The organism is Planctomycetia bacterium (assembly GCA_021413845.1).
Classification (GTDB): Bacteria; Planctomycetota; Planctomycetia; order Pirellulales; family PNKZ01; genus PNKZ01.
The window spans coordinates 1-57,671 of record JAIOPP010000070.1; the positions used below are offsets into that span (position 1 = coordinate 1).

Here is a 57,671-nt window from a genome sequence, read left to right on the forward strand (position 1 = left end):
CCGGCACGGCCTCGCGCTCTTCGCGACCTAGAGCATAGCGAACATCGCAGCGCAGGTTCGTCCCTTTCACTTGCGAGCGGTAGTCGGTCGTCGCTTCGATCTGCGGCGCACTCATCGCGGCGTGTCGGTACGGGAGGTGAAAGAACTTCCGCGCGCCCCAGACCGCGACCGGTTGATCGCAATCGAGCGAGTAGAACCAAACGCCCGGCCGGCCCAACGCGTCGTGCACGTAAGTTCGGACGTTGAGTTCCAGGAAATTCGACAACCACGGCAAGTAGGGCGACCACCACGGGCGAATATTCCGCATCAGAAACGGCACGATGCCGACATAGGCCGAGCCATCGTAGGTGTCGACGTGTAGCCCCGGCGGCAGCGTGCGCTGAATTCGTTCCGGCTCGACGCGCCAATGCGCGAACAACAGCGAGCGCCACGACTGCCGCATCGCCGCTCCGCGCCGCGGTCGTTCGCGGAAGCGGAGTCGGTCGTCACGGGTCGGTCGGCGAAACTCGATGGGTGGCGAGTTACTCATGGCGGCAAAGAGTTAGGGGTCGCGGTGAACGGTTCCCGGCGAGAACGCGGGCAAGCAGACGGCGACGTACTCCGCGCCTTCGGCTCCCGGCGTGCTGTACTGAATCCACTCGCCGCCGTGAGTGATGATCGCTTGACCGGCCGCGACGTTGATCTCTCCCTCGCGCGTTTTCACGTGCAAAGTTCCTTTGAGTACGAGCGTGTACTCGTCGAACTCCGGGGTCTGGCCCGGCTCGACCCAACCCGCAGGGCTCACCATCCGAGCAACGCTCACACTGGCGGTTCCGGAGTTGATGCGGCCGACGTATTCTTCGATCCGTTTCGGCTTGTTGCCGGCCGCCTCGACGATCTTCGGCCCTGGGATAAATGTCGGCATGACGAATGTCTCCTCGATTCGAGCAAGGGCGGTCCACGACCTCGCGCCCAATCGTATCAGACGCCGCAAGCCGATGCGCTTCGCCGTTTCGAGCCTGCTCCGGAGCAAATTCTTCCGGGGTGAGCGGGGAGCCGTCAGGCCCGGGTTCTGCCGTTGTAGCGTTGATTCTCGCACGTGCCTCAGTCCTTGACGTCGCCCGCATGGTGGCGGAGAATCGTGAGTTCCGAAATCGGTCGCGGCGAGAAAGCGTCGCCCGGCGGCTGATTTCCCGCAGGCCCCACCCCACCGCAATCGCACCCCAGAAGACGCACTCGCATGGCTCGCAATCGTATCGGCATTTGGTTCATCGGCGCTAAGGGTGGGGTCGCTTCGACGGCCATCGTCGGCTTGCTGGCCCTCAAGAAGGGACTGACTCAAACCACGGCTCTCGTCAGCGCGCTGCCGCAGTTTCAAACGCTCGACCTGATCGATTGGAAAGATCTCGTCATCGGCGGTCATGAGATTCGCGATCTCAAGAGTTACGAAGAAGCGATGCGGATGTGTACCGAGAGCCGCGCGATCGACGGCGAACTCATCGGCAAGCTCAAGGGGGAACTCGAGAAGCTCGACAAGGTGATCCGGCCGGGTACCGTGGCGAATTGCGGTTCGACGATCGAAGGGCTCGCCTCACCGACGGTGAAAGCAACGAGCAAAGAAACGCCGCGAGAAACGATTGCGAGAATCCAGGCCGATCTGAAAAAATTCGCCGAAGAGAACAAACTGGCGCATGTGATCGTGATTAACGTCGCCTCGACCGAACCGCCGGTCGACCCAGCGCAGTTCCCGACGAAGTGGAGCGAACTCGACAAGCTGATCGACAAGCCGAAGAAGTGCGTGCTGCCGGCCAGCTCGCTCTACGCGATCGCCACGCTCGACCTCGGCTACTCGCACCTGAACTTCACGCCGTCGCTCGGCACCAATCTGCCGGCGATCGACGAACTGGCTCGGGAACGTGGCAGCCGCCACATGGGATACGACGGCAAGACCGGCGAGACGCTGCTGAAGAGCACCCTCGCCCCGATGTTCGCCCGCCGCAATTTGAACGTCATGAGTTGGGTCGGTCACAACATCTTCGGCAACATGGACGGCAAAGTTCTCGACGACCCTTCGAACAAGAAAGCCAAGGTCACGAGCAAAGATCGGTTGCTCGGCAAGATTCTCGGATACCCACCGCAGACGCTCGTCTCGATCGAGTACATCGCGAGCATGGGAGATTGGAAAACCGCGTGGGATCACGTCCACTTCAAAGGTTTTCTCGGCACGCCGATGACGTTTCAATTCATCTGGCAAGGCTGCGACTCGCTACTCGCCGCGCCGCTCGTGATCGACTTGGTCCGCTTCACCGAACGTGCTTGGCGCAACGGCGACACCGGCATCCTCACGTTTCTCTCGAGCTTCTTCAAGAGCCCGATGGGGAGCGACGAACACGACTTTACGGTGGCGTTTCAATTACTCGAAACTTGGGCGCGCGAGACGGTTGCGAAGAAGTAGGGCTCAGTCCGGCCGACCGGCATCCAGCTGGATGACTCACACCGATCGCTTACTTAAAGCGAAGGCGTAGACGATGCCCGACCGGTTTATTCCGCCTCTTTATTAAACGTCTTCAACAGCTTTCGCCCTTTGAAGATCGCGTAAGCTTCGCGAGGCCCGAAGCCGCGGGTCGTCGGGAGAGAGAACCATTCGCTATGGTCGTCGGCGACGACGATCACGCCGCGCCGTCCGCCGTGCGAAGCCGTCGCCACGGCATGCTGCTCCTCGAAGAAGTGCCCCCAGATCGAAAGTTCGAGATCGGCGTATCCTTGCGCTTCGAGCGCACGGCCGACTTGCCCCCAGGCCTGTTCTTGGTCGGGAGATAGCTCTCCGATCGGAGTTTCGTAAATCTCGGCGTGCTCCGAATCGAGGCCGGCGTACAGGGCATAAATGTCGGGTGCCGGCAAATCCTGTAAGTCGATTTGCAAGGCATTGGTCGTCGGACCTACCAAGCCGACGCCGGCCACGGTGTTCTGGCCTCGCTGATATTCATACACGAACAAAAAGCATTCGACTCGGTCGACGTAGCCCGGCCAGTATTGCGTCAGGCGATCGATCAGTTCCAACGTGTCGGGAGCGACTCCGAACCGCGTCGGCTGCGCCATCCAGGCCGCCAAGTCTCCCTCGGCACGGGCCTCGGGCGACCGGAGTGCGGCGTCGACCTTTTCCGTTGCGCGAAGTTCTTCCAAGTAATAGAGCACGCGCGTCCGGACGACAGGCTCTTTCGCGAGCGTCTTGAGTCGTTCGAGCCCCTCTTCGTCGCCCAATCGAGCGAGTGCGGCAGCCGCCTCCGTCTGCATGTGGCGATGCTTTAAGTCGAGAACTTGTCGTAGTTTAGCGGTTGCCGAGGCATCGCCGCAAAGGGCCAGGGCATCGCACAGCGAGACCATCAGCGTCACGGCGTCGTTGACGATCTTACTGAGCTCTTGCGGCGTCGCGGCATACTCACGCGGCTGCTCTTCGATCCGCCCGAGTCGCTTCGCCAGTTCGCCGAGCAAGTGCGCCAACTCGCCGACGCGCCCCTTGGCCGGATGCTCGGGCAACACACGCCGCCGAGTTAGGAAGTTCCCGAGGTCAAGAACGATCGGCGCGAGCGTCGGCCGGCCGACGGCGTCCAATAATTTCGGGAAGAGTGCGGCGGCTCCCGGAAGTTTTTCCGTACGAGGTTGGAAGAGGGGAACGAGCGCCATCGTGGCTTGTCGTTCATCGGTCGGCGGAGCTTCCACGACGAGGTCGGCGAGCGAGGCCAGCGCGGGTGCATAGCCGTCGATCGCCAGGGTTCGCAAGATCGGAAATCTAACGATCGTTTCACAGCCCGCAGCGCGATACCAATCGACGAGCTTACGCACCGAGGTGGGCAATAGCGCATGGGCTTCATCACGCAGCAGCCAAGGTTGCACGGAATGCTGTAAAAATAGGGCTAAAAGCTGTTCGCTGCCGTCGGCCGCAGGCCTCGTGGCGGCTAGAAATTCATCGACTGCGAGGGCGTCGTCGAGTTCCGTTTCGCGCAGCGTTTCGCCGATCGCTGCGCGGCGCTCGGCATCGAGCTCGCCGTAGCGCGCAACGTCGATTAAAAGTTCGTCCCACATCCGATTGAGTTCGTCGTTATTCATTCGATTATTTATAACGATGCGCGCTCGCGTGCGACATCGCTCGCCGCGCGCTCGTGCGTGAAAAATCTTGGCGCGATCTGCGAAGAATTGCCAAGTTCTCTTGACGCGCTCCCGATAAACTTGCTTAGATGACGAAGTTGCGTCGCTCAACGCGTCGTAGCGCATCCGCAAGGGTGTTCGCAGCGCTCGGAATTTTCGGTGCATCGTGCGACACTTGCGGTGGATCGGGGAGACGACAAGGACGTCGTGCCGCATTCGCCGCGCGTCGTCGTGCCGTCCGCCGATCCTCCGAACTCTGCATGTCTTGAAAGCGGTTCCTTACCGTCGGGTACCCCGAGGGGCCGCTTATTACCGAACGCTTGGGGACCCGTACTGTTACTGAAGGAGCCACGGAAATGGCCGCTGCCAAGAAGCCTGCTGCTAAGACTGCCCCTGCCGCCAAGAAGCCAGCCCCCTCGGCCAAGACCAAGGGTCCGGCTAAGAAGGGCAAGAAGTAGTCCGCACGCGCGGCTCTTCTGAGCGCCTCTTCTGGAGGAGCGTTTCGGCGTCGAACGGTCGCTTCTGCGAATTCGCTCGACTCCGAACGTGACGGGACACAACGAGAGATAGGCCGTCGGGTGGTGCGTCGAGCACCGTCCGACGGCCTGTATTTTTGCGCCTGAGGGATCGAACTGTTTATTGTGATTGCCGATGCCGAGTGCTGTTGGTTTGACGAAAACCGTTCCACCTGATAGGGTTGTGTTGCGGATTCTTGAGAGCCGGCACGGCAAATGAAGGTCGGGGCGAGCACTTCTTCTATAGACGCTGCTCGCGGCGTTCTTCGGGCGGCTCTCAGCCGGCCCCCATTGACCCACTCGCGATCTTCACGACTTTGACACCCAACGGCCCTGACCGAAACTCTGGTCGGCGACGTCCGCCGAATCGCAACGCCGCGTCACAAAGCGATTACTCGCGCTACGATTTAAGCTCCGCCGAATCCGAGCGGTTCGAAAGCGATGCCGATGATGCCGCTGCCGATGCGCGCGACGAAGCGCGCCGCGCCTCGGCCGAACCGAAGCACGAAGACCTGCAGCGCACTCCGATCGACGAAAACGCCACGGGCTTTCGCAAGTTCGGCTTGTCGCAAATCATGGTTGCCGCGCTCGACGCCGCCGGATACGAAGAGCCGACACCGATTCAAGCCGGACTGATCCCGCGGGCGCTCAAGGGAGTCGACGTGCTCGGCCAAGCGCGGACGGGTACAGGCAAGACGGCGTCGTTCGTGATCCCGATTCTCGAGAAGCTCGACGCGCATCACGCCCACGCTCATCCGCAAGCCTTGGCCCTCGTGCCGACGCGCGAGCTCGCAGTGCAAGTGAAAGACGAATTCGAAAAGCTCGCCAAGGGACGCAAAGCGCAGATCCTCGCGATCTACGGCGGCAAACCGATTCGTCAACAGGTGGAGAAGTTGAAGCGGGGGGCCGAGGTCGTCGTCGGAACTCCAGGCCGGATCCTCGATCACATGGCTCGCGGAACGCTTAGCTTCGAGAATATCCGCTTGGTAGTGCTCGACGAAGCCGACCGGATGCTCGACATCGGTTTCCGACCTGACATCGAGAAGATTCTTCGCAAGTGTCCGCAATCGCGGCAGACGTTGTTGCTCAGCGCGACCGTGCCGCCGCCGGTCGAAAAACTAGCTCGCCGCTACATGCACGAGCCGGAGTCGATGAACTTTTCGCCGACGGATGTTTCGGCCGATACTATCGACCAGTATTACTTCACGGTCGACGCCGAAAAGAAGGGAGAGCTTCTCATGCGCTTGGTCAAGCGCGAGAACCCTCGCCAGTCGATCATCTTCTGCCGCACGAAACGGGGCACCGAGAAAGTGCAGCACAGTCTGCAAAGAAAAGTTCCCGGCTCGGCCTGCATTCACGGCGATCTCACGCAAAGCGCTCGCGATCGGGTCATGGCGGATTTCCGCGCCGGCAAAGTGCAGCATCTCGTAGCGACCGACGTCGTCGGACGCGGCATCGACGTCAGTAATATCTCGCATATCATCAACTACGACGTGCCGGCCTTCTGCGACGACTACGTGCATCGCGTCGGCCGAACCGGACGCATGGGCCGAGAAGGGGTGGCCTATACGTTCGTCACGCCGGAAGAGGGTGGCGAGCTGACTCGCATCGAAATCCGCATCGACAAGTTGCTCAAGCGCGACGAGATCGAAGGCTTCGAGGCGACCAGCAAACGGCAAGGGATGGCTCCGGAAGCCGCTGCGGCGGCCGCAGCTGCCGGCTCGACGAAATACATCACGAACGACACCGGCATGGCCGCTCCGCCGCCGGCTGCCGCCGAAGGAGAAGGCCCTGCGAAGCCGCCCGCGAAAAAGAAGTATCGTCGGGCATTGTAAGGCAATCGGCTAGAGATCGATGTCTCGGCGATAAGAACGGTTGAGACGAAATAAAGCCCGCGGTCATGAAGCCAATCTTTGCGATCGTTGCGTGCGGCTTCTCTCTGGCGTCGATCAGTAGCCTGGTTGCGCAATCGACCACGAAGACCGCCGAGCAAGCGACCTTCACCAAGCCGATGCCGCTCGATGCCGAGCGGATCCGCGCTGCCGGCCTTCGTGAAATCGTCGGGAAGCATCTCACACTTTACACCGACCTTCCTGCGACACCCGCCGTCGAGGAATTGCCGCGAGTGTTCGATGCCGCCGTGCCGCAATGGGCGAAGTATTTCCAAGTCGATCCGGGTCGTATCGCCCAGTGGCGGATGCACGGGTTTCTGATCAAAGACATAGCCCGGTTTCGCGCCGCCGGCGTCGTTCCTAATACGCTGCCGGACTTCAAGAACGGTTTCGCGATCGGCGCCGACCTCTGGTTCTACGAGCAACCTAGCGATTACTATCGGCGACACCTGCTCTTGCATGAAGGGACGCACGGGTTCATGAACACGCTGCTCGGCGATTGCGGCCCTTCATGGTTTATGGAAGGGGTCGCCGAACTCGAAGCAACGCATCGCTGGAATCCGGCCGCTCCGAGCGGCGAGCAACTTCTGCTCGGTTACGTCCCCCGCAATCGGGAAGAGGTTCCGGCGCTCGGACGAATCGCGACGATCAAAGTCGATCTCCAAGCGGGCCGCTTTCGCAGGATCGGTGATCTCGTTAATGATTCGGTGCGCGGCTTTACCGATGTCGAATCGTATGCGTGGTGTTGGGCCTTGGCGATGTTTTTAGATCGGCATCCTCGCTACCAAGGTCGCTTCCGCACTCTCCAAGCCGAGTTGCTTGGCTCGCACGACCGGTTTAACGCCGAATTTCGTAAGCGGTTCGCCGGCGAGGCCGCGGATCTGAATCGTGAATGGTCCGTATTCGCTCACGAATTGGAATACGGTGTCGATGTGCCGCGCTCGGCGATCGATTTTCGTTCCGGAAGTCCGCTTGCAGCCACCGGAGCGAAAGTGAGCGTCGCGGCCGACCGCGGCTGGCAGTCTGCGGACGTGAAGCTCGAAGCCGGCAAAAAATACCAAGTACGAGCCTCGGGCCGATACCAGATCGCCGCGGCCGACGGCAAGCCGTGGCCGTGCGAACCGGCGGGGATCACGATTCGGTACTTTCGCGGCCGGCCGCTTGGAATGCTCCTCGGTGCGGTCGAGCCCGACGCGTTCGATGCGGCGCGAGAGCCGGCGATGCTTCGGCCGATCGAGATCGGCTTGGAGACGACGCTCGTTCCTTCGGCTTCAGGAACGCTCTATCTTCGGGTCAACGACTCTAACGGCGAACTCCAAGACAACTCCGGGTCGCTGAGCGTTGAAATCTCGCCGATCCCGTAAGTCGCGAACTTCGAGTCGGAAACTTCTCAGTCGTTCGCCGATTCGACCGGCTTGCGGTTTCGCGAGGCCGGCCGTAGCCGTAGACAAGGGGTATAATTCCGCTCGACTCAAAAAGAGCTTTCGCATTGGAGCGGTTCGGCAATGGCAATCAAACGAAGCGAAGAGTCCGGTTCGTTGTTCGCCGCCGCCGAGGCAGTCAATAAGCAGAAGGCTCAGCCGCTCGCCGCCCGGATGCGTCCGAGAACGCTGGCCGAGTTTTCCGGACAGCGGCACTTTCTCGGAGAAGGAAAGTTGCTCCGCCGCTTAATGAAGGCCGATCGACTCGGCTCGGTGATCTTCTACGGTCCGCCGGGGACCGGTAAGACCACGCTCGCACGACTGCTTGCCAACGAGACGAAGTGCCGCTTTCAGCAAGTCAACGCGGTGACGGCCGGCGTGAAAGAGTTGCGCGAGATATTAGACACGGCACGCGACCGCCTGGCCGCCGATGGACATCGGACGTTGCTGTTCGTCGATGAAATCCATCGCTTCAATAAGGCTCAACAAGACGTACTGCTGCCGGACGTCGAGGATGGGGGGATCGTGCTCGTCGGAGCGACGACGCAAAATCCGTTCTTTGCGCTGACGAGCGCGCTGGTCAGCCGCAGTCGGGTTTTTGAGTTCAAAGCGCTTTCCATCGAAGACATTCGCGACTTGCTCCAGCGTGCCGCGGCCGACAACGAGCGAGGGCTCGGCCGTTACGACGTGCATCTACATGCCGACGCGGTCGACTTTCTCGCCGAGGTGAGCGACGGCGATGCGCGGCGAGCGCTATCGGCGCTTGAGGTCGGCGTGCTCTCTTGCACGGAGCGGCCCGTCGAGTTTACGCGGGGGCTTGCCGAGGAGTCGATTCAAAAGAAGGCTATCGAATACGACCGCGACGGTGATGGACATTACGACGCCGCGAGCGCACTGATCAAAAGCATTCGCGGTAGCGATCCGGATGCCGCGCTCTACTGGCTCGCGCGCATGCTGGAAGCCGGGGAAGAGGTTCGGTTCCTCGCGCGGCGGATCGTGATCGCAGCGAGCGAAGACATCGGGAATGCCGATCCTCACGCCTTGCCGCTAGCGGTGGCTGCGATGCAGGCATGCGAGTTCGTCGGCCTGCCCGAGTGCCAATTGCCGCTCGCGCAAGCGGTGACATATCTGGCTTGCGCGCCGAAGTCGAACGCCGCGACGTTGGCGATCGGCGAAGCACGGCGCGATGTGGTCGAAGGGCGATTGATTCCGGTGCCGGTGCATTTGCGAGATCGGCATTACGGTGGTGCGAAACGGATGGGGCATGGCGAAGGGTATCAGTACGCTCACGACGCCGAAGGAGGCGTTGCCGCTCAAGACTATCTCGGAGTCGAGAAGACTTATTATCGCCCGGTGCCGCGCGGCTTCGAAGCGGAGCTAGCGAAGCGGTTGGAGGCGATTCGTGCCCGGCTGCGCGAAGCACGCTCGACCGCCGAAGAAGGTGCGAAGTGACCGGCGAGCTGCCGTAGCGGCGTCGGAGGGCTTTCGCTATGATCCGCGCTTCTCTCAGGATAGCGTTTGAACTAAAGGATTCGGTCGGCGGCCGATTTTCGACCGACGCGCCATCCGACGACGTGCAGGGAATGCAAAACGTCGTCGAGTTTCGTCAAGGAGGACGAACATGCAGTTCATCAAAACGATTTGTGTCGTCGTCGTATTAGGGGCCTTAGCCTACGGCGCTTATACCACGCTCACCGGTAAGCCGAAGGTCGAGCCGCCGGTCGAGACGGTCAATTGGGATAGCCCACCGCGCATCGAACTTCCCGGCGGCGGCGAGCTGAAGCTGGATAGCAACGTCGCCTTGCCTACGGGGCCCGCAGGAGGCGCGGCACCGAAATACGGTACGTCGACCGAAGCTTCGGGCACCGCACGCATCGCTCCGGGCGGCCCTCTCACCGGCCCCGCTCTAACACCAACGGCAGCGAATCCACCTGCCGCCGCTCCCGCCGGAACTGCGGCGGCTGTTGTGCCGGCTTCTTATCCATCGACCAATGCCGTGCCTGGGCCGTTCGACGGTGGTGGAGCGGTGCATTTGGTTTCCGCTCCCTCTATCTCTGGCGCTGCAACGCCGGCCGCTTCGCACGGCATGCCGAACGCCCTGCAGCCGTCGAGCGCAACGCCGACCCTAACTACTACGAATCCCGCGGAGTCGATCGCGAAGGGGCAAGCGTTCCTCGCCCAAAACAATTATCTGCAAGCGCTCGATGAGTTCAGCAAGTGCTTCGATCATGCCGCTTTGTCGCCCGAAGATGCGCGCCGCGTGCAAGAGTTGCTCGATCAATTGGCGGGCACAGTTATCTATTCCCGCGAGCATCTGATCGAGCCGGCTTACGTCGTCGCTCAAGGAGAATCGCTGCAAGCGATCGCCGAAAAACATCAAGTGCCGATGGGATTGTTGGCGAAGATCAACGGCATCACCGATCCGTTGTATTTACCGGCCGGCACCCAATTGAAAATGGTCAAAGGACCGTTCGACGCCGTGGTCGATAAAGGTCATCAACGTCTTTCGTTGTTCGTCGACGGTATGTATGCGGGGAGCTTTCCGGCCGGCGTTGCTCAGGACCTGCCCGAAGGAAATTGCGTCGTCGATAAGGTCGCCAAGAACGCCGTCGCCCCGTCCGGAGCGAGTAGCCCTGCGATTAGTTTGAGCGGCGGCATCGTGATGGCCGGCACGAACGAAGTAGGAGCACCCGGGAGCGGTCTCGTCGCGCTTTCCGCGCGCGATGCCGACGATCTATGCGATATTCTTTCCGTCGGCTCGAAGGTCGTAGTCCGAAAGTAGTTGGCGGCGAACGTGTGAGATCGCGTCGGCGCGATCGTTCGCACTCCGCCCGCTAGTCGAAATTCGACCGCGCTGTTATACCGGTGCATCGTCGTTTTTCGGCCCCTCGACCTCAGCCCCCGGCCACAGCCATGTACGACCGCTCCGCGCTCCACGCTCTCATCGAAACCAAAGCTCTCAAGCGAGGCGATTTCACGCTCGCGTCCGGCAAGAAGTCGAGCTACTTCCTGAATTGCAAGCAGGTCACGCTCGATGCGCAAGGGGCGAAGCTGATCGGCGAAGGGATCTTGGAGATGCTCGTCGGCGATGGGCCGCTTCCGGTGGCGGTCGGTGGGATGGCGATCGGCGCCGATCCGATCACCGCGTCGGTCGTCGTGGTCGCCGGTTATCAAAACCTGCCGATGCTCGGCTTCCTAGTTCGCAAAGAGACGAAGGATCACGGCGCGACGGCGAATAAGTTCATCGAAGGCCCGGTCGCAGCCGGCGACGAAGTCGTGATCGTCGAAGACGTCGTCACGACCGGCGGCTCGTCGATCTTGGCGATCGATCGTTGTCTCGCGTATGGCCTTAAGGTGCGCGGCGTGATCGCGATCGTCGATCGCATGGAAGGGGGCACCGAAGCCTTCGCAGCGCGAGGGTATTGGTGCAAGAGCTTGTTTACCATTCGCGACTTCGGGATCGAGCCGCCGAAATAGCCGCTCGCTCGAAGTTCCTTTTCCGATAGTCGCCGTTCTATGGAAACATCGCTCCATCGCGATCTCAAACGCTTCTACGCCGGCGACCATTCGCCGATCGAAGTCCGATTGGGCCGCTATCGGATCGACGTGGTGCGAGGCTCAGAGCTGATCGAGATTCAGCACGGCTCGCTCGCGGCGCTGCGCGATAAGATCCGCACGCTCACGGCCGAGCACGACGTACGCGTCGTGAAGCCGATCGTCGTACGCAAGACGCTCATCAAGCAAACGCGCCGGGCAGGGAAAGTCGTCGAGCGACGGAGCAGCCCTAAGCGGGGAAAGTTGCTCGACGTGTTCGACGAATTGATTTACTTCCGCACCTTGTTCCCCCACCCACGGCTGACGCTCGAAGTCGTGCTGGTCGAAGTCGAGGAATGGCGCTATCCGGGCCAAGGCCGTCGTCGCCGCCGGCATGCCAATGCTTTCCAAGTCGAAGATCAGAAGCTCGTAGCCGTCCATGAGACGCATGTCTTTCGTGGCGGCGCGGACCTCGTCGCGTTGCTGCCGCAGTCGATGCCCGCCCCGTTTCATACGGGCCACGTAGCCGAAGGGTTGGGGCTTCGGCGCGGCGTCGCGCAGAAGATCGTCTACTGTCTGCGTGAAATGAGCCTGTTGCGGCAGGTCGGCAAGGAGCGAAACGCGCACCTTTACGAGTTGTCGCCGCCGCCGGCTGCAATCGCGCCTCCTGCGATTCGCACTGTCCGAAAACGCCGCCGCAAGGCCGCATAAACGCGTTCTGCGAAGGGCAAACTCGTCGTCGTGCGAAAGGCCGAGGGCCTTGTGAATGCCGCACGAAACGAATAACCTGACGAAAAATGCAAAACCCGGAATGCGCAAGGTAAAGCGTTCGAGCATGCCTTTCGTCGTTCGTTTCGGTTTTGCGGAGCGTCGTCGGTTACTCCTTGTTCCTTTTGCGTTTTAACTTATGTCTCCCGTTCGAATCGGCATCATCGGCTCCGGCGCAGTCAGCGACTATCATCACGTACCCGGGATTCGCCTCGACTCGCGCGCAAAGCTCGTAGCGGCATGCGATGCGGATCCTGCGTTGCTCGAGCGCCGTAAAAGCGAGTGGGGCATTACGAAAGTCACGACCGACGCTCTGGCGTTGTGCGCCGACCCGGAAGTGGATGCCGTCGTCATCGCTACGCCGAACTTCACGCACAAGGAAATCGCCGTCGCCGCGGCTAAACACGGCAAGCACATCATGTGCGAGAAGCCGCTTGGTTTGAACGGCGGCGAAGTACGCGAGATGTATGAGGCCGCGCGGGATAACAAGGTGGTCCACATGACCGCCTTCACCTATCGCTTCGCTCCCTCGATGCGATACATGAAGCACCTCGTGTCGACCGGTGCGCTCGGCGAGCCTCGTCACTTTCGCTCGCAGCGCTTTCTCGATTGGCCGGAAACGAGTTGGGGTTGGCGGCAATACAAAGATAAAGCGGGCGCGGGGGATCTCTTCGATATGACGATCCACCGGATCGACTTCGCCGCCGATCTGCTCGGCCCGATCGCGCGCATCTGCGGCAGCATCGCTCGATTTACGCCGCGCGATCGGACGGTCGACGGTAAGCCTTGTGCGCCGTCCGAGGTCGACGATTGGTCGGCCCTGATCGGCGACTTCAAGAGCGGAGCCGTCGGCGTGTGGGAAGGAACGACTCTCGCCAAGGGGTACCATCTCGACGGCTTCGGCCACGAATGGGCCGAGATCAACGGCTCGGAAGGATCGGCCGTATATCGAATGCACGAGCCGAACGTGATTCTGCTCGGCAAGACCGGCAGCGACTTGAAGCCGGTCGAAGTGCCGGCGGAATTTTTGAAGCCGGCCGGCAGCCCACGCGACCCCGGCCAAGGCAAGCCGGCGACGGTGTTCCGCTACGATTTGATGTGGGAATTCGTTTCGGCGATCGTCGAAGGGCGCCAAGCGGTGCCGAGTTTTTACGATGGCTTAAATGCTCAACTCGTCGCCGATGCCTGCCTCGAATCGCATCGCGATCGCCGCTGGATCGATACGCCGGAAGCCGCGAAGTAAGAAAAAGCGCCGCAACGCGCAGAAACGGGGGCATTACTGCCCCCGCTCGCCTCAGGCAACTGACCTACGACTACTGACCACCGACCACAGCTCCCTATGTCCGAAGCCGTTTCGTCGCAACAGTATCCGATTCGCCGCCTGATGGGTGTTGCGATTGCGGCTACCGGCGCATCGGTGCCCGATCAGGTCGTCACGAACGAAGACCTGCGGCGGACGCACGGCTTCGATCCCGATTGGATCGTGCAACGGACGGGGATCCGCGAGCGTCGGTATGTCGCTGCCGACGAAGCAACGAGTGATCTGGCCGTGCGCGCCGCGGCGCAATGCTTAGAGCGGGCAGGCGTGGCCGCGAGCGAGGTCGACATGCTGTTGGTCGGCACGTTCACGCCCGACTATCTTTGCCCCTCGACTGCCGCGCTCGTGCAACACAAGCTCGGGCTGCGGTGCGGAGCCGTCGACCTGCAAGCGGCGTGTGCGGGCTTCATGTATACGCTGATCACCGGCATGCAATTCATCGCCGCGGGAACGAGCAAGCGTTGTCTGGTCATCGGTGCCGATTGTAATTCGCGAATCCTGAACCCTCGCGATACGAAAGTGTATCCGCTCTTCGGCGATGGTGCGGGAGCCGTGCTGCTTACTCCCGGCACGGCGGAGCAGGGGATGCTCGCCTATTCGCTCGGGGCCGACGGCGGCGGTTGTGACTTTCTCATCCGACGGATGGGAGGTTCCCGAATTCCCTACGATGCCGCTGCGGATGCAGAGAGCCATTTCCTGCACATGGACGGCAAGCCGGTCTTCAAATGGGCCGTGCGATTGGTCGAAGAAAACATGCGCGACGTCGTTCGCGCGGCCGACCTATCGCTCGAGCAACTCGATCTCGTGCTGCTGCATCAGGCCAACGTGCGCATCATCGACGGCATCGCCGACGCGCTTGGCTTGGCGAAATCGAAAGTCGCGATCCAACTCGACCGCTACGGCAATACCTCGGCCGCGAGTATTCCGCTGGTCCTCGATGAATGCGTGCGGCAAGGGCGCGTAGCACGGGGCAACCATTTGCTGATGAGCGGCTTCGGTGCGGGATTGGCCTGGGGAACCGGTGTTTGGAAGTGGTAATCGTCGATGTCGCGCCGGCGATCGGTTCGGTGCATCCTTGGAAGTAAACTTGTGTTTCGACGCTTGAGGCGTCGCTTTCTTTTTTCGGATCTCGTTGCTCGCTATGGCAAAACAAAAAGCTCTTCCGAAACGTAGCCAAGTCAAAACCTCCGACACGTGGGATCTTGCGACGTTATTCGCAAGCGACGATGCTTGGGAGACGGCGTTTAAGAAGTACGAGAAACAGACCACCGGTTACGAAAAGTTTCGCGGCAAGCTCGGCGACGATGCCAAGACGCTGGCCGCTTGTTTGAAGTTCGACGACGAACTCGATCGGCTCGGCGATAATCTCGGCAGCTACGCCTATCTTAAGACGGCGGAAGACACGTCGAACAGCGTTTACCAGCGGATGCTCGGTCGGTTCCGCAACGTCGCCTCGAAGGCCGGCCAAGCGGCGAGTTATATTCGGCCCGAGATCATGAGCATCTCGGCGGCGACGATGAAGAAGTACCTCGCGGCCAAGGAAATCGCGCCGTACAAGCTCGTGCTCGAGCGCGTCTTGCGCTATAAGCCGCACACGCTTTCGCAATCGGAAGAGAACTTGCTGGCGATGCAGGCCGAAATGGCCGATGCTTCGAATCAAGTGTTTCGTCAATTGAACAACGCCGATCTCAAATTCGGCTTCGTCAAGAACGAGCATGGCGAAGAAGTCGAGCTAAGCCACGCCTCGTTCTCTTCGTTCCTGCACTCACCGGTGCGCAAGGTGCGACAAGCGGCGTTCGGTCAATACTACGCGCAATTCAAGTCGCACGAGAACACGCTGGCGGCCATGCTCGCCGGTTCGATCCAGCGCGACTGTTATTACGCCAAGGCGCGGAACTATCCGAGCGCGCTCGAAGCTTCGCTGTTTCCCGACAACGTGCCGAAGTCGGTATACGACAATCTCTGTGCGGCGGTGCGCAAGAATTTGCCGGCCGTGCATCGCTACTACGAACTCCGTCGCCGCAAGATGAAGCTTAAGGACATTCACCACTACGATACTTACGTGCCGATTCTCAGCGAACGGGAGATGAAGCACACTTGGAATCAAGCGGTGAAGACGGTGGTTGAGTCGCTCGCGCCGCTCGGAAGCGAATACTGCGGCGTGCTTGAAGAAGGCTTGATGGGGCGCTGGTGCGATCGCTACGAAAACCAAGGCAAACAAAGCGGCGCGTTCTCCAGCGGCACGTACGACAGCATCCCGTACATCTTGATGAACTATCAGCCGACCGTGCTCGATCATGTCTTCACGCTGACGCACGAAGCCGGGCATTCGATGCACTCGTACAATTCGGCCCGCAACCAACCGCACATCTACTACGGCTACACGATATTCGTGGCCGAAGTGGCGAGCACGTTTAACGAGCAGTTGTTGAGCAAGCACCTGATGTCGCAAGCGCGTGACGATAACGAACGCGCCTACCTGATCAATCGCGAAATCGATGCGATCCGCGGCACCGTGATCCGGCAGACGATGTTCGCCGAGTTCGAGAAGCGGACGCACGAGTTGGTCGAACAAGGAGAACCCCTCACGACCGATCGCTTCAAGCAAGTCTATCGCGAGTTGCTCGCCGCTTATTTCGGGCCCGACTTCACGCTCGACGACGAGCTTGCGCTCGAATGTTTCCGCATTCCGCACTTCTACCGTGCGTTCTACGTCTACAAATACGCCACCGGTCTCTCGGCGGCGATCGCTCTTTCGGAACGCGTCGTCAACGGCGGCAAAAAGGAACTGGGGGACTATCTGAACTTCCTCAAGGGAGGTTGTTCTAAGGATCCGCTCGATCTGCTCCGCGACGCCGGAGTCGACATGGAAAAGCCCGCGGCCGTGGATACGGCGTTGTCTCATTTCGGAAAATTAGTCGACGAGCTCGATTCGCTGCTCTAAGTTATCGGTTCGTTCGCAGTGCGCCATCGCAGCGCCGGCGAATGCCTCGCCTGGGTTCCAGCACCCAAGCTTCCCGCCCACGTTCTCGCCGCACTAAGGACCAAGCCCATGCCCATGCACCTCGGACTCGTCACCTACAACTGGGGCAAAGATTGGGATCTGCCGACCGTCTTGAAGAACCTCAAGCTGGCCGGTTGGGAGGGGGTCGAGTTGCGAAGCACGCATAAACACGGCGTCGAGCCGAGCTTAAACGCGACCGAGCGCAAGGACGTCGCCAAGCAATTCGAAGATGCCGGGCTCGTGCTCGTCGGGCTCGGCAGCGCTTGCGAGTATCACTCTACTGACCCGGCCGTCGTGAAGAAGAATATCGATGAGACGAAAGCCTTCATCGAGCTCTCGCACGATTGCGGCGGCAAAGGAGTGAAGGTTCGTCCCAATGGATTGCCCAAAGAAGTGCCGGTGCAAAAGACGCTGGAACAAATCGGCCGCTCGTTGAACGAAGTCGCGGCGTTCGGGTCGGGATACGGACAGCAGATCCGAGTCGAGATCCACGGCGTAGGGACGCAAGAGCTGCCGCACATGAAGACGATCATGGATGTTGCCGACAACCCGAACGCGACCGTCTGTTGGAACTGCAACCCGACGGATCTCAACGGCGCGGGGCTCGAAGCGAACTTCGCGATGGTCTCGAAGCGAATCGGCACCGTGCATATTCACGACTTGATTTCGACCTACCCTTGGCAACAGCTCTTCGACTTGCTGAAAGCCGCGAACTTCACCGGCTATACGCTCGTCGAAGAAGGAGCCGCGACGGCCGATCCGATCCGCGTGATGAAATATTATCGGCTGCTTTGGGAACGGATGACGAAGTAAGCGGCGAGGCTTTGCTTAAAGCCCGTCGATAAAGGCCGACACGAGCCGATTAAACTCCGCCGGATTCTCCATCGGCGACATGTGCCCAGCGTTTTCGATCACTTGAAACTGCGCGCCGGGAATCGCCGCGGCGATCGCTTGCATTTCTTCCACCGGCGAGATCACGTCTTCGCGGCCGACGACGACGAGCGTCGGCACCGTGATCTTCGGCAGGTAATCGCGCATGTCTTCACGCTCGGCCATGCCGAGCTGCGCCGCGGCCAGCCCTAGAGCGTTCGTCGATTCGATGGTGTTCCGTATTCCGGCGACGATTTCGGGATGCGAGCGATGCGTTTCGGCCGCGAATAACTTCGCAGGCATCGCTTCGGCCACGGCTCCGGTGCCGTACTTCAGCACATGGTCCGCCATCTTGCGGCGCGTCTCCGCGGCTTCGGTGGTATCGGCTGCCGCTTTCGTATCGCACAGTACGAGCGCGCGAAGTTTGTCGGCATGCTGCTTGGCGAATTGCCAAGCGACATAGCCCCCCATCGAAAGGCCGCAAAAGACGACCGGTTCACGGACGGCGAGCTCGTCGAGAACCGCGGCGCAGTCGTCGGCAAGACGCCGCATCGTCGTTTTGCCGGGCACGACCTCGCTCGCACCGAAACCCCGCAAGTCGGGAGCGATCACCCGATAGCGCTCGGCAAACGGCTTGAGCTGAGCGTTCCACATCGCGTGCGACAGTGGAAAACCATGCGCGAAGAATACCGGCGTGCCTCGGCCTTCGTCGAATACTGCGAGGCGCACGCCGTCGACCGTGATAGGTTTCATGCATCGTTCCCGGATTCTCAGAAGCAGCTCATCGAGCTCAGCCGTGCAGATGCTTGGCGAACGTCGCCTTGGTACGGCGCCACATTTCAGGGCTCAGCACATGGCCGGTGCCCGCTTCGATGTAGGAAGTGAACTTATCCTCGGCATGCACGGCTTCATATGCGCGGCGAATCGTTTCGATCCCTTGTTTCGCTTCGGCGATCGGCGTGCCGAAATCGAGTTCTCCCAGGTTCAGATGCAACGCTCGGGGCGCGATCAGCGCTGCGATGTCGGGAGTGTCGCCGAATTCGAACAAGCCCGGAATGAAATTCGGGAAGCAGTGCAGCATCTCGACGCGATGGATTGCAGCATACGTCGGCAAGCAGCAATTTCCGACGAGGACTTTCAGCCGTGGTTCCCAAGGACCGACGAGCCAGGTGTGCGTGGAGCCCATCGAGTGGCCGTAGCAACCGAGGCGATCGGCTTGCACCTCCGGCCGGCAGGCGAGATAGTCGACTGCTCGACGCATGTCGAGAATGTTTTTCCACGCCAAGCATTTGCCGCCGACGACATAGCGCAAGAACAGAAATCGCTCCAGCTGCGCCCCTTTGAGCTTGCCCGTTTGCCGTTCGCCGAAGCCGAGCGTATCCGGGCAGACGACGACATAGCCCTCGCGTGCCAGAGCGACGCCCGTGTGGTGCATCTCCGAGCCTTTGAGGCCGGCCGGTTCGGTCATGCCGATGTCGTAGGCGCCGTTGTGCTGATGCCAAAGGCAAATACCCGGCGCAGGCTTCGACGACGTCGCACCCTCGGGCACTAAGACATACGCCGCAACGCTCTCTCCCGGCTCGACCTCGTAACGGACCTTTTCCAGGCGATAGCCGTCGTGTTGCGTCGTTTCGATGGTCGAGGCGTTCAAAGGCCCGGCGTCGGGCCAAGGGCCGCCGAGGCAATCTAAGAGCTTTTCGCGAAAGTCGGATCGCATGAGAAAGAGCCGGGGTCGGAGATTGGGATCGGATTTATTAGTGCGAGGCGAGGCTTAGGAGCTCGGGGCCGCTTTCTTTTTCGCCTGGGCGTCTTGAAACAGTTTCAGTTGGCGGCGCATTTGCTGCGAGTGCGGTTCGAGCTCGATCGCGCGCGATTGCGTCTTCACCGCATTGTCTAAGTCGCCAACGGCGTAATAGCAACGGCCGAGCGTATCAAGGTGCCCCGCGTTCTCCGGGCGAATCTCTAGCGATTTCTGCGAGGCCTTCAGCGCTTCCTGAAAATCCCCTTCGGTATTGCTGAGCAACCACGCGAGTTGGTTGTAAGGCGTATCGGAGTTCGGAGTTTCCTGAATCTGCCGCCGATAAATCTCGGCCGATTCGCGAATCAACTTCCGAATTCGATCGCGCAGCGAAGCATCGAGGTCGGGGATTTGAAACAGGGCAATGAGTATCTCGGCGTCGTATTGATCTTCGCCGAGTCCTTCGAGCAGATGTTTCAACGCGGTTTTCGAGTCCTTGGCGTCGAGGTGGTGCAATGCGTAGAAGTAGTGCGCTCGTGCCCGATTGGCTTCGAGCGTTCGATCTGCCTCGGAGAAATCGAGCCCTTGGGCCATCGCCGCTTCCATGCCGGTCGTGGCGGCGTCGAGAACTTTTCCGGCTTCTTGATCCGCTTTCCGATCATGGAGCGATTCGCTCAGCAGAAACTGAGCCGTTAGCGTTAAGACTTGGCCCGGCGTACCCATGCCGACGGCATCGCGGTATTCTCCTTCCGACCATTCGATGAGGCCTCGCTTGTGGAGCTCGAGTCCGATAATCAAGTGTCGTCGCTGATCTTCGGGATTGAGTTTCCGAGCTTGCGCCACGATCTCGTTCGCCTCGGGAATCTTCCCTTGCGCCTTACGAGCGTGAGCCAAGGAGTACAGCAAGAGCGGGTCTTGATCGAAACGTCCCGAGAAGCGCGTCGCGAGTTCGTCGATCTCGGCCCAGGCTTGGTTTTCCACGAGCCATTGCAAGACTTCGTTCAAGACGGAAGTGCCCGACTGCTCGAGCGCGACCATTTGCATCATCGCCGCGACTGCCTCCTTGCGGCGATCCAATTGCTTGAGCAGTTCGGCTTGCCGTCGCCATAAGCTCATCACGATTTCCGGGCTGCTTCGCTGCGGATACTGCCGGAGGATTTGCATTTCGGCATTCGTTAACGTCCGGAGCGTTTCGACGGCTTTCGCCGGATCGTGCTTCGTCAATAAATAGGTGCGGACCCATTCCGCGGCCGGGCGCGGACTGGAGCCGAGGCCGGCTTGCAATGCTTTTTCTCTCTCGCTCCAATTTTCATCGGCTGCCGATTTTCGATCGATCAAGCGTACGGCGGCTCGTTTCGAGAGAGCTTGCGAACGCTCGAAGCGGATGATGCGGCAGAGGGCAGCGAGTGGTTTTACATCGGGCAATTGCGCCAGTTGGTCGATCACCGTCTTGCGCGCATCCTCGTCCATCCCTTCGTAGTTTTGCGTGAGTTTTCTGACTTCGATCGCATCGTTCTTGTCGTTCCATTCGACTTTGATGAGATGCAAAAGGTAAGCGGCTCGTCCGAGAATCTCGACGTCCCGTTCGGTGTCGAGCGCCTCACTGAGAGAGTCGAAGGCTTGCGCGCCGGCTGTCGTGAGCTCCGCCTGAGCTTTTTCACGATCGAAATAGTTTTCGGCTCCGAGTTGCGCGATCAACGCGACGATCCGCTTCTGATCGATCGGCTCTTGCTTGGCGACCACCGCGTCGGCGGCGACCGCAAGCGTCGACGACATTTCGATCGCTGCTTGGCAAACGACGCAAATCTGGAATGCCGCCAGCCGGACGATGCGTTGGGATAAAAACATTGCAAACGCCTTTAAGCGGCGTCTCCTGACGGAAGCGAAAGCCGACGAACTTTTAAGGAAACTACATAGGCCTGAATCGGCGATAAGAACAGCATAGCCGCGCGGAAACGGATGCAGCAAGCATAGTAGCAGCGAGAATGCTATCGACGCCGGTTTTCAGGTCGAGCTATATTCTCCACTTCGCGGTTTTGAGCGGAGAGTGAGAGTCTCTCCTCAGGCGATCGAAGAACCGCTCGGCCAAGTCTTTTGCGGCCGATCCTCAGGGTTGAGAACGATTCGCAGGCTAGGATGCCGCCCATGGATTTCGGAAAACAAGACGCCGGCGACTGCGGCGATCGTCCCGAGGCGACTCTTGCCGACAAGTCGCAAAATAACTTCCGACTATCGCTACGCGATTTCGTTTTGATCGCGTCGTTCGGGCTCTCCATGCTGCTGATCAATCTGGGCAGCGTGCGCGTCCTGACGTTTCACGAGACGGTCTTCGCACAACCGGCGAAAGAGATGCTCCGCACCGGCCGCTGGATCGTGCCGACGATCGCCGGAGAACCGTTTTTCGATCGAACTCCGCTAACCGCCTGGTCGATCGCGCTGTCGATGAAAATCTTCGGCAGCGACGCCGAATGGGTCGTACGGCTTCCGTCGGTCTTGTTCGGAGTCGGGACCGCGATCTTGATCGGGATGATGGCCGCACGTTGGTTCGGCCGGCGCATCGGCTTGCTCGCCGCCTTGATCGAGTTGACGACGGTGCAGACGCTGACGTTCGCGCGACTTGCCGAGGCCGACACGTTGCTCTGTTTCACCGTCACCGCGGCGATGTATTTCTTCGCGCTCGGCAACGTCGCTAGTCCGCGAAGACGAATCGAATCACGCTGGTTGCCGGTCGCGTTCTCGGTCGCGCTGGCCGCATCGTTCATGGTGAAATGGTTGTTCGGGCCGGCTTTCATCGGGCTCGGCTGCCTCGCATTTTGCGTTCTCTCGCGCGACCGCAAGGCCTGGAAGTTCCTCTTCGATCCCTTCGGCATCGTCGTCGCGGCGCTGCTGACGATTCCCTGGCTCGTCGCCGCGTATCGGGAACAGCCGACCATCGTCGATGCGTTCGTCAGCAATCATTTCCATCGCTTCGGTGGCGACATGGGGAGTCGCGAACCTTGGTTCGCTTATTTCTACTTGATTCCGTTCTTGCTGATGCCGTGGATTCCGTTTGCTGGGCCGGTCCTCGCGTCGCGACTTCGCAATTCGAAAACGCGAGAGTCGTTTTGGCTATTCGGCGTCTGCTGGTTCGTGTCGGGCATGGTGTTGTTGAGTTGGAGCACCTTTAAGGCGAAGCATTACGCGATCCCTCTCTTGCCGCCGCTCGTCGTCGCGGCGGCAGTCGGGCTCCACGAGTATCTGCAACGACGAAGAATCGAAACCAGTCGGCTATTGCCTGGGTTCATCGGAGCCGCTTTGGCGACAGGCTCGGCCATCGTCGCATTCTTAGAATGGAAACGACCGACCGATGCTCACGCGCTGGCGGTTATCGTAACCATGATCACGCTCGGCGGCACGGCGGCGCTTTGCTTCGAGCGACGGCGCCGAGTCAACCTGCAACTGGTCGCGACTTTCGCGACGCTTTGGATCGCGTCTGTCGCCGTGCAAACGTGGATCATGCCGACGCACGACTCATTTCGTCCGCTGGCCGAACTGGGGCGGCGTACTTCGAACTTCGTGCCCCCGGGGACCGTTGTACACTTGGTGAAACTTCCCGAAGTACAGATTCCGTTCTACATCGATCGGCCGCAACGACGTTGGGATGTAATAGAGAAGTTCACGCCGGAAGAAGCCGCACTTGCTTCCGAAAAAGTTTCCGACACAGCTTCCGATACGGCCGTCTCGCCGAGCGCCGTGTATGTCGTTACCTCGCGCGACTACGTCGAGCATCTGAGTAAATTATCGCACCAGGTCGAAGTGCTCGATTCCGGCACTCGCAGCGCGCACTTCACCAGCGATCGGGATCGGCTGGTGCTGCTGCGCATGGGCCTCGCTGCGGATTCGCGCCCGGCCGCAGCTCGACCGAACGGCGCTACGGTGAGATGAACCGGGGCTCCCGAGCTACTTGAGCTCGTCCATGAAGCGCAGGTATTGCGACTCGATCAGCTTCAGGTCGCTGCCGAAAATCGAAGTGAAGTCTTTCATCCGTTCGCTGGCCGGATAGTGTTGAAAGATCGGTCGCTTTGCGGTCAGGGCGAGATATTCGGCGTATTTCCTCGACATCTTTTCGCCGAGATAGAACGAAAACGCCCACGCTTCGCAGTACGCCGTCGATGTGTCGCTCTCGAACATGCGATCGGTCGAAATCAATTCCGCGATGAGGCCCGCCGGTCGGGCCGAGCGACGGCTTTTGAATTCGCCGAGCCTGCCGCGGTTGATGCGGTCGTCGAGTTTCGGGAACTTCCTCGCGTTCCATACTCCTTGCGGCTCGAACATCGTGCCGAGCCCTTCGACGAGCCAGCGCGGGGTTTCGGCGAAGCGGCGATGCACGCCCGTGTTGTAAGCCGTCTGATGCGTGACTTCGTGAATGACCGTGTCGATGTTGGCGGCGGAATCGCCACCGCCGCTCTGCTGGTCGTAGAGCGTCACCCGATTCGACCGCGCGGAATAGTAGCCGAGGTATCCCGGGCCCATTGAGGAACCTTCCGAGGCAGCGTAACGCTGAAAGTCTTGCTGCGTCGGCCAGATAATGGCGACCAACGGAAACTCCGGCTCTTGAAGCGCGAAACCGCGAACCGTGAAGTAATGCACGAACTGGCGATACATTTCTTCGAAGCGCGGAGCCCAGTCTTTCTTTTGGCCGCGCGGATGGGCGACGAGGTAGTGGCCCGTGTGCGTGACTTCGAATCCCCGGCCGAGTTCCTTGGAGAGCCGTTCGCGCATTTCAGCGGCCGAGTAGCCTTGAAACGTCGCCGACGACTTACGCGATTCTTTCGCGGCGGCCGGCTTGAAGTCGTGTAGGCGCCCTTCGCGCGACAGCAGAAAGACATTGCTCTCGTCCCAGGAGAGAGGCGTTCCTTCGAGAAATCGTCCGTCGACCTTCATCGACAACGTCCAGCGGGCAGGCTCGACCGCGTCGGCATTTTCTCCGAGAGAATGGAAGCCGCAAGCGACGGCGATGAGCATCGTAGCGAGCGCAAAATGTCGCGACATAAGAACCGTCGGGCACGGAAAGAGAATCGTCATCAAGGCGTCCGACGAAACTCTACGTCACCCCACACGACCGGGAGTGCGCTGGATCCGGATGTAACGGATGTGCGGATTCGCACAAGGAATTCTCGTGGAAACTCCCTCGCTTCGATTTCACCGGCGACTTATCCGATCAACTCGTGAATCGGCTGCTGGTGTTCGAGCAGATATTGCGGCCGGCCTGCCGGGTCGACGATCGTGGTCTTGCTCACATCGATGCCGACGTTGTGATAGAGTGTCGCCATCACTTCCTGAAAGTGGACGGGACGATCTTCCACGGCTTCGCCGAGGCGATTCGTGCTGCCGATCGCTTGCCCAGTTCGCATGCCGCCGCCGGCCAAGATCGCACAACTAACCGCCGGCCAATGGTCGCGGCCTCCCTTGTCGTTGATTCGCGGGCTTCTTCCGAACTCTCCCCAGGCGACGATCGTGACGTCGTCGAGAATGCCGCGCTCATCAAGATCCTGCACCAAAGCGGTGAGGCATTGATCGAGCTTGCCGCCGTGGTCGCGAACGACCGCTCCGTTGTCGCTGTGAGCATCCCAACGACCGTAGCTCAGCGTAACGCAGCGAACACCGGCCTCGACGAGCCGACGGGCCATGAGCAGATGGTCGTTGCAGGTCGGTGCCCCGTCGTATCGGTGTTGATATGGCAGTCCGGAACCGTAGCGCTCTAAGATCCGCGGCTCTTCTTTCGTCAGGTCCAACGCCTCGACGAGTTTGCTCGACGTCAAGACATCGAACGCGCGCCGGCTATATTCGTCGACCGCGTCCATCGTTCCGTTCGTGTCGACGATTGATCGCATCTTGTCGAACTTGCTCAACAATTCACGCCGATTCGACAGCCGGTCGAGCGATATCGAACCGAGCTTCATATCCTGCATGCCGGGGCCATCGGGCTTGAAGGCCTTATACGATGGGCCGAGGAAGCCGGGGCGACCGCTGTCGGACCACGCCTGATGGCCGGCGGTTTCCGCTAGCCCGACGAATGCCGGCACGGACGGATCCACAGGGCCTCGCAGCTTTGCCAGCGCCGAGCCGAGGCTCGGGCGGCCTCCCAGGAACGAGAGCGAATCCTTGGGCCAGCCGGTTAGACATTGTTCGGCATCGTGAGGCCCTTTGGCACCCACGATCGACCGGATCACGGCGAACTTGTCCATCATGCCGGCGATGTTCGGGAAGCATTCCCCGATCTGCAAGCCGGGAACTCGGGTATCGATCGGGCGGAACTCGCCGCGAATCTCAGAGGGGGCTTGGGTCTTGATATCCCAAAGGTCTTGGTGCGGCGGCCCACCGCAGAGGAAGATGTTGATCACGGCCTTGTGCCCGAGACCACGCTTCATAGGAAGCTTCGGGCCTTCGATGGTCACGGCTCGAGCCTCGGCCCGAAACAGGTCCGATAGGGTTAGGGCACCGGCACCTAGACCGAGAGCGCCGATCGCGAGAAAGTTGCGTCGCGAAAGACCATCGCAGAGCTTATGGTTTCGATCCTTGCGGGAGTCGAATAGTGTGAGCATGGCACATCTCCATCACGGGAACATCGATCGCAAGCAGGTGGGAGCAGTTCATGAGGCGGGTCGTTGAGGGAGCGGGAAGGTAAAGAAAGTCTCGGAATGAGAAAACCTCAGTCCCGGTCGAGTTATCTTGCTGAATGGTGGATAGGGATGGGTGCGATAGACAGAGAACTAAGGAAAAGTGAGTGCTGATGGCGAGCTGTGCGAAAAGTGTCAAACTAGAGCACTGTTAGGCAGAAAATTACGATTGTGATAATCAATTCGGGTTATCTTTGAAAAGCATCGACTGCTATTAGACTTAGATCGGTTTTTGAGGTCCTTGCTTCACAGTTTTATTGTAGCTAGCAAAACTATGGCGGACCAACAAATAAAGTATTCCCTATGAAACGGCGGGCGAAGAATATTTCTTGGATTTCCGATCGGAATTGGATAGGGCGGGACATTCCGCCGGAAACATCTTGTAAGCAGCTGGTATTTATCGAGCAGCCTTGCCCATAAGACCTCCGCTAAGAAGCGAAGTATTTCCGAACTTGTTACGGCTTAAAGGATTCGGAATCGATGCCGAGCATGCCGGAACTCCGAAGCCCTGCCGCTTCAGCCGAGGTCGAGATATACGGAGAGGTCGGCAAAAGGCCATCCCCGCAGCGGTGAGAAAAATCGCTCGCTCAAGCGGCGAGCGGCGACACTTAGGAGCCGCCGGCACTTTTAGAAGTGCGCATGAATATCGACGAGGGGCGTGGAAGCCTTGTCGCCGGCTCGCCCGCAATGAAAGGAGCGTAAGCCCAGAGGGAGGTAGGAGGTATTCGAGCTAGCTAGGCCTCGGTCAAACTTCGAATCGGGGGTCGAACGGCAGGCCGAACGTTTCGGCGACGGCCCGATAGGTGATCATGCCGGCATGGACGTTGATCGCCCGAGCGACCGGCTTGAAGGCCTGGGCCGCGCCGACGATCCCCCGCTCGGCGATCCGCAACACCCAAGGAAGCGTGACGTTGCAGAGGGCATAGGTGCTCGTCCGGCCGACTGCGCCGGGCATGTTCGTCACGCAGTAGTGCAGCACTTGGTCGACGACGTAAACCGGTTCGCTATGCGTCGTCGGGCGGCTTGTCGCCACGCAGCCTCCTTGATCGATCGCGACGTCGATGATCACGCTTCCCGGCTTCATCAATTTCAAGTCTTCGACTTCGATGAGCCGCGGCGCTTTCGCCCCGGGAATGAGTACCGCACCGATCACAAGGTCGGCGTTGCGCAATTGCTCGCGGATCGTATGGCGATCGCTGAATAGGCAATTGACGTTTGCCGGCATAACGTCGTCGAGATAGCGGAGGCGGTCCATATTCACGTCGAGCAGCCCGACGTTGGCTCCGAACCCCGCCGCCACCTTCGCGGCATTCGCACCGACGATCCCGCCGCCGAGCACCGCGATGTTCGCCGGTGCCACGCCCGGCACTCCGCCGAGCAAGATGCCGCGCCCCATTTGCGGTCGCTCGAGGTATTTCGCACCTTCTTGGATGCTCATGCGCCCGGCGACTTCGCTCATCGGCGTCAACAGCGGCAGCCGGCCTTGGTCGTCGCGCAAAGTTTCATACGCCACGGCCGTGCAACCGGAAGCAAGCACCGCTTCGGTCAGCTTGCGGTCAGCGGCGAAATGCAGATAAGTAAAAAGAACCTGTCCCGGCCGAAGTCGGGGCCATTCATCGGCCAACGGCTCCTTAACCTTCACGATCATCTCGGCTTCGGCAAACAGTTCGTCGGGCCCTGCGACGAGCTGCGCGCCATGTGCCTCGTATTGCTCGTCGGGGATTCCCGAACCGACTCCGGCTCCCTTCTCGAACAACACTCGATGTCCGGCGCGGGTCAATTCTTCCACGCCGACGGGAAGCATCGCCACGCGATACTCATCGCGTTTGATCTCTTTCGGGACGCCGATAATCACAGGGAACTCCTTTTCGTCGTGAAAGTCGTGGGCGCGAAGTCGGGTGCCTAGTCGGTTTATTCTTCGTCTGCGTCGAGTCCCGTCCATTCGGCGTCGAACGTGCCTGCTTCGCCGCGACTGGCGGCATCGGCTTCCATCAAGTCTTTTTCGTCGAAGCCGTCTTCTTCGTCGTCGAAAGGAGTGCCCGCTTCCTTTTCCTGCACGCCGATGTCGGGCCGTTCCGCCGCGCGTCCACCCCGCGCCGCGTCCCGTTTGGGGTCGCCATGCGATGCGCGGAGATAGAGCTTGATCGGCACTTCGGAGAAGGGGAGATGGTCGCGAAACGCGGTGAGCAGATAACGCTTATAGTCGGCCGTAATCGCCGCCGGCTCGCTGCAGAACAACACGATCGTCGGCGGCTGAATGCCGACTTGCGTGGCATAGAAGATCTTCGGCCGGCGATTCTGATACACGGCCGGCGCATTCTTCGCGAGCGCCCAACGGAGAAGCCGATTCAACTCGCCGGTTCCGATGCGCCCCGTCGACTGTTTGAAGAGCATCTGCGAATGGTTCAGCAGCGCCTTCATGTTCTTGCCGGTTTGGCCGGTGATGAACGCGATCGGCACGTATTTCATCGAGCGGAACGTATCGTGCAAGTACGTGACCCATTCGTCGGTCGTCACCTTACCGGCATAGAGATCCCACTTGTTGACGACGAAGACGCACGGCTTGTAGTTCTCGCTGACGTAATCGGCAAGTTGTTTATCGACCTTGCTGATCGGGTCGGCGCAATCGTAGAAGATCAGCACGACGTCGGCTCGGCGGATGCTGCGCTGGGCGCGATGGAAGCTGTAGTACTCCATGTCGTTCGCAATCGCTTTGCCCCGTTTCAGGCCGGGCGTGTCGATGGCGATGAACGGCTTGCCGTCGAGCTCGAACCGCACATCGACGCTGTCGCGCGTCGTGCCCGGCACTTCGCTGACGATCATCCGCTCGGCCTGCGCCAGCGTATTGACGAACGTGCTCTTGCCGACGTTGCGGCGACCGACGATCGCGATCTTCATCGTTGCGTCGGCCGGCGGTGCTTCGCCCGTGTCGGCCGGCAGTAAAGCGACGATCGCTTCCAGCAGCTCTTCACGACCCCGATTTTGATGCACGCTCGTCGGCACGACCGGCTGATAGTGGAGTTCATGAAACTCGCCGGTCAGGTTTTCCAGCGTCATCGCGTCGGTCTTGTTGGCGACGAGAATCACCGGAGCCGTGGCGGTGCGCAAGCGGCGAGCGACTTCTTGGTCGAGCGGCGTCAGGCCGTCGCGCGTGTCGACGACGAACAAGATCACGGCGGCCGAATCGATCGCCGCTTCGATTTGCGACTCGATGTGTTCGGTGAGATTATCTTCGTCGTCGATCCCCATCCCGCCGGTATCGACCATCTCGAAGTAGCGATCGTTCTCCTGCAATAAGAAGGTAATTCGGTCGCGCGTTACGCCGGCCCGGTCGTCGACGATCGCGATGCGCTTATGAACGAGCCAATTGAAGAGGCTGCTTTTGCCGACGTTCGGCCGACCGACGATGACTACCTGGGGAACGCCCATACGAATGCCGTTGATTTGAAAGAAAGAGAGTGAGCGACGCTTTGCAGCACGCTCCTAGTCGAGTTCGAAAAAAGACGCAGTCCCTCGCGAGACGCAGTCCCTCACGGGAAGAGGCCCCGGGGCGAGCATCGATAGAGGTTTCCTATTCTACTTCGTAAGGCGTCGGCGAACCAGGAGCGATTCGCGTTCTGGTCAATCGACCGACCGATGCCGTATACTTCTCCGACTTAGCGACCGTTTGTCACCCAATCCCTTGTCCCTGTCTCTCAAGAAATTCCGGCGTAATCCCTCGCGCCGGTGGAGATCGTCCCGATGGCCGATGCACGACGGATCGCACGTCAACGACTGGAAAGTCTGAAACGGGCCGGAGTGACGAATGTAAAACGAGGGCGCAAAGCGCTGTCCGGCGAGGCGGCTGCTCAAGCTAACGATGCCGAGCCGGCGAGCCGAAAACAGGTTGCCGCCACAGCCAAACCGGAAGCGGTGAAGCCAAGCACGGCAGCGAGACCGGCCACGGCGGCGAAGTCGACTGCTGCGGCTGCCGCACCGGCGCCGTTATTGAAGACCCGCCCGCAACGTGAGGCGGCCCTCGATATCATTCGCAACAAAGTCGCGGGCTGCGTCCGTTGCGAAGAGCTTTGCTCGACGCGGACTCAGACCGTCTTCGGGGTCGGTAATCCGCTGACGAAGCTATGCTTCCTCGGCGAAGCGCCGGGAGCCGACGAGGACAAGCAAGGCGAACCGTTCGTCGGCAGAGCAGGGCAGTTGCTCACGAAGATCATCGAGGCCTGCACGCTCCGTCGCGAAGATATCTATATTCTCAACGTGCTCAAGTGCCGCCCGCCGAATAACCGCCCGCCGAATCCGAACGAAGTCGCTAACTGTCGGGAATATCTCGACGGCCAGCTCGATATCATCCGGCCGGAGTTTCTCTGCTGCCTCGGTTCGACCGCCGCGAAGACTCTCTTGCAAACCGAAGTCTCGATCAGCAAGCTACGGGGCAAATTTCAGGAGTATCGCGGCATTCGGGTCATGTGTACCTACCATCCCGCCTACCTGCTGCGCAACCCGGACGCCAAGAAGGAAGTCTGGGCGGACATGAAGACGCTGATGCGCGAGATGGGAGTGGAGCTAGGAAAGTAAAAAGTCAGAATGCAAAATGCAAAACGTCGAAGATTCAATTTCGCTGACGGAATCCGTCTTCAGTTTTGCATTTTGACTTTTGCCTTTTAACCTTTCTTAAACTTCCCCTTCCAACTGTTGCTTGTAGCCGTCTCGTTCGCGGCGGGTTGCTTCGAGATCGAACAGCAGATACTTCATGTCGAGACGCAACTGCGAGAGGGCGTCTTGAACGAGGTTCATGATCCGGCGGCGACGCTTCGTGCTCTCGGCTACGCGACCGAGCAGCGGCTCGACACGGTTGCGATATTCGGCAGGTAGTTCACCTACCACCTTCATGAGGTCCATCAGATCGGCCGGCAATTCTTCGGTGGTGGGCTTGATCACGCGAGTCGACTCGTTCATCTAGGTGTCTCCTTGGTTGGTGAGTCGGACTTAATGCAGAGACCATGCCGGCACGGGCGACGACGATCGATTAGAAATCGTAACCAACGCCCCTGCAATCACTTGCGGTCTGAAATGCCGACGTGTGCGGAAAGGCGTCCCTGTTGCATAACGGCGACGCTTGATCTGTCGGCAACTCGCAAAGCCTGATACAAGATCGCTTTACGTCGAGAGAACTGCGCGCGTCGCGATGTTGCCGGAGTGCAACATCGGGCGCGGTTTCATTGTTTCGGGGAGGATGGATCCGAACCCGCATGCGGCAAGAGGCGAATCGTTACACCGGCCGACTTCTCGGTTGGGCACTGTGCGTCTCGGCGATGGTCTTCACGACCGCCGCTCGCGGTGCGCTGCGCGACGACTTCGAATCCATCGAGCCGACATGGCGCGACGTCGGCGGCGATGCCCGCTATCAAGTCGAACAGCGTCGGCGCGTCGGCGACGAGCCGCACTCCGGGCGAGGCTGCGAGCTGTGGCAGATCCAAAGCGGCGACGGCACCGCGATCTATCTCAGCTACGACGTCGGGCGTGCGCCGGTCATCGATGAACTCACGGCCGGCGTTTGGCTCCGTAGCGAACGGCCGGGCATTCAGGTTCTGGCACGCGTCGTGTTCCCGCGCACATTGGAGCCTCGCTCGCAGCAGCCGGTGACGGCGTTGATCGCCGGCACCAGCTACGGCAAGCCGGGCGAGTGGGAACGACTCACCGTTACCGACCTCGGCCGACAAGTGGAACAGCAAGCGCGCGTGCTTCGCGCGCAGCTGCGTCTTCCGGTCGACACGGGCCAAGCCTACGTCGACCGCTTGTTGCTCAACGTTTACGTCGGCGCAGGTAGACATCGCGTTTGGCTCGACGATCTCGAAGTGACCGGCGTAACGAATCCTGCGCAAGCCCGCCCGCTCGGCGACCCTGCGATTCCACCCGATGAGGCGAACTCCGCATTTTCCTCCGTAAGTCGACGTTCGGCGAGCGATGCCGGCGCGGCTCCCGAAGTGAGCAACTCGCAAGTGGAGCTGAAAGGGCAATCGCTGCTGGTGCGAGGGAAGCAGTTTTTTCCGCGCATGATCGAATACCAAGGAGAGCCGCTGTCGTTTTTGCAGCAGACGGGTTTCAATACCGTGCGCATGCGAACGACCCCTTCGCGCGCAGTGCTTGAAGAAGCGGCTAAGCTCGGGCTCTGGATCGTTTGCCCACCGCCGCAACCGCCCGACTTGCAGAATCCGTACGGCACTGCGATGCCGGAATCCGAGGCTGAATTCGGACCCTGGTTCACACCGGTCTTGGCCTGGACCTTGGGAGACGGCCTCACGACCGATTCGCTCGACGTGCTGAAGCGTTGGGCCGAGTATGTGCGCCGTTCCGACCTGCCGCGACCGCGCCCTTTGGTATGCAACGCGGCGGCGGATCTTCGGGCCCTGAGCCGTCAGGTCGACATCGTTTCGACGCGACGGTTTCCTTTAGGCACTAGTTTCGAACTCGCGGAATACGGCAACTGGCTGCGCGAGCGCTCGCGCTTGGCTCGGCCGGGCACGCCGCTTTGGACGGTCGTGCAGACGCAGCCCGTGCGGGAGATCATGCAACAGTCGCAGTTGCTCGCGGTGAGCTCGCCGCCGGTGACTCCGATCATCGAAGCCGAGCAGATTCGGCTCATGGTATTCGAGGCGCTCTCGGCCGGCTCGCGCGGCTTGCATTTCGATTCGCAATCGCCGCTCAACGGCACCGATCAAGCGTCGCGCATTCGAGCCGCATCGTTGCAATTGATCAATCTTGAACTCGAGTTGATCGACGTGTGGGCTTCGTCGGGAGTTTTCGTCTCGCGCGTCGCCGGGAGCGAGCCCGACATTTCCGGCGCGCTGATGCAAATCGATCGTGGGCACTTGCTCTTGCCGATGTGGACCGGCAGCGCAGCGCAGTTCGTACCTGGACAATCGGCCGGAGCGGGCATCACGTTCGTCGTGCCGGGCGTTCCGGAGACCGTGGAAGTGTTCGAGATTTCTCCCGGCGGCATGCGGCCGCTGCGGCGACAACGGGTCACCGGCGGAGTCCGCATCACGCTCGACGAGTTCAGCCTGACGTCGATTATTCTGTTGACACAAGATCCGCAAGTGGTCGGCGCGGTCGGCGGACGGTTGAATCTCGTCGGTCGCCGCGCCGTGCAATTGCAGCGCGAAGTTTCGGAAGCGAAGCTGCAAATGGCCGAACGTTTGCAGGGCGAACTCTTCTCGCTCGCTCCCCCGGTGCCGAAGGCTCCCGAGTGGCTGCGGTTGGCGCGGCAGTCGTTGCAATCCGCCGATGCCCACTTGGTACAGGGGAGCTTACGCGACGGATATTTAGAGACGCGCCGCGTGCTCCGCCCGCTTGCTTTATTGGAGCGAGCGCATTGGCAAAATGCCGTGGCCGCCGCCGGTTCGCCGACCGCGACACCGTTCACTTCCTCGTTCGCTACCTTAGCCGAACATTGGCGAATGCTCGGTCGGTTGCGCTCGATTCGCGAATGGGGCAATGTGCTTCCCGGCGGCGAGTTCGAGAGTTTGGACCTGATCTTGCAGACCGGTTGGCGACACGTGCAACATCCGCAAGAAGGAGTACGTGCGGCCGCCGATCTCTCACTGTCGGATCGTCCGCGCGATCAACCGAGCGCCGGCCAGTATTGCCTGCGCCTCGCTGCTTATCCGCTCACGGAGGCGACCGTCGGTGCGCTGGTCGAGTCGGCGCCGGTTTGGCTCACATCTCCGGCGGTGAATGTCGGCGCGGGACAAGTGCTGCGGATCAGCGGTTGGGTGAAAGTGCCGAAGACGATCGTGGGAAACCGCGACGGCTTACTCTTCTTCGACTCGATCGGCGGCGATGCGACTGCCCAGCGTTTCCCCATGACGAAAGGCTGGCAAAAGTTTACTTACTACCGCATGGTCCCGCTGGACGGAACCTTCTCCGTCACCGCGGCCCTAACCGGTTTCGGCGATGCCCTGGTCGACGACGTGATGATCGAGGTCGCGCGCTAGCTAAGAAACGGGCACGGCGTCTTTCTTCTTCACGCCGATCTTCGGCGACGGCGTTCCGATCGGTCGCGTCCACTGCGCCCCGACGCGCGGATCGCCGAGCGAGCGGAACATGTCCCACACCGCGTGCCAGTAGGTCGGAAAGAGCGGTTCGTGCGGTGTTTGACCGTCGTAGACGTGCGGCGTCGCTTCCGGCAAATAGTAGTACGGCACCTTCGCGTAGCGATGGTGGGTGCCATGGTAGTCGATCCGCAGCATCGAGGCCGAGATCGCATCGCCGACCGGATGCTCGTCGACGACGGTTCGCGTGGTCGTCAAAATCGTGCTGCCGAAGAGGCCGACATGCTCGGTGAATTTGCGGATCGATTGCAAGTTGCCGGCGATCAAAGCCTGCACGAAGTAGCCAACGAAAAAACCTTCCCACCAACCATTGAGGTTGATCGTCGTCAGCACGATGCCCCACGTGACGAAGCACAATGCGTATTCCCAAATGATGCGGCGCAGTTGGGCCGGCGGAATGCGCCGCGCCACCAACACCCCATGCAGAAACGTGATCGGCGTGTAGAAGAACCCGAAGACGAGCTCGCCGATCGCCGCAAGAATGCGCATCGAGCGCGAGACGTTCGTATTAACGAACGGCCACAGCTCGAGATCGTTTTCGGTGCCGATGTAGGCGTGGTGCTGACCATGCACGAAACGATAGACGCTCAGCGGGACGAGAATCGTCGTGCCGAGCAGAATGCCTTGCGCTTCATTGATGCGCCAGCGCGGGTTCAGCGTGCCGTGCGAGGCTTCATGAAAGGCAATCAGCTTCGAGTGGCCGATGTGTGCGCAGAGAGCCCAGAAGACGATCGTCAGGGGCCACAGGCCGGCGTTCCAAGTGTAAACGGCGCCGATCATGCAGCCGATGTGCGAGAAGGTCGACAACGGATGCACGATGTGGTTGCCGCCGTCGTTGCGGTGCCACTTCTTAACAAGCTCGCGAAGATCTAACGGCGATGAAACGGAACTCACGCACGCACGCTCCTAAGGCCCTGGCGGGATCATCTCACAGTAGCACAACGCTGCCGCGGCGACAATTTATCGGTGTTTCCTCGGGGGGAAGAATGCAGGTTCGCCTGATCTGGTTTTCGTAGCGAGTGTTTACCGCCGTCGGTGCCAAACGGGAAAATCTTCGACGAACCATTCATTTCGCAATTCGTAGGTTACAATTAGTTATCGGGTTGCAGCTTTCCCGGCGGCGGCAAGTTTTTTCGGAAGTTTGCCGTTCCGCCGGGGCCTTTATGCCGATAACCTAAGGACACTTCGGTGTCCGGACTTTGACAAGATATTTCGAGACAAACCTCTCCGTCAGTATTCCGTCGGAGGTGCCAACCCAATAGCGTGGATTCGGACCAAATTTCGCTTGTGCCTAGCATAAGCCGGTCCCAGTCTTCTCGCAGCGACTCCACCGTCGCAGTCGACGGGAGGTTTGATTAACGAAGGCCGCGTGCTCCGTAAAACGGGTGCGCGGCCTTTTTTCGTGCGCACATGGGTTTTCTTGTACACATGGGTTTTCTTGCACACATGGGAACGCGACCGTTCCCCCGCCCCCTTGACGACGGCCGGCGAACAGCGATTCTGGATAGCTTGCGTCCTATTCCCGTTTCAACCGCTTTTGCATCGTTCGGAGACGTCGGTCCCATGGCAGCCACCATCTCGAAGCTCGTTCAAGCCCTGGAACCCTCGGCGACGTTGGCGATGGCCGCCAAAGCCCGCGAGTTGAAAGCGGCCGGCAAAACGGTGTACGACTTCAGCGTGGGCGAGCCCGACTTCACGACCCCCAAGCACATTTGCGAAGCCGCCGAAAAAGCGATCGCCGCCGGCCACACGCACTACACCAACTCAGGTGGAATTCCGGAGTTGCGGGCCGCGGTAGCCAAGCAATATCGCGAACGCCACGGCTTGGAATACGGACCGCAGCAGGTGGTCGTGTCGAACGGCGCGAAACACTCGCTGCACAACACCTTTACCGTACTTTGCAATCCCGGCGATGAAGTCATCATTCCGGCCCCTTATTGGGTGAGCTATGCCGAGCTCGTGAAGCTCACGGGTGCGAAGCCGGTGATCGTGCCGACGGAAGAAGCGAACGACTTCAAGCTCACTCCCGAAAAGCTGCGCGCCGCCATCACTCCTAAGACGAAGGTGCTGCTCCTTTGCTCGCCGTCGAACCCGACCGGTTCGATGTATTCGCCGGCCGATCTGGCGGCGCTGGCCGACGTCGTCATCGAAAAAGACTTGGTCGTGATCTCCGATGAGATCTACGAGCGGCTCATCTACGGCGACAATAAGTTCGCCAGCTTCGCCACCGTTCGGCCGGGGCTGGTCGATCGCACGATCACGATCAACGGTGTAAGCAAAGCCTACGCCATGACCGGTTGGCGCATCGGGTGGACTCTTGCCCCGTTGGCGATCTCCAAGGCGATGGACTCGCTACAAAGCCAAGAGACCTCGAACCCATCGAGCATCAGCCAGTATGCGGCGCTCGCGGCCGTCAGCGGGCCGCAAGAGTGCGTCGACGAGATGCTCGTGCATTTCGCCGCGCGGCGTGAATATGTACGTGGTCGAATCGCGGCGATCCCGAAGCTTTCGTGCCCGAATATGGGTGGCGCGTTCTACGCGTTCATCAACATTCAGGCGTATCTCGGTCGGAACTACGGAAACGTTGCGGTCAACAACTCGGCCGACTGGTGTTTGCAACTCTTGGAGCAGAAGGGAGTGGCGACCGTGATGGGCTCGGCCTTCGGGGCCGAAGGTTACGCCCGCATCTCCTTCGCAACCGCCATCGAGACGCTGGAAAAAGGCTTCGACGCCATTGCCGACTTCTTGAAATAACGTCGTACGCATCGGCGCAGCCGGTGTCAGACGTCGTCCTAAGTATGGGGCCGCGATGGCGGAAGTTCGTCGAGATCCGATCGTCGGTCGTTCCGTAATCATCGCACCCGAGCGGGCCGGTCGACCGCAAGAGTTCGTCGACAAGCCGCTCGTGTCGCGCGAGACGTACTGCCCGTTTTGCGAAAGGAACGAAGCGGAGACGCCGGGCGAGATCGCGGCGATTCGCAATCTCGGAACGTCGGCGAACGACCCCGGTTGGCAAGTTCGCGTCATCCCGAACAAGTACCCGGCGCTGAACGGGCTTTCGTCGGCGGATCTTGAAGCCGCGGATGATTCGCCGCCGATCGCTGCCGCCGAGAGCGATCGGTTTTGCTCTTCGCAGCCCGCCATCGGCCGGCATGAAGTCATTATCGAATCGCCGCACCATCTTCTGCGAACCGGTTCGCTCACCGAATCGCAACTGGCCGATGTGCTCCGCGTCTATCGCGACAGGATGCGAGCGCACCGCGCCGCCGGCCGGTTGCGCTACGTGCAAATCTTTAAGAACGTGGGAGAAGCCGCCGGAGCGTCGATCGAGCATCTCCACAGCCAGTTGATGGCGCTCGATTTCGTGCCCGGCGCGATCGTCGATGAATTGACGGGCAGCCGCGAATACTTCTCGCGCACCGGCAGCTGCATCTTCTGCGATCTCATCGAGCGAGAGTCGACGGCCGACGTTCGTGTCGTAGAAACGACCGCCGAGTTCACGGCGATCTGTCCTTACGCGAGTCGGTTTCCTTACGAGGTCTGGTTGTTGCCGCGGCGACATTCCCAGCGCTTCGAAGACGCCGACGACCAGCTCCTAACGGCCGCCGCAGCCGGCCTGTTGCGGGTGCTTAAAGGAGTCGAAAAACTCCTTGACTCTGTCGGCAGCGGTTCGACCGGCTACAATTACGTCCTGCATTCGGCTCCGTTTGACAGTTCCGAAGCCGACCACTATCACTGGCATATCGAGGTGATCCCCCGCGCGGTGAAGCAAGCCGGCTTCGAATGGGCCACGGGCGTGCATATCAATCCCGTACCTCCGGAAGAAGCGGCGGCGACATTGAAGCGGCTGATTTAAGCATTGCCGGCAGTGCAGCATGCATCCTCCAATCGATTTGGTCGGCTCGGAACACAAGGCGGAGTAATCGTTACACGAGTTACGGTCGATAAGAAAATGCGAAGGTTCGGTGAGCAAACATGCAGTAGCGGCAAAGTTGCCGCAGAACGCGCAGTTTGACAGTCCGAAACTTCGGTTTGCGGATCGCCTACGAAATCTCGGCCCACGAGTTGCTCCGGATCGGTTTGCCGCCCTTCCGACGACTCTCAGACCTTACGCTGTGAAAGCTTGTTATGTCGAATCCGATTCGTCTCGCGTTGGTTTTCCACAACCACCAACCGGTCGGCAACTTCGATGCCGTGATCGAGCAGGCGTATCAAGACAGCTATAAGCCGTTTCTCGATGTCTTTGCGCAGTATCCGTCGACCTTAAAGATGTCGCTGCACACCAGCGGCTGCCTGATGGAATGGCTCGCCGTTAAGCATCCCGAATACTTGGAGCGCCTCGCCGAACTGGCCGCCGCCGGGCGCATCGAAATCATCGGCGGCGCGTTCTACGAAGCCATTCTGCCGATGATCCCGCGGCGCGATCGGGTCGGCCAGATTCGCACTTACACCGACTGGCTGCAACGCAAGCTCGGCTGCAAGGTACGCGGCATGTGGATGCCGGAACGCGTCTGGGAACAGTCGCTCGTCAGCGACATCGCCGAGGCGGGCATCGAGTACACCGTGCTCGACGACTTCCATTTCAAGAACGCCGGCCTGCAACAGCACCAACTCCACGGCTCGTATGTGACCGAAGACGACGGCCGAATCTTGGCCGTGTATCCCGGCAGCGAACGGCTGCGCTACCTGATCCCGTTTGCGCAGCCCTATGAAACGATCGACTATTTGCGCGGCATCGCGGCCGAGCATCCGAATTCGGTCTGCGTTTTCGGCGACGACGGTGAAAAATTCGGTACTTGGCCCGACACCTATCGCCACGTCTATACCGATGGCTGGCTGCGCAACTTCTTCGACGCGCTGATGGCGAACTCCGGTTGGATCAACACGACGACGCTCGGCGAAGCGATCGACGCCGTGCCGCCGGTCGGGAAGATCTATCTGCCCGACGCCAGCTATCGAGAAATGACCGAATGGGCTCTCCCTTCCGAACGCCTGTTGGAATACGAACACCTCACGCACGAATTCGAGCACGATCCTCGCTTCCCACAGTTGAAGCAGTTTCTCCGCGGCGGTTTCTGGCGCAACTTCAAAGTGAAGTATCCTGAGACCGACGAGATGTATTCGCGGATGCTGATGATCAGCCAGCAATTGCAACAAGCTCTCGACGAAGGACACGATCCGGAGTTGATCGAGCAGGCGCGCACGGAACTCTATCGTGGGCAATGCAATTGCAGCTATTGGCACGGCGCATTCGGCGGCATCTATCTGCCGCACTTGCGCAACGCGATCTACACGCACTTGATCGCCGCCGATAACATCTTGAACCGAATCGGCGAGTCGGCCGACCGTAACGAGTCGTGGATCGAAGCGATGCACGGCGACTTCAATTGCGATGCGCGTCAAGAAATCTATCTCGCCAATGACAAGCTCGCGGCGCTCATCTCGCCGCATCGAGGCGGGCAGCTGTATGAACTCGATGTCCGGAGCATCTGCCTGAATCTCCTCTCGACGCTCGCGCGCCGTCCGGAAGCGTATCACCGCAAGGTGCTGGCCGGAGCGGGTGCCCCGGGCGTCGGTGCGATTTCGAGCATTCACGATCGGGTCGTGTTCAAGCAGCCCGACTTGGATCAACGCATTCGCTACGACTCCTATCAACGCAAAGGCTTCCAAGACCACTTCTTCGACAACGAAGCGACGCTCGCCGCCGTGTCGTCGAATCAGGCGATGGAACGGGGCGACTTTCTCCACGGCGGTTACGAAGCCAAATTGCTTCGCAACCCGCATCGGATTCAAGCTCGCCTGACCCGCGAAGGGAACGCTTGGGGCGTGCCGCTCAAGATCACGAAGGGTTTCACCTTAGAAGCCGGCAGCAACGTGATCGACATTGCGTACCTGATCGAAGGCTTGCCGCAAGATCGGGCGTTTCATTTCGGCGTCGAGTTCAATATCGCAGGCCTGCCGGCGAACTGCGAAGATCGCTATTTCCACGACGGTAAGCACACGCGCCTCGGCCATCTCGGCTCGCAGCTCGATCTCGCGTCGGGCCGCGCCATCAATCTCGTCGATGAATATCTCGGGATCGACGTCGGCTTCCGCTTCTCGGAGGCCAGCCGCATCTGGACTTTTCCGATCGAGACGGTGTCGCAATCGGAAGGAGGCTTCGAGCTCGTGCATCAATCGACCGTCGTGATGCCGCATTGGATCATCACCGGCGACGTCGCCGGCCGCTGGTCGATCACGATGCAAATCGCGATCGACACGTCGCAAGCCGAAAGCCGGATGGAGAAGGCATCGGCCGTGGCGACGGCGTAGTCTGATGAGCCGGAGGGCGTTAGCCCCCGGTCGGGAGCGGGAATCGATTTCGGGGCGCAACGCATGGAACCGGACGCTAACGCGTTCCGGCTAATAAGCCGACTCGTTCTTAGGCGATCACCTAACTGCGAACGCAACGCCGCGCGGGTCTTCAGCTCTGCTTATAGTTTGAGAGCAGCATCCAATCGATCGCCGGTGAAAAGTCTTTCGCACTTCGTCTCACTTGGGTAAACCAAGGAACGTTGCAGACGCTATTGAAATACTTGAGCGATCTGAGATTGCTGCCGTTGTGTTCGCGACTGAGGTCGTCGGGGTCGTGGGGAAACGCATCGTTGAGTACGATGGCCGTCGGTCGCCGAAAGACCCCGTCGAGTTTGTAGCCCAGGAGCGCCGTGCAGAGTGTCAAAGTTGCGTTGATTACTCCCAGTCGATTCGCCGCGACCACGACGATCGGGAAGCCGAGATCGATTGCGAGATCGATGTTCAATTCGTCGTCGGTGAGCGGCGAGAAGAGTCCGCCGGCCCCTTCGACGACGACCACGTCGCAGCGCTCGCGCCAGTAGTCGAGCCCCCAGCGGAGCTTCTCGGCGTCGACTTTTTTCCCTTCGGCACGTGCCGCGACGTTCGGCGCCAGCGGCGCGGCGAACTTCTGCGGGCAAACCCGATCGAGTTCCCCCGGCCGGCCGGCGGCGTCCCAGAGAAGTTGAGCGTCGTCGCTTGTGAGATTTCCGTGAGCGTCGCGCGTGCAACCGCTCGTGACCGGCTTGTAGACGCCGACGTCGCGGCCCTCGTCCCTCAGCGCTTTGGCGATCATCGCCGCCACGTGTGTCTTGCCGACTCCCGTATCGGTTCCGGTGACGAAAAGTCCGGTGGTTCGGTGGGGGAATAGTCGCTCGTTCGGCTTGCGGTTCATGGCCCTCAGGGTAACATCACGGGCGTGTAGTGCGAAGCGCCGCGAACCAAGCTTGCCGCGCTCCGTATCATAAGATTCGGGTCTTGGATTTACGATTGCGCCATAGGGCGCGTTCCTCGAACGAGGGTTGCCGAGAGTGAATCGAGCGTTGGAAGAAAAAGTAAACGTCGCCCTCGTGCAGATGAGTTGCACGGCGGAAAAAGGTCCGAACGTGGCGAAGGCCGTGGCCCGGATCGGCGAGGCCGCCGCGGCCGGTGCGCAGATCGTCTGCCTGCAGGAACTTTTCCCCGGGCAGTACCCTTGCCAGAGCGAAGAGCACGTCCGCTTCGGTGAAGCGGAGCCGATTCCCGGCCCGGCGACCACAGCGATCGCCGCCGCGGCGAAGCAGCACCAAGTCGTCGTGGTCGGTTCGTTCTTCGAGCGCCGCGCGGCCGGCTTATATCACAACACGGCCGTCGTGTTCGATGCCGACGGCTCGCAGGTCGGGATGTATCGCAAGATGCACATCCCGGATGATCCGCTCTTTTACGAGAAGTTTTACTTCACCCCCGGCGATCTCGGCTTCAAAGCGTTCGACACGAAGTATGGCCGGATCGGCGTCTGCGTCTGTTGGGACCAATGGTATCCCGAAGCCGCGCGGCTCACGGCATTGGCCGGCGCGCAGATTCTCTTCTATCCGACGGCCATCGGCTGGCAGGCACCGGAGAAAGCCACCTACGGTGCGAGCCAGCACAATGCGTGGGAAACGATGATGCGTTCGCATGCGATCGCCAACGGCGTCTTCGTGTGCGCGGTGAATCGGGTCGGCACGGAAGCGGCCATCGAATTTTGGGGCGCTTCATTCGTCGCCGATCCCTACGGCAACTTGCTGCATCGGGCCGATCACGGCAAAGAAGAAACGCCGATCGTCGAGTGCGATCTCGCGCTCATCGACACGGCTCGTACGCATTGGCCGTTTTTGCGCGATCGCCGCATCGACGCTTACGGCGACATCACGAAACGCTTCATCGACTAGCCGGCGTGATCGCTCGCCGATTTGGAGCCCGCCACGAACCACGAACCGTGAACTACGAACTTTGACTCCCACCACTTCGAACCCGACTCCCCGCTCGCTCGGCTACCGCATGCCTGCCGAATGGGAACCGCATGCCGCCACCTGGCTCTCGTGGCCGCGCAACCGCAACAGTTGGCCCGGCCATTTCGAGCCGGTCCCGGCCATCTGGGCCGAGTTGGCAACGACGCTCGCCGCGCATGAACAAGTCCATATCTGCGCCGGCGGCGAAGAGATCATGGCGGAAGCGCGGCGGCTCGTCGGGCACATCCCGAACGTCACGTTGCACGACATTCCGACCAACGATGCGTGGATGCGCGATCATGGTCCGATGTTCCTCGTCGGCCCGGCCGGCAGCAAGCCGGTGATGGTCGATTGGGGATACAACGCCTGGGGCGGCAAGTACCCGCCGTTCGACAATGACGATGTCGTGCCGCGACGGATCAACGAGACCTTAAAATATCAACGGTTCGAGCCGGGCATCATCCTCGAAGGAGGCGCGGTCGATTTCAACGGGGCGGGCACCGTGCTCACGACCGAGCAATGCCTGTTGAACGAGAACCGCAACCCGACGCTCGACCGCGCCGACATGGAGCGATATCTGCTCGACTATTGCAACGCCCCGAACGTCGTCTGGCTAGGCGAAGGGATCGTCGGCGATGATACCGACGGGCACATCGACGAATTGGCGCGTTTCGTCGGTCCACGCACCGTGGTCTGCGTCGTCGAAGACGATCCGGCCGATGAAAACTACGCGCCGCTCCAAGATAACCTTCGTCGCTTGAAGCTCGCGAAAGACGAGCAGGGGAGGGGGCTAGAGGTCGTCCCTCTGCCGATGCCGAAGGCGCTGTTCTGCGAAGACCAACGGCTTCCGGCGAGCTACTGCAACTTCTATATCGCCAACGGAGTCGTCGTCGCGGCGCAATTCGATTGCCCTGCCGATGCGATCGTCCTTGCGACGCTGACGAAGCTGTTCCCCGATCGCAAGATCGTCGGGCAGCGAGCCGTCGAGTTGGTTTGGGGCTTGGGCGCCTTTCACTGCATTACGCAGCAACAACCGAAGCAAGAGTAAAGTAAAAACGAATAAGTCAAAAGGCAAAACAAGCGAACGAATCATGTTCGCGGTTTTGTCTTCTTACTTCCTACTTTTCTTACGCTTCGAGATATTCTTCCACGGCATCGCGCATGACCGTGGTGTCCGGTTCGACTCCGGTCCACTGCTTGAACGCGATCGCTCCTTGATTGACGAGCATTCCGAGTCCGTCGAGAGCCCGGCATCCGCGCGCTTTCGCGGCCCGCAGAAATTGCGTTTCGGCCGGGTTGAACACGACATCGGCCACGACGCACGTGGTCGGCACGGTTGAAAAATCCACCGGCACGCGCCCGCTCGGATCGTTCAAGCCGATCGACGTGCAATTGATCAGCACTTCGGTATCGGCGGGAACGGCATAGTCTCCTGGCCACGGCGTGAACGTCGTGGGGACGTTCGTCTTTTCCTGAATCAGTTTGGCGAGTGTTTCGCCACGTTCGACGTTACGATTCACGACCGTGAACTGTGCGGCACCGGCTAAGGCGGTCTCGATGCCGACGGCCCGCGCCGCTCCCCCTGCGCCGAGCAACACGATTTTCTTCCCCGTCGGGTCGAGCAATTCGCGCAGCGATTGAACGAAACCTTTGCCGTCGGTGTTTTCGCCGACCAGTTCGTTTCCTGCTCGAATCAGGCAGTTCACCGCTCCCATCATCGCCGCGGCCGGCGTCAGCCGATCGAGCAACGGGATCACGGCGACTTTGTGCGGGATGGTGAGGTTGCCGCCGCGAAAGCCCATCGCTCGCAGGCCGCGCACGGCGTCGACGAGCCCTTCCGGCGGAACTTCCAAGGTTAGGTAGCGCCAATCGAGGTTCGCTTGAACGAACGCCTTCTCCATCATGTACTGCGTAGGATTTCCCGCGACGGGCTGACCGAAACAACACACGATCTGCTGCAATTCGTCGAGCGGCACAAGCAGGACCTTTCCGAAGCGAAAGCCTTATCGGTAAGCAGGTGTGCGGCGAAGCGCACGCGTGAACGTATCTTCCACCGCCGCGAGGACTTTAGCAAGCCGAGAGCCGGCGCGAAACTCTCCGGCGGGGAATCGATCGAGGCGGCGCGAATCTTGCACTATCCCGAGCCGGTTCGAGAATGAGCGGGTGGTGGAAGCCGCCCGCCGATATCATCCTTCGAGGGGGAGTACACAGTAATGGATACGCGCGAGCTAACGAAATATCGCCTTCAACTTCAGCAAATCATGGCGCGTGTTCGACCCGACGTCGAGGCGGTGATCGGCCAGGTGATGGGAGGGAGCGGCGGCCAAGCCGGCGGACAATTGAGCAACGCGCCGCTGCACATGGGAGATTCCGGCACCGACGAGTTCCTGCATGAGATGAACGCCACGTTGCTCGAAAACGAACAGTTCCTCAGCGAAGAATCGAACCTCGCGCTGCTGCGCATCGACGACGGCACGTTCGGGCACTGCGAAGAGTGCGCGGTAGAGATCGGCCAAGAACGACTGGAAGCGATTCCCTATGTCCGGCTTTGCATTAGCTGCGCGTCAGCTAGCCCGGATATGAGCCCGAACTTAAACGTCGGTCGCCCGCGAAGTTCGACTGATACGATGGCTTCGCCCGCAGGCCGCTCGAAGCGCAAGAGCAAGTCGCAACGAATCGCGGCTGCGAATGCCGACGTTGCCGAAGCTACCGCGGACGCCGAAGCCGATACGTTTGCCGCTGAGAATGGGATAGGCGGACTTGCCGATGCGCCGGCGCGCAAGCGGGCAAAGTAACGCAGCCTTACGGTATCCAAACTCGCGACTTTTGTGAGTCCGAGTTGTTCACGACGGCACCCGTTCGGCGCGCTTTGATCCGTACATAGGGAGCGATAAACGCGGCCCGATGCCCGAACTCTCCCGGCGCGGAATCCGCTTTGGCGTGGAGCGGCTCTAGTAGATCTTCAATGACGAACCCGGCCCGGCATATGCCGCCGACGAGATCTTCCCAGCGATGCAGAAACTCCAGCGTTCCCTCTTCCCGTAGTTTGCTGCCGACGACCGGCGGCAGAGGGCCCGAGCGGTAGTACGGTTCCAGCAATTCATAACTACCCCCGCGCGGACGTTGCGCCGCTTGCAGACTTTGCGGCGTCTTATGTTGGCTGACGTACAAGCCTCCGGCAACGGTAACGCGTGCCGCCTCTTGAAACACCGGCTTCACGTCGGGAACGTAACAAGTGCTTACCGGATGAATGACGATGTCGAACGAGGCATCGCGTAGCGCCGAGAGATCGTCCATCGAGGCTTCGACCGTGCGCACTTGCAATCCTCGCTCGGCCGCCACTTGTCGATCGAGCACCAGTTGCTCAGGACTGATGTCGACTACGGTCACCTCGGCGCCGGCGGCGGCATAGAGCACGCTCTGGCTTCCCCCACCGGCGGCAAGGCACAGGACACGCTTGCCCGCGATATCGCCGCCGAGCCAACCGGCCTTATCGACCGTGCCGAGCGGATCGTGCAATTGCTCATCGGGAGCGGGCCGTGTAAAGACTTGTTGCTTGCGGACGAGCGCATCCCAAGCGTTGCGATTATGCTGTTGAATCGGGTCGTACATTGAGAGGGGAAGTGGTCAGTGGTCGGTTGTCGGTGGTCAGTCAATTCAGAAGCAGCAGAAGAAGAAGAAGAAAGCAATAACATCGAGAGCTCGCTGCAATGTCGTTCTTCGCTTGCGGTTTCGCGATCTCCCATCAATCGCCACGCTACTTCTTGGCGTGCGCCGCCAACCACGCAATTGCCGCGGCATCGAGTCGTTCGTGTCCTCCTTCGAACAACGTCACGCGGCACAGGTCGGATGTGCGGCGGAAGTAGATCGTGCGATCGTAAGTCGAGTCGAGTTGTTCGCCCGTCACGGTCGGCGCGTTCAGTCGCCAAGGTGCGGCGCTCAGATTCTCGATCGTCGCCTCGTCGATCGGGCCTTCGCGCTTCATCGCAGCTTCGGCAGCGGATCGCTGGGGAGCTTGCAGGTTGGCGCGGGCCACGACGTTGAACGCTTCGAGCGAATGTCGCACAGGGACCGAGCCCGCGTGGCCGTCGTAGATGCCGGCGGCGATGTCGAGCGGCACGTTACGCCCGTTCGCAAGTTTTGTGTTCGGCGAACGGGCCCGGTATTCCGCGTCGATCTCTGTCGAATCGCCCGGGGCGCCGCCGCAACATTTGCGCAACATCGCGCCGTACTTGTCGTCGGCATGCAGTTTATGCCACGCGGCCAAGTCGCCGATGCCGACCCAGGCCGAGGCGGCTGCCCAAATCTCGGGATGGTTACCGACCATTTGCATCGTCATGTGCCCGCCGCCCGATTGGCCGGTGAGGTAGATGCGGTTTCGATCGACGTTGTGATGCGAGGCGGCCCATTCGACCGCGTCGAGAATGTCTTGTTGCGCGAGTTTGGAAGCGCAGGCCTCGGGCGTTTGATTCACGCCGCGAAAGTTCGGAGCGATCGTGATCCAACCGCGGGCGAAAGCTTCGGATTCGAGCTCCGGCGCAAGTTGCTCCAGATCACCGCTCCAGCTATGCAGCGAAACCAGCAGCGGCACTTTATCCGTCGTCGTCGCCGGAGGGATCGTGATGTAGCACGGCTGCTCCGACTTATCGGCAGTGCTGGTGAACTTGAAGAGAGTACGCGTTCCTGCGATCGGCACCGGCATACTGGTCGTCGGCTTGTGCCCGAGTGCGGCATCGAGGAACGTATAAGCTTCGCGCCGTTGCGGATTCGGGAAATCATGAACGCAATCGGGATAACGGGACTGCAAAGCCATCGGTGACCCGAGCAACTCGTAGATCGCGCGAGCTTCGACCGTGGCTTTCTTCACGCCGCGATAATCGAAGTTCGAATCGCGTAGCGGCGCGTTCGAGTAGAACGGCCGCGGCGCCATCGCTGCGGCAAGTTCGTAGAAATCGAACGGCATCGCGTCGGGAGCAGCGTTGTACTTTTCCACCACGAACGGCATGTAGCGCTGCTGCGCCCAATTCGCCAGCTTCTTGCCTTCGTAGTAGTCGTGGAACGGACACCAGCCGCAACTGGAGACGATCGCCTTGATGCGCCGGTCGAACGCCGCGACGAACAGCGCGTTGTGGCCGCCGAGAGAGTGCCCGATCACGCCGATTCGTTCGGGATCGACATCGGCTCGCGATTGCAGCAGATCGACCGAGCGCATGTGGTCGACGATCCCTTTCATCGTGCCGCTGACGTAGTCGTCTTTCGCAAAGTCGTGCGCCTTTTGATCGCCGAACGAAACATAGTCGGGTGCGATCACGATGTAGCCGCGCTTGGCGAGCTCGAAGCCGTATTCACGGTTTGCTTTCCCATCACCCGCGACGATCGCTTTGCCGATCTCGCCCGTCGGATGCAAGGCTAAGATCGCCGCGCGGCGTTCGCCCGGCTGAATGTCTTTGGGTATGTAGAGATAAGCGGTAACACGTTCGCCGTTGCGAGCAGCGAAGGAGATCGTTTGCCGCGGAATGCCGGCTTGATCGGTTGTCGCAAGCACTTGAACATCGAGCGGTCGCTTCGTGTGTACTTCGGCCGGCAACGGACCCATCACGGCTTCCATTCCGGCGAGGATCTGCACGCGTCGCCGCTCCCAATCGGCTGGAGTTTTAACCGGCTGTTCGGCACCGTTGGCGTCGAGATAGTAATCGAGGCGCTGGTGCGCCGGTTTCGCTCCGTTCGATGGCGGGGCCTGGGCCGCGAGTTGGTTCGATACGCAGGCTTGCGCAACGGCGAAGACCCTGAACAAGACGACGATGGCGGTGTTAATGAAACGATGTCGGAGCATCGAAGCGTTCCGTGTGAAGAGGATGTAGGGGAGGGGCATTCCATGCGGGAGTCGTGCGGCAGAGGGCTTTAGACTACGCACCATAGCGGCTGCTCGCAATCGGCGGCGTGGCTTGAATGTCTTCATTTGCATTCACCGCTTTCCGGCCGCCGGCATGCGGAACGTATTTTGCAGTGTCGGGACAATGCCGTTATGCTGAGTCGCCGCAGTTGTCGTGACCCTCGATCAAGCAGGTTTCGTATGCCCATCGCTCGTTTACTCGCCGTTGTCGGATTGCTCTCGCTCGCGGTCGCCGCACACGCGGATTCCGGCACGGATTGGCCGCAATGGCGCGGTCCGCATCGCGACGGCGCGGCTCCGTCGTCCCCCGCCTTGATCGCATCGCTGCCGGAGGATGGCCTGAAGCCGGTTTGGCAAACGGAGCAGTTGCCGGCCGGCGGCTGGGGAAGCCCGATCGTGGCGGATGGAAAGGCTTACCTTTTCATCCATTTTAGAAACCCCAAGACTCCCGAAGCGTTGCCGAAAAAGAAGTATCCTTATCTTGCCGAAGGCAAGCGCGGAGGCATGTCGGCGGCCGAATATGTCGAGTACGAAAAAAATCGACGGGCGGAGGAGATCGAATTCGCGAAGCTGTACGAGTTCAAAGAATTCGTGTTTTGTTTCGATGCCGCTAGTGGAAAGACGCTTTGGAAAAACGAGAAGCTAAGCGTTTACTCTCAGTTCGTGCAGTCGGGAACGCTCACGCTCGCCGACGGAAAGCTCTACATCCTCGGCGCCGGACGCCATGCGCGGTGCCTCGATGCCGCGACCGGACAAGACGTCTGGGATGTGCTCGTGCCGGGAGTCCATGTCGATGAGTTTTACGCTTCGAGTTTCGCGGTGATCGATGGTGCGGCGATCGCCTTCGCGGGAACCTTGTTCGGCCTGGATGCTCGAACCGGCGCTTTGTTATGGCAAGGTGATGCCAAGCGCAGGGGAGAACATTCGAGCGCCGTTGCTTGGCGAGCCGACGGGCGAGAGTTGGCGATCGCCAACGTCGCGAGCGGGGAAACGATTTGCTTCGAGCCGAAGAGCGGCAAGGAGCTGTGGCGCGTCCGATCGGAAGCGAATAACTCGACGCCGGTTATTGTGGGAGATCTGTTGATCACTTACGGCTCCAGCAGACGAAGCGGTTTGCGCGCTTATCGAATTACGCCGAGCGAAGCGAAGGAAGCGTGGACCTATCAGCGACTCTCCGACAAAGGAAGCAGCCCGGTCGTCGTCGGCAACCACCTCTATGCTCAAGGCGAAAAGCGAATCGCTTGTCTCGACTTAGCGACCGGTGAGGAGTCGTGGAGTACGACGCTTGATCTAGCTTCGCCGCAATACACTTCGCTCGTCGCGGCCGACGGCAAGCTGTTCTACGCCTTCGATGGGCTCCTTTGTTTCGCCGCCGATGCGAAGGAATTCCGTACGTTGTTCGAGACGAAGTTCGACAAGCAAGGTCTGATGGCGACCGACGCAACCTTGCGAAAACGCTTAAAGCTCGACGAGGTCGAGAAGAAACCCAACGGCCTGGAAGAGTCGACCCGGATCTACAAGCGAGAGGTCGGCGATCAGGGACCCGTGGCTTGCACCTCGCCGGCGATCGTCGATGGTCGGCTCATCCTGCGCTTGCGAAATTCGCTGGCCTGCTACGACCTGCGTGCCGGCAAAGCGGTGGAGAGTTCGACAGCCGCGGCGGCTGCGCAACGCTAGCTCCCGCATTCGAATTTCCTTCGCGTCTCTTGTTTCGCTCCTGCGGCGCCGCGGCCATCCTGTGTTGGATGGGATGATCGCAACGATCGTATCGCGCCACCGGTTGATCGACGCGCCTTAGGCAGCGTCGATCCCTAAGCAAAACGTAGGAGTGAGGTTTATGCGAGAAGTTTTCGCTCGGTTGTGCGAGACGGTGCGGCGTGCGGCTTGTTTCCTCGTCGCGGCGTCGATGGGTCTCGGCGACGGGATCGATCGGGTCGACTTGCTTGCGGCAGCTCCCCCGGAAGCCACGAATGCCGGGTGTCTATTCGAGGCGATAGAGCAAGGGAATGTCGAAGTGCGCGTCGTCGCTCGCGATGCGAATCACTTGCGGGTGTTCATTAAGAACGCTACCCAGCAGCCCATCTCAGTCAAACTGCCCGACGTGTTGGCTGCTCGCCCGGTGTTGGCACAGCAAGGCTTCTTCAATCAAGGCCAAGGGCCTATCTTCGGAAACAACCCGAACCGCAACGGGCAGCAAGCGTCGCAAGCCGTCGCAGGGCCGACCAACGGAACCGCGCGAGCTAACATCTTCAATATTCCGCCCGAAAGCGTGCGGGAATTTCGCGTCGATACCGTTTGCCTCGAGCACGGCAAGCCGGACCCTCGCAGTGCGGTGCCGTATGAACTGGCGAAGCTGGAAGACGTTTGCCGAGAACCGGCCGTCGAGTCGCTCTTGGTCCGCTACGGACAAGAAGAGCTCGATCGCGAGGTGGTGCAGGCCGCCGCTTGGAACCTGGCGAATGGAATGACGTGGAACGAGTTGGAGAAGATGTCGGTGCCGGTCGCGGTCAATGCGACCAAGCCGCAGTATTCCACCCAACAACTACTTCTCGCTCGTCGCCTTTCGGAAGCCGCGCTGAAGCAAACGGCTGCCGCCGAAAAGGCGAAGCCGGGCCTCGCGTCGTCCAAGGCAACGGCGACCCCGCCGGCAGTTGCAGCCCCTCGCGATGCGACACCGACGAAGCTACGTGCCTTGGAAACGATCAATGCCCGCAAATAGCGTGCGAAGAGGAACGAGACGCGAGGTTATCGTGTTTCGCAAAGCTGCTGAGCATCGGTAACCACGTGAATGCTGTTCCCGTTCTTCGCGGCGGTTTCGTAGGCTGCGGCACCCCGGACCATCAACCCGTCGGCATCGTCTTGGGCTTCGATGTCCGTCAGGCCGAAGCTCGCGGTGAATCGCAGGTCGTCCAGGCCGTCGAGCGGAATGCGGCATTTCTCGATCGCTTGTCGGATCCGTTCGATCTTGCTCTTGGCATCGCTTGCGGTCACACCGGCCATCGTGATTCCGAAGCGATCTTCGGCGACGCGGGCCAGCATTTCTTGATCGCGTAACACGGCCTTCAAGAACTGTGCGACCGCTCGCAGCACGACGTTTCCGGCTTCGCGACCGAATCGCTCGACGATCGTCGGGAAGTTGTCGACCCCGCAATAAAGCACGGTCACCGGGGCTTGGTACTTGTGGTGCTGCTCCACACGACGGCGAACGTCTTCCCCAAACGCATCCCGGTTAGGGAGCGAATTCAACGGGTCTTTCACTTCGCCGGCCGGTTCGTTCTTCGGCTTCTCTTCGACGACCGGCTCTTTGACGGCCGGTTCCGCCTTGCCGTTTTTCAGCAAGTTCTTGCCGTCGTGCAGGTGTACGCAATTGCGTCCGGCCTTCTTCGAGGCGTAGAGCCCTTGATCGGTGCGAGCGACCAACGCGTCGAGATCTTCGTTCGGCATCACTTCGGCGACGCCGCCGCTGATCGTGACTTTCAAGAGCTGACCCGACGACTCGACCACCATCCGTTCGATCGCGGTTCGAGCCCGTTCGGCGGCGAGCAAAGCCCCCTTGGCGTCGGTTGCCGGAAGAATGATGGCGAACTCTTCGCCGCCGTAGCGGCAGACGAGATCGACGTCGCGCATCACCATCGACAGCGTGCAAGCGACATGGCACAGCACATCGTCGCCGGTCTGGTGGCCGTAGGTGTCGTTGAACTTCTTGAAATGATCGATATCGAATAGCAGCAACGATACCGGCGTGCGATAGCGTTGGTATTCCGAGACGCGGCGTTGCATCTCGTCGTCGAAGGCCCGACGATTGAGCGCTCCGGTCAGGGCGTCGGTCCGAGCCATTTCCATTTGGCTTTGCAGCGCGGCCGATTGCTCGGCGAGCTTGGCTTCGGCGGAGCGGAGTTCGCCTTGCAGCTTCTCGTTCGCTTCGGTGACCTTCGCCACGGCGGCCAGGATCGTTGCTTCGAGATCTTCACCCGTCCCTTGCGCGGCTCCGGTGATTTCTTCGTTGATTTGCTTCACGCGAGCGCTGTGCTCGCCGACGTCGTGGCCGATCCGTCCGGTGAGCCGGAAGACCTGCTGCATCGCTTCTTCGATCTTCGCCGAATCTTCCCGTTGCTTTTGACGCAATTGCTCGATCTCGGTCGAGCCGGGCTCCGCGGTTGCTGCAGCTGCGGCGTGATTGCCTCCGGAGAAGAGCCACACGGCGACCGCTCCGAATAAGAACTGCACTACGGCGACGATCGCGAGGATATCGATTCCGAATTGATAACTAGTGCCCATATTCGTTCGGCTTTCGGGATTGGTGAATGCGGCGGATCGTCGGACCGCAACGGTTCCGACAGGCGGCGATTCTCTGTCTACGGTCGCTTGGTTACTCAAGATGCGGTTAGAAACATTTAGGTTAGAACTAGCGAATCGCCAAAATTTGCGGCTAATTTATTCTCAGGCGCCTGCTCGAACCCCGTGTCGTGACGATGTTTCCGTTTGAACGGGGGGTAGAACTACTCCGTATTGACCGGTTTAGGCTAGGGAAAACCACCACCTGTCGGCGCAGTTCAGCGACCTTCACGGAATCATTTGCTGGACGACGCCCGACGAGCCCGCCATAATTAACGGCGTTTCGCGCACATTACGCCGGGCCGAACGATCTTGCGGCTTGCTACGGCCAATCCGTTTCCAGCGATTCCGATGATTCTAGGTTTAGTGCCGAATAGCTCGGCAACGAATTCGACTACGACGCTCGTGCTGTGGCTCGCGGGTTTGGCGATTATGACGCTGGTGGGCGTGTACGTCGTGGGTAAGCTTCGCGGCAGTTTCCGAGGATCCGACTTCGAGGCCAGCAATTTGATCACCAACTTCCGAGAATTGCATTCGCAGGGTGAGCTATCCGACGAGGAATACCGAAACATAAAGTCGAAGCTAGCGATGCAGTTGCAAGAGAGCATCGAGAAAGCCAAAAGTAAAGATTCGGCCGATTCTTAAAGCCGGCACGAATATGCCGGCTATGACGTTCGAGACTGGAATGCGCGGCAGGCGGAATTTTCGGACATTCCGAAAACCGTTGCGCGGCGAAAGCGTAGTAGAAGCGACAACTGTTTTAGAAACGACAACATAGTGAATCCGTAGCTCGGTTGGTTTCGGACAGGGATGCCGTGCCGGACGACGCGTGTCGGCCGCTCGAGCGACGGAACGTGAGATGGAATTCCAGCAGGACGAGTGCGACCGGTAAGGTCGGCCGATTCCTGACAGGCGAAAGGATTAGGCATGCCCTCGGGTCGGGACATCAGTGGTGGCCGTCGTAGTGCGGGCCCTACTAAGAAAAATGCGTTCTGTTCATTCTGTCGCAAGAGCTATCGCGACGTCGGGCCTCTCGTCGAAGGCCCCGGCGACGTGTATATCTGCGGCGAGTGCATCGAGCTCTGCCAGTCCATTCTCGACCAAGAGCGCAAGCGTCGAGGGAGCGGCAAGCCGCTGTTCAATCGCATTCCCGCCCCGCGCGAGATCATGACGAAGCTCGAAGAGTACGTCGTCGGTCAGGAACAAGCGAAGAAGGTTCTCTCGGTCGCCGTTCACACGCACTACAAGCGTCTGCAACTCGCCGCCGAAGGCGTCGGCGATGTCGATATCGACAAGTCGAACATCTTGCTCATCGGCCCGACCGGCAGCGGCAAGACGTTGCTCGCTCGCACCTTGGCCCGGCTGTTAAACGTGCCGTTCGCGATCGGCGATGCGACGACCCTCACCGAAGCCGGCTATGTCGGCGAAGACGTCGAGAACTTGCTGCTGAAGCTGTTGCATGCCGCGGATTTCGACTTAGAGCAAGCCCAACGCGGAATTCTCTACATCGACGAAATCGACAAGATCGGCAAAACGAGCAACAACGTCTCGATCACGCGTGACGTATCGGGCGAAGGAGTCCAACAAGCGCTCCTTAAGATGCTCGAAGGTACGGTTGCCAACGTGCCGCCGCAGGGAGGCCGCAAGCATCCCGAGCAGCAGTACATCCAGATGGACACTTCGAACATCCTCTTCATCTGCGGTGGGACGTTCTCCGGGCTCGAGAAGATCATCAGCAAACGGCTCGGCAAGAAGACGATCGGCTTCTCCCAAGAAGCGATCAAGGCCGATGCGGTCGAAGATCACGAAGTCGGTCGGCTCTTGGCGCAAGTCACGAGCGACGACCTCGTCGAGTTCGGCATGATTCCCGAACTCTGCGGCCGGCTACCGGTGCTCGCTCCGCTTCGTCCGCTCGACGTCGACGCGCTGATGAAGGTTCTCAGCGAGCCCCGCAACGCGATCGTCCGTCAGTACCAGAAGCTCTTCGAGATGGAAAGCGCCGAGCTCGAGTTCACCGAGGACGCCGTTCGTGCGATTGCCAAGAAAGCGCACGAAAAAGTTACCGGTGCACGTGGTCTTCGGACGATCATCGAAGGGTTGATGCTCGACATCATGTTCGATCTTCCCGAAAACGGGGCCGGACGTCGCTACGTGGTCACTCCCGAAGTGGTCATGGGACACACGAAGCTCTTCCCGGTCAGCGAAACGAAACATAAGTCGGCGTAACGTTCAAGCCCGGGGCCGCGCAGCATTCACTTGTTGCGGTCGAACCGCCGGGGGTTAAGTTACGCCAGACAAAACGAGCCCGAGTCGGTAACCATTCCGACCGGGCTCGTTTTATTTTTGCGCCGTGCATCTCCGGCAACGAGGTTTCGGGGCTACCCGAAGAAACGGCCGGTTCACACCGGCCGCTCGCCTCGGATGATGATGATGCGCTCGACTACTTCCCCTTCGCGATCGATCTCAGCACTTCGATCCCGCGATCGATCACCGCGTCGGCTGCCGCATAGGAGATGCGGAAGTGCGTGTCGCGGGCGCTGAAGATGCCGCCGGGGATGATGAGCAGTTCGCGCTCGATGGCCGCGGCGACGAACTCCGTGCCGGTTCCCCAAGGTGCTTTCGGGAACGCGTAGAACGCTCCGTTCGGCGTGGCGACTTCGTAGAGATCGCCGATGCCTTTCACGATCCGGTCGCGCTTCCGGCGGTAGTCGTCGATGTGCGGCGTCATGTCGACGTCGAGCGCCGCCGAGCCGGCCCATTGAAACGGCTGCGGCGCGCAGACGAACGTATATTGCTGGAGTTTCGCCATCTCTTGGATCACGGCCTTCGGACCATGTGCGTAGCCGAGCCGCCAACCGGTCATGCCGTAGCCCTTGCTGAACCCATCGATCACGATCGTCTGTGGATTGTACTTCGCTGGCGAGACGAACGCGTGGTCGTAGCAGAAGGCTCGATAGATTTCGTCGCTTACGAGAGCCACGTTCTTCTCGGCGGCCAAGAGCGCCAAGTCGCGCACCTCGGCTTCCGTCGCCGTGACGCCGGTCGGGTTCGCCGGGCTATTGAACAAGATCGCCTTCGTCTTCGGGGTGATCGCCGCGCGCACCTTGTCGATGTCGATTCGGAAGTCGGGATACGTGTCGATCGGCACCAACACGGCTCCCGCGAGCTTCGCCAGCGACGGATACATCACGAAAAACGGATCGAAGACGATCACCTCGTCGCCCGGGTTCGCTAAGGCGAGCATCGCCAATACCAACCCGCCGCTGGTGCCGCTCGTAATGAAGAGGTCGCGATCCGCGTGGCCGAAATCCTTCGCGATCTGCGCCGCGAGCTTGTCGCGCAGCGGCGCGATGCCTTGGGTCTGCGAGTAGCCGTTTTTGTTGTCGTTGATCGCGTCGATCGCAGCCGTCTTGATCGCCGGCGGCACGGCGAAATCCGGCTGGCCGATCGAGAGATTGATCGGGTTCTTCATCTTGGCCGCGAGATCGAACACCTTGCGGATGCCCGAGCTATCGAAGTGGGCCATGCGGTCAGCGATCCAAGGATGGCGAGACATAGAGTTGGAGATAGTGGTCAGTGGTCAGGGGTCGGTGATCAGTTGCAGAGGGGAAGCGAAGATGCTTCTGCGCCTAGAAAAGTGGCGGCGCAGCCAACGAATGAGGGCGTATCGGAAGGATCTAGTGTATCGCAGAGTAGCAGATTTTGAAGGAGACAAAGCGCAGCGCTAAGTTCCCGCAAGTACTGACCACCGACCACTGACCACCGGTCACTGTCCGATTACCGCACCTTGCACTTAAATCGCACGAGGCCCCCTTCGCCCGGCTTGATCGGCTCGTCGATCTCCCAGCGAAGTTCGAGCGACTCGGCCGAGTTCTCGGCGGCGTTGAAGTGGGCCTGACGGCTCGATTGAGCACTGTCGGGCACGTAGGCCAGCCGCGTCGTCAGGCTATCGAGAATGACGACGTTCCCCACGGTTTGATCGCCGATGTTGTCGTAGCGAATCGTGAAGTCGACGATGTCGCCGGGCTGAGCCGCGGGGGTCGAAGCGATCTTGCAAATCCGCAGACGAGCGTCGGTCGGACCTTTCACGATGTAGATCGCTTGGGCCCGCTTGTCGCCGGTCGAGACCACGGCTTGCTGCTTCTCGACGAAGACCTTCACGCCGTCGGCCTTCGACCAAGCAATCGCACTTTCGCTTCGTTCGGCGAGGCGTGCTTTTTCGGATCCGAGCATCGTGCCCGAGCGAATCACCGAGAGGTTTTCGTAAGCGTAGAACGCTTGTTGGTAGTTGTGCGGCATGAGCGCCGTCGACGCGATGCCGGAGCCTTGCTCGCGGCGATAAGTTCCGAGCTTCAAGTTCGCGGTCTGTCCGATCGGTTGCTGTTGTTCCAGCTTCGTACCGACGCGAGCCCGTTCGTTGAAGTAAGAGACCCGTTCGCGCTCGACGATGTTCGTCGGCCCGTCGACCATTTCGCTGGAGACGACGTTCGTCACTCCGCGCACGGAGCTGAAGCGGGGGGCGTAGATATACGCGCAGTTCGACGATTCGACGAGCGTGCGGCCATCCATCGTGTCGTAATGGGCGACGGTGTCTTCGACGTTCAAACCTTGCACGCGCCACTCGGGACTCACGGCCACCGGTTCTTCGGCGTCGCCGCCGTCGTGAAGGTATTCATCTTGCGGCCAAGGGCCTTTAATGCCCGGCGGCGCCCAGGGAGTGACGACGCCGTAAGGAATCGGCGGAGCGCAGTTCGCTTCCCCATCGTAGTCGCGCTGAATCGCAGGCAGCTTCGTGCCGACGATCGCTTTGGCCGGTTTGCCTGCGATCGACTTGGCATGGTTGACCGGAAGCGGGGCAGGGGGCTCTGCGATCGGTTGCTCATCGCTGACGACGCGCACATTCGGATCGTTCGACGACAGGTCCGAGGCGCTTTCCTTCGACAAGCTCTTCGTAAAAGTGCGGCACGACGGCAAGACGGCCAACATGACCATGACCGCAACCGTGCGATGCGCGATCTGAAGAGTGCGAGGGCGTGATGTCATGATGGGCGTTCTCGGAGAGGCTTTAGCGAACGGCGGTCGCTCGACGCGACGATCCGTTCGTGATCGGCTGCGGAGCCGGCGTGGGGATAGGCATAGTGGTCGGCACCGCCTGAGCGAGAGCCGGCAGCGGCACGATTCGGAGCCACTT

Annotated in this window: 44 protein-coding genes (1 of these 44 running past the window's edge); 24 read left to right on the forward strand and 20 right to left on the reverse strand. The window is 60.3% G+C overall.

What is annotated here, in order from left to right:
• Both K8U03_12490 and K8U03_12495 read right to left on the reverse strand, forming a co-directional pair.
• Window positions 1-529 (reverse strand): DUF2071 domain-containing protein (locus K8U03_12490; protein ID MCE9605704.1); only part of this gene is annotated, 529 nt, incomplete at its 3' end.
• Between the two features lie 12 nt (window positions 530-541).
• On the reverse strand, window positions 542-904 hold the full coding sequence (locus tag K8U03_12495) for a cupin (GenBank protein ID MCE9605705.1): 363 nt from the start codon (window positions 902-904) through the stop codon (window positions 542-544).
• 315 nt (window positions 905-1,219) lie between these two features.
• On the opposite strand from K8U03_12495, the gene K8U03_12500 reads away from it, so the two are divergent.
• The gene (locus tag K8U03_12500; protein MCE9605706.1) at window positions 1,220-2,434 is read left to right on the forward strand and encodes an inositol-3-phosphate synthase; all 1,215 of its coding nucleotides are present in this window, start codon (window positions 1,220-1,222) and stop codon (window positions 2,432-2,434) included.
• Window positions 2,435-2,520: 86 nt separating this feature from the next.
• Here K8U03_12500 and K8U03_12505 read toward each other — a convergent pair whose 3' ends face one another.
• On the reverse strand, window positions 2,521-4,086 hold the full coding sequence (locus K8U03_12505; protein ID MCE9605707.1) for a HEAT repeat domain-containing protein: 1,566 nt from the start codon (window positions 4,084-4,086) through the stop codon (window positions 2,521-2,523).
• Window positions 4,087-5,215: 1,129 nt separating this feature from the next.
• Here K8U03_12505 and K8U03_12510 point away from each other — a divergent pair.
• The 10 genes from K8U03_12510 (at window position 5,216) to K8U03_12555 (ending at window position 17,390) form a co-directional block, all read left to right on the forward strand.
• Entirely contained in the window at window positions 5,216-6,475 is a 1,260-nt protein-coding gene (locus K8U03_12510) for a DEAD/DEAH box helicase (GenBank protein MCE9605708.1), read from the forward strand.
• A 65-nt stretch (window positions 6,476-6,540) separates the two neighbouring features.
• Complete coding sequence (locus K8U03_12515) at window positions 6,541-7,896, forward strand: hypothetical protein (GenBank protein MCE9605709.1); 1,356 nt, start codon at window positions 6,541-6,543, stop codon at window positions 7,894-7,896.
• A 141-nt stretch (window positions 7,897-8,037) separates the two neighbouring features.
• On the forward strand, window positions 8,038-9,405 hold the full coding sequence (locus K8U03_12520) for a replication-associated recombination protein A (protein ID MCE9605710.1): 1,368 nt from the start codon (window positions 8,038-8,040) through the stop codon (window positions 9,403-9,405).
• Between the two features lie 169 nt (window positions 9,406-9,574).
• Window positions 9,575-10,735 (forward strand): LysM peptidoglycan-binding domain-containing protein, encoded by a 1,161-nt coding sequence (locus K8U03_12525; GenBank protein MCE9605711.1) that lies wholly within the window; start codon window positions 9,575-9,577, stop codon window positions 10,733-10,735.
• Between the two features lie 131 nt (window positions 10,736-10,866).
• The gene (pyrE, locus tag K8U03_12530; protein MCE9605712.1) at window positions 10,867-11,430 is read left to right on the forward strand and encodes an orotate phosphoribosyltransferase; all 564 of its coding nucleotides are present in this window, start codon (window positions 10,867-10,869) and stop codon (window positions 11,428-11,430) included.
• A 39-nt stretch (window positions 11,431-11,469) separates the two neighbouring features.
• Entirely contained in the window at window positions 11,470-12,198 is a 729-nt protein-coding gene (locus K8U03_12535) for a hypothetical protein (protein MCE9605713.1), read from the forward strand.
• Window positions 12,199-12,394: 196 nt separating this feature from the next.
• Entirely contained in the window at window positions 12,395-13,498 is a 1,104-nt protein-coding gene (locus K8U03_12540) for a Gfo/Idh/MocA family oxidoreductase (protein ID MCE9605714.1), read from the forward strand.
• Between the two features lie 141 nt (window positions 13,499-13,639).
• On the forward strand, window positions 13,640-14,611 hold the full coding sequence (locus K8U03_12545) for a ketoacyl-ACP synthase III (GenBank protein MCE9605715.1): 972 nt from the start codon (window positions 13,640-13,642) through the stop codon (window positions 14,609-14,611).
• A gap of 103 nt (window positions 14,612-14,714) precedes the next feature.
• Entirely contained in the window at window positions 14,715-16,517 is a 1,803-nt protein-coding gene (gene pepF / locus K8U03_12550; protein MCE9605716.1) for an oligoendopeptidase F, read from the forward strand.
• 114 nt (window positions 16,518-16,631) lie between these two features.
• The gene (locus K8U03_12555) at window positions 16,632-17,390 is read left to right on the forward strand and encodes a sugar phosphate isomerase/epimerase (GenBank protein ID MCE9605717.1); all 759 of its coding nucleotides are present in this window, start codon (window positions 16,632-16,634) and stop codon (window positions 17,388-17,390) included.
• A 15-nt stretch (window positions 17,391-17,405) separates the two neighbouring features.
• Here K8U03_12555 and K8U03_12560 read toward each other — a convergent pair whose 3' ends face one another.
• From K8U03_12560 to K8U03_12570, 3 genes are read right to left on the reverse strand one after another with little or no spacing between them, the layout of a single operon-like run.
• The gene (locus tag K8U03_12560) at window positions 17,406-18,200 is read right to left on the reverse strand and encodes an alpha/beta hydrolase (GenBank protein MCE9605718.1); all 795 of its coding nucleotides are present in this window, start codon (window positions 18,198-18,200) and stop codon (window positions 17,406-17,408) included.
• A gap of 37 nt (window positions 18,201-18,237) precedes the next feature.
• Window positions 18,238-19,164 (reverse strand): alpha/beta hydrolase family protein, encoded by a 927-nt coding sequence (locus K8U03_12565; protein ID MCE9605719.1) that lies wholly within the window; start codon window positions 19,162-19,164, stop codon window positions 18,238-18,240.
• Between the two features lie 54 nt (window positions 19,165-19,218).
• The gene (locus K8U03_12570) at window positions 19,219-21,033 is read right to left on the reverse strand and encodes a hypothetical protein (GenBank protein MCE9605720.1); all 1,815 of its coding nucleotides are present in this window, start codon (window positions 21,031-21,033) and stop codon (window positions 19,219-19,221) included.
• 297 nt (window positions 21,034-21,330) lie between these two features.
• Between K8U03_12570 and K8U03_12575 the strand changes: the two genes are divergently transcribed.
• The gene (locus tag K8U03_12575) at window positions 21,331-23,109 is read left to right on the forward strand and encodes a glycosyltransferase family 39 protein (GenBank protein ID MCE9605721.1); all 1,779 of its coding nucleotides are present in this window, start codon (window positions 21,331-21,333) and stop codon (window positions 23,107-23,109) included.
• A 15-nt stretch (window positions 23,110-23,124) separates the two neighbouring features.
• Here the strand turns inward: K8U03_12575 and K8U03_12580 are convergent, their stop codons facing one another.
• The 4 genes from K8U03_12580 to der form a co-directional block, all read right to left on the reverse strand.
• Window positions 23,125-24,216, reverse strand: a complete 1,092-nt coding sequence (locus tag K8U03_12580) for a DUF1570 domain-containing protein (protein ID MCE9605722.1) — start codon at window positions 24,214-24,216, stop codon at window positions 23,125-23,127.
• 161 nt (window positions 24,217-24,377) lie between these two features.
• On the reverse strand, window positions 24,378-25,769 hold the full coding sequence (locus K8U03_12585) for a DUF1501 domain-containing protein (protein MCE9605723.1): 1,392 nt from the start codon (window positions 25,767-25,769) through the stop codon (window positions 24,378-24,380).
• 820 nt (window positions 25,770-26,589) lie between these two features.
• On the reverse strand, window positions 26,590-27,699 hold the full coding sequence (gene ald, locus K8U03_12590) for an alanine dehydrogenase (protein MCE9605724.1): 1,110 nt from the start codon (window positions 27,697-27,699) through the stop codon (window positions 26,590-26,592).
• A 56-nt stretch (window positions 27,700-27,755) separates the two neighbouring features.
• Window positions 27,756-29,273, reverse strand: a complete 1,518-nt coding sequence (gene der / locus K8U03_12595) for a ribosome biogenesis GTPase Der (protein MCE9605725.1) — start codon at window positions 29,271-29,273, stop codon at window positions 27,756-27,758.
• Window positions 29,274-29,585: 312 nt separating this feature from the next.
• Here der and K8U03_12600 point away from each other — a divergent pair, with 312 nt between their 5' ends.
• Window positions 29,586-30,416 carry a uracil-DNA glycosylase gene (locus tag K8U03_12600; protein ID MCE9605726.1) on the forward strand — a complete coding sequence of 277 codons (831 nt, stop codon included), beginning with the start codon at window positions 29,586-29,588 and terminating at the stop codon, window positions 30,414-30,416.
• A 96-nt stretch (window positions 30,417-30,512) separates the two neighbouring features.
• Here the strand turns inward: K8U03_12600 and K8U03_12605 are convergent, their stop codons facing one another.
• A complete protein-coding gene (locus tag K8U03_12605; GenBank protein MCE9605727.1) occupies window positions 30,513-30,797 on the reverse strand; it encodes a transcriptional regulator in 285 nt (94 codons plus the stop codon).
• A 293-nt stretch (window positions 30,798-31,090) separates the two neighbouring features.
• Here K8U03_12605 and K8U03_12610 point away from each other — a divergent pair, with 293 nt between their 5' ends.
• Window positions 31,091-33,835 (forward strand): hypothetical protein, encoded by a 2,745-nt coding sequence (locus K8U03_12610; protein ID MCE9605728.1) that lies wholly within the window; start codon window positions 31,091-31,093, stop codon window positions 33,833-33,835.
• Here the strand turns inward: K8U03_12610 and K8U03_12615 are convergent, their stop codons facing one another.
• Window positions 33,836-34,846, reverse strand: a complete 1,011-nt coding sequence (locus tag K8U03_12615; GenBank protein ID MCE9605729.1) for a fatty acid desaturase — start codon at window positions 34,844-34,846, stop codon at window positions 33,836-33,838.
• A gap of 669 nt (window positions 34,847-35,515) precedes the next feature.
• On the opposite strand from K8U03_12615, the gene K8U03_12620 reads away from it, so the two are divergent.
• The 3 genes from K8U03_12620 (at window position 35,516) to K8U03_12630 (ending at window position 40,264) form a co-directional block, all read left to right on the forward strand.
• Window positions 35,516-36,706: a pyridoxal phosphate-dependent aminotransferase gene (locus K8U03_12620; protein ID MCE9605730.1), complete on the forward strand. Its 1,191-nt coding sequence runs from the start codon at window positions 35,516-35,518 to the stop codon at window positions 36,704-36,706.
• A gap of 55 nt (window positions 36,707-36,761) precedes the next feature.
• Entirely contained in the window at window positions 36,762-37,808 is a 1,047-nt protein-coding gene (gene galT, locus K8U03_12625; protein ID MCE9605731.1) for a galactose-1-phosphate uridylyltransferase, read from the forward strand.
• A gap of 272 nt (window positions 37,809-38,080) precedes the next feature.
• Window positions 38,081-40,264: a DUF1926 domain-containing protein gene (locus K8U03_12630; GenBank protein ID MCE9605732.1), complete on the forward strand. Its 2,184-nt coding sequence runs from the start codon at window positions 38,081-38,083 to the stop codon at window positions 40,262-40,264.
• A 151-nt stretch (window positions 40,265-40,415) separates the two neighbouring features.
• On the opposite strand, the gene bioD is transcribed toward K8U03_12630, so the two are convergent.
• Complete coding sequence (bioD, locus tag K8U03_12635; GenBank protein MCE9605733.1) at window positions 40,416-41,177, reverse strand: dethiobiotin synthase; 762 nt, start codon at window positions 41,175-41,177, stop codon at window positions 40,416-40,418.
• A gap of 181 nt (window positions 41,178-41,358) precedes the next feature.
• Between bioD and K8U03_12640 the strand changes: the two genes are divergently transcribed.
• Window positions 41,359-42,192, forward strand: a complete 834-nt coding sequence (locus K8U03_12640) for a carbon-nitrogen hydrolase (protein ID MCE9605734.1) — start codon at window positions 41,359-41,361, stop codon at window positions 42,190-42,192.
• 109 nt (window positions 42,193-42,301) lie between these two features.
• On the forward strand, window positions 42,302-43,300 hold the full coding sequence (locus K8U03_12645) for an agmatine deiminase family protein (GenBank protein ID MCE9605735.1): 999 nt from the start codon (window positions 42,302-42,304) through the stop codon (window positions 43,298-43,300).
• A 79-nt stretch (window positions 43,301-43,379) separates the two neighbouring features.
• Here K8U03_12645 and aroE read toward each other — a convergent pair whose 3' ends face one another.
• On the reverse strand, window positions 43,380-44,234 hold the full coding sequence (aroE, locus tag K8U03_12650; GenBank protein MCE9605736.1) for a shikimate dehydrogenase: 855 nt from the start codon (window positions 44,232-44,234) through the stop codon (window positions 43,380-43,382).
• Between the two features lie 279 nt (window positions 44,235-44,513).
• Between aroE and K8U03_12655 the strand changes: the two genes are divergently transcribed.
• On the forward strand, window positions 44,514-45,047 hold the full coding sequence (locus K8U03_12655; GenBank protein MCE9605737.1) for a TraR/DksA family transcriptional regulator: 534 nt from the start codon (window positions 44,514-44,516) through the stop codon (window positions 45,045-45,047).
• 7 nt (window positions 45,048-45,054) lie between these two features.
• On the opposite strand, the gene K8U03_12660 is transcribed toward K8U03_12655, so the two are convergent.
• Both K8U03_12660 and K8U03_12665 read right to left on the reverse strand, forming a co-directional pair.
• Window positions 45,055-45,864 (reverse strand): class I SAM-dependent methyltransferase, encoded by an 810-nt coding sequence (locus K8U03_12660; protein ID MCE9605738.1) that lies wholly within the window; start codon window positions 45,862-45,864, stop codon window positions 45,055-45,057.
• Between the two features lie 145 nt (window positions 45,865-46,009).
• The gene (locus tag K8U03_12665) at window positions 46,010-48,085 is read right to left on the reverse strand and encodes an alpha/beta fold hydrolase (GenBank protein MCE9605739.1); all 2,076 of its coding nucleotides are present in this window, start codon (window positions 48,083-48,085) and stop codon (window positions 46,010-46,012) included.
• A gap of 240 nt (window positions 48,086-48,325) precedes the next feature.
• Here K8U03_12665 and K8U03_12670 point away from each other — a divergent pair, with 240 nt between their 5' ends.
• Window positions 48,326-49,822: a PQQ-like beta-propeller repeat protein gene (locus K8U03_12670; GenBank protein ID MCE9605740.1), complete on the forward strand. Its 1,497-nt coding sequence runs from the start codon at window positions 48,326-48,328 to the stop codon at window positions 49,820-49,822.
• 160 nt (window positions 49,823-49,982) lie between these two features.
• Window positions 49,983-50,864, forward strand: a complete 882-nt coding sequence (locus tag K8U03_12675; GenBank protein MCE9605741.1) for a hypothetical protein — start codon at window positions 49,983-49,985, stop codon at window positions 50,862-50,864.
• Between the two features lie 26 nt (window positions 50,865-50,890).
• Here the strand turns inward: K8U03_12675 and K8U03_12680 are convergent, their stop codons facing one another.
• On the reverse strand, window positions 50,891-52,423 hold the full coding sequence (locus K8U03_12680) for a diguanylate cyclase (protein ID MCE9605742.1): 1,533 nt from the start codon (window positions 52,421-52,423) through the stop codon (window positions 50,891-50,893).
• Window positions 52,424-52,792: 369 nt separating this feature from the next.
• Between K8U03_12680 and K8U03_12685 the strand changes: the two genes are divergently transcribed.
• Together K8U03_12685 and clpX are read left to right on the forward strand one after the other, a co-directional pair.
• On the forward strand, window positions 52,793-53,125 hold the full coding sequence (locus K8U03_12685) for a hypothetical protein (GenBank protein ID MCE9605743.1): 333 nt from the start codon (window positions 52,793-52,795) through the stop codon (window positions 53,123-53,125).
• Window positions 53,126-53,407: 282 nt separating this feature from the next.
• Window positions 53,408-54,706 (forward strand): ATP-dependent Clp protease ATP-binding subunit ClpX, encoded by a 1,299-nt coding sequence (clpX, locus tag K8U03_12690; GenBank protein MCE9605744.1) that lies wholly within the window; start codon window positions 53,408-53,410, stop codon window positions 54,704-54,706.
• A gap of 214 nt (window positions 54,707-54,920) precedes the next feature.
• On the opposite strand, the gene K8U03_12695 is transcribed toward clpX, so the two are convergent.
• The 3 genes from K8U03_12695 to K8U03_12705 all read right to left on the reverse strand — a co-directional run.
• Window positions 54,921-56,036: an aminotransferase class I/II-fold pyridoxal phosphate-dependent enzyme gene (locus K8U03_12695; GenBank protein ID MCE9605745.1), complete on the reverse strand. Its 1,116-nt coding sequence runs from the start codon at window positions 56,034-56,036 to the stop codon at window positions 54,921-54,923.
• A gap of 221 nt (window positions 56,037-56,257) precedes the next feature.
• Window positions 56,258-57,523, reverse strand: a complete 1,266-nt coding sequence (locus K8U03_12700; GenBank protein MCE9605746.1) for a DUF11 domain-containing protein — start codon at window positions 57,521-57,523, stop codon at window positions 56,258-56,260.
• Between the two features lie 22 nt (window positions 57,524-57,545).
• Window positions 57,546-57,671, reverse strand: partial view of a hypothetical protein gene (locus K8U03_12705; protein MCE9605747.1) — the 3' portion only. The gene runs 681 nt beyond the window's last position; the window shows 126 of its 807 coding nt (coding positions 682-807); the start codon falls outside the window, past its right edge — the gene reads right to left on this strand; the stop codon is at window positions 57,546-57,548.

Bases quoted from the DNA above. Each gene is read 5' to 3' on its own strand.
- K8U03_12495 (MCE9605705.1), bottom strand. From the start codon at position 904: ATGCCGACATTTATCCCAGGGCCGAAGATCGTCGAGGCGGCCGGCAAC.
- K8U03_12500 (MCE9605706.1), top strand. From the start codon at position 1,220: ATGGCTCGCAATCGTATCGGCATTTGGTTCATCGGCGCTAAGGGTGGG.
- K8U03_12505 (MCE9605707.1), bottom strand. From the start codon at position 4,086: ATGAATAACGACGAACTCAATCGGATGTGGGACGAACTTTTAATCGAC.
- K8U03_12510 (MCE9605708.1), top strand. From the start codon at position 5,216: ATGGTTGCCGCGCTCGACGCCGCCGGATACGAAGAGCCGACACCGATT.
- K8U03_12515 (MCE9605709.1), top strand. From the start codon at position 6,541: ATGAAGCCAATCTTTGCGATCGTTGCGTGCGGCTTCTCTCTGGCGTCG.
- K8U03_12520 (MCE9605710.1), top strand. From the start codon at position 8,038: ATGGCAATCAAACGAAGCGAAGAGTCCGGTTCGTTGTTCGCCGCCGCC.
- K8U03_12525 (MCE9605711.1), top strand. From the start codon at position 9,575: ATGCAGTTCATCAAAACGATTTGTGTCGTCGTCGTATTAGGGGCCTTA.
- pyrE (MCE9605712.1), top strand. From the start codon at position 10,867: ATGTACGACCGCTCCGCGCTCCACGCTCTCATCGAAACCAAAGCTCTC.
- K8U03_12535 (MCE9605713.1), top strand. From the start codon at position 11,470: ATGGAAACATCGCTCCATCGCGATCTCAAACGCTTCTACGCCGGCGAC.
- K8U03_12540 (MCE9605714.1), top strand. From the start codon at position 12,395: ATGTCTCCCGTTCGAATCGGCATCATCGGCTCCGGCGCAGTCAGCGAC.
- K8U03_12545 (MCE9605715.1), top strand. From the start codon at position 13,640: ATGGGTGTTGCGATTGCGGCTACCGGCGCATCGGTGCCCGATCAGGTC.
- pepF (MCE9605716.1), top strand. From the start codon at position 14,715: ATGGCAAAACAAAAAGCTCTTCCGAAACGTAGCCAAGTCAAAACCTCC.
- K8U03_12555 (MCE9605717.1), top strand. From the start codon at position 16,632: ATGCACCTCGGACTCGTCACCTACAACTGGGGCAAAGATTGGGATCTG.
- K8U03_12560 (MCE9605718.1), bottom strand. From the start codon at position 18,200: ATGAAACCTATCACGGTCGACGGCGTGCGCCTCGCAGTATTCGACGAA.
- K8U03_12565 (MCE9605719.1), bottom strand. From the start codon at position 19,164: ATGCGATCCGACTTTCGCGAAAAGCTCTTAGATTGCCTCGGCGGCCCT.
- K8U03_12570 (MCE9605720.1), bottom strand. From the start codon at position 21,033: ATGTTTTTATCCCAACGCATCGTCCGGCTGGCGGCATTCCAGATTTGC.
- K8U03_12575 (MCE9605721.1), top strand. From the start codon at position 21,331: ATGGATTTCGGAAAACAAGACGCCGGCGACTGCGGCGATCGTCCCGAG.
- K8U03_12580 (MCE9605722.1), bottom strand. From the start codon at position 24,216: ATGTCGCGACATTTTGCGCTCGCTACGATGCTCATCGCCGTCGCTTGC.
- K8U03_12585 (MCE9605723.1), bottom strand. From the start codon at position 25,769: ATGCTCACACTATTCGACTCCCGCAAGGATCGAAACCATAAGCTCTGC.
- der (MCE9605725.1), bottom strand. From the start codon at position 29,273: ATGGGCGTTCCCCAGGTAGTCATCGTCGGTCGGCCGAACGTCGGCAAA.
- K8U03_12600 (MCE9605726.1), top strand. From the start codon at position 29,586: ATGGCCGATGCACGACGGATCGCACGTCAACGACTGGAAAGTCTGAAA.
- K8U03_12605 (MCE9605727.1), bottom strand. From the start codon at position 30,797: ATGAACGAGTCGACTCGCGTGATCAAGCCCACCACCGAAGAATTGCCG.
- K8U03_12610 (MCE9605728.1), top strand. From the start codon at position 31,091: ATGCGGCAAGAGGCGAATCGTTACACCGGCCGACTTCTCGGTTGGGCA.
- K8U03_12620 (MCE9605730.1), top strand. From the start codon at position 35,516: ATGGCAGCCACCATCTCGAAGCTCGTTCAAGCCCTGGAACCCTCGGCG.
- galT (MCE9605731.1), top strand. From the start codon at position 36,762: ATGGCGGAAGTTCGTCGAGATCCGATCGTCGGTCGTTCCGTAATCATC.
- K8U03_12630 (MCE9605732.1), top strand. From the start codon at position 38,081: ATGTCGAATCCGATTCGTCTCGCGTTGGTTTTCCACAACCACCAACCG.
- bioD (MCE9605733.1), bottom strand. From the start codon at position 41,177: ATGAACCGCAAGCCGAACGAGCGACTATTCCCCCACCGAACCACCGGA.
- K8U03_12640 (MCE9605734.1), top strand. From the start codon at position 41,359: ATGAGTTGCACGGCGGAAAAAGGTCCGAACGTGGCGAAGGCCGTGGCC.
- K8U03_12645 (MCE9605735.1), top strand. From the start codon at position 42,302: ATGCCTGCCGAATGGGAACCGCATGCCGCCACCTGGCTCTCGTGGCCG.
- K8U03_12655 (MCE9605737.1), top strand. From the start codon at position 44,514: ATGGCGCGTGTTCGACCCGACGTCGAGGCGGTGATCGGCCAGGTGATG.
- K8U03_12660 (MCE9605738.1), bottom strand. From the start codon at position 45,864: ATGTACGACCCGATTCAACAGCATAATCGCAACGCTTGGGATGCGCTC.
- K8U03_12665 (MCE9605739.1), bottom strand. From the start codon at position 48,085: ATGCTCCGACATCGTTTCATTAACACCGCCATCGTCGTCTTGTTCAGG.
- K8U03_12670 (MCE9605740.1), top strand. From the start codon at position 48,326: ATGCCCATCGCTCGTTTACTCGCCGTTGTCGGATTGCTCTCGCTCGCG.
- K8U03_12675 (MCE9605741.1), top strand. From the start codon at position 49,983: ATGCGAGAAGTTTTCGCTCGGTTGTGCGAGACGGTGCGGCGTGCGGCT.
- K8U03_12680 (MCE9605742.1), bottom strand. From the start codon at position 52,423: ATGGGCACTAGTTATCAATTCGGAATCGATATCCTCGCGATCGTCGCC.
- clpX (MCE9605744.1), top strand. From the start codon at position 53,408: ATGCCCTCGGGTCGGGACATCAGTGGTGGCCGTCGTAGTGCGGGCCCT.
- K8U03_12695 (MCE9605745.1), bottom strand. From the start codon at position 56,036: ATGTCTCGCCATCCTTGGATCGCTGACCGCATGGCCCACTTCGATAGC.
- K8U03_12700 (MCE9605746.1), bottom strand. From the start codon at position 57,523: ATGACATCACGCCCTCGCACTCTTCAGATCGCGCATCGCACGGTTGCG.